This is a genomic window from Brevibacillus sp. RS1.1, assembly GCF_013284365.1.
GTDB lineage: Bacteria > Bacillota > Bacilli > Brevibacillales > Brevibacillaceae > Brevibacillus > Brevibacillus brevis_D.
Map to the genome: position 1 here is coordinate 115,344 of NZ_JABSVA010000010.1, position 56,070 is coordinate 171,413.

The 56,070-nt window shown below is 48.2% G+C and carries 55 protein-coding genes (1 of these 55 cut by a window edge); 36 read left to right on the plus strand and 19 right to left on the minus strand.

Going from position 1 to position 56,070, the window contains the following annotated elements; all coding sequences use genetic code 11:
* A protein-coding gene (locus tag HP570_RS24380) for a cell division protein FtsA (RefSeq protein ID WP_173627453.1) crosses the window boundary here: on the minus strand, window positions 1-871 show its beginning. 1,286 nt of this gene lie to the left of the window's left edge; the window shows 871 of its 2,157 coding nt (coding positions 1-871); the start codon lies at window positions 869-871; its stop codon lies off the left edge, out of view.
* Between the two features lie 314 nt (window positions 872-1,185).
* On the opposite strand from HP570_RS24380, the gene HP570_RS24385 reads away from it, so the two are divergent.
* From HP570_RS24385 to HP570_RS24400, 4 genes are all read left to right on the plus strand, one after another.
* Window positions 1,186-2,283: a bifunctional 3-deoxy-7-phosphoheptulonate synthase/chorismate mutase gene (locus HP570_RS24385; RefSeq protein WP_173627454.1), complete on the plus strand. Its 1,098-nt coding sequence runs from the start codon at window positions 1,186-1,188 to the stop codon at window positions 2,281-2,283.
* 127 nt (window positions 2,284-2,410) lie between these two features.
* Window positions 2,411-2,719: a metal-sensitive transcriptional regulator gene (locus tag HP570_RS24390; protein ID WP_007720961.1), complete on the plus strand. Its 309-nt coding sequence runs from the start codon at window positions 2,411-2,413 to the stop codon at window positions 2,717-2,719.
* Window positions 2,720-2,836: 117 nt separating this feature from the next.
* Window positions 2,837-3,847 (plus strand): catabolite control protein A, encoded by a 1,011-nt coding sequence (gene ccpA, locus HP570_RS24395; RefSeq protein WP_015892411.1) that lies wholly within the window; start codon window positions 2,837-2,839, stop codon window positions 3,845-3,847.
* 44 nt (window positions 3,848-3,891) lie between these two features.
* On the plus strand, window positions 3,892-4,824 hold the full coding sequence (locus tag HP570_RS24400) for a 5'-methylthioadenosine/adenosylhomocysteine nucleosidase (protein WP_173627455.1): 933 nt from the start codon (window positions 3,892-3,894) through the stop codon (window positions 4,822-4,824).
* Between the two features lie 78 nt (window positions 4,825-4,902).
* Here the strand turns inward: HP570_RS24400 and HP570_RS24405 are convergent, their stop codons facing one another.
* From HP570_RS24405 to HP570_RS24420, 4 genes are all read right to left on the minus strand, one after another.
* A complete protein-coding gene (locus HP570_RS24405; RefSeq protein ID WP_087346531.1) occupies window positions 4,903-6,060 on the minus strand; it encodes an acetoin utilization protein AcuC in 1,158 nt (385 codons plus the stop codon).
* The gene (locus HP570_RS24410; RefSeq protein ID WP_015892408.1) at window positions 6,057-6,701 is read right to left on the minus strand and encodes a CBS and ACT domain-containing protein; all 645 of its coding nucleotides are present in this window, start codon (window positions 6,699-6,701) and stop codon (window positions 6,057-6,059) included. The genes HP570_RS24405 and HP570_RS24410 overlap by 4 nt, the downstream gene beginning before the upstream one ends.
* 34 nt (window positions 6,702-6,735) lie before the next feature.
* Window positions 6,736-7,368 carry a hypothetical protein gene (locus tag HP570_RS24415; protein WP_047071930.1) on the minus strand — a complete coding sequence of 211 codons (633 nt, stop codon included), beginning with the start codon at window positions 7,366-7,368 and terminating at the stop codon, window positions 6,736-6,738.
* 71 nt (window positions 7,369-7,439) lie between these two features.
* Window positions 7,440-10,580, minus strand: coding sequence for a penicillin-binding protein 1A (locus tag HP570_RS24420; RefSeq protein ID WP_173627456.1), 3,141 nt, complete (start codon window positions 10,578-10,580; stop codon window positions 7,440-7,442).
* Between the two features lie 245 nt (window positions 10,581-10,825).
* On the opposite strand from HP570_RS24420, the gene HP570_RS30080 reads away from it, so the two are divergent.
* The gene (locus tag HP570_RS30080; protein ID WP_173627457.1) at window positions 10,826-10,969 is read left to right on the plus strand and encodes a GrpB family protein; all 144 of its coding nucleotides are present in this window, start codon (window positions 10,826-10,828) and stop codon (window positions 10,967-10,969) included.
* Between the two features lie 110 nt (window positions 10,970-11,079).
* On the opposite strand, the gene rpsD is transcribed toward HP570_RS30080, so the two are convergent.
* Window positions 11,080-11,679, minus strand: coding sequence for a 30S ribosomal protein S4 (rpsD, locus tag HP570_RS24430; protein WP_015892403.1), 600 nt, complete (start codon window positions 11,677-11,679; stop codon window positions 11,080-11,082).
* A 292-nt stretch (window positions 11,680-11,971) separates the two neighbouring features.
* The gene (locus HP570_RS24435) at window positions 11,972-14,260 is read right to left on the minus strand and encodes an S-layer homology domain-containing protein (RefSeq protein ID WP_173627458.1); all 2,289 of its coding nucleotides are present in this window, start codon (window positions 14,258-14,260) and stop codon (window positions 11,972-11,974) included.
* A gap of 229 nt (window positions 14,261-14,489) precedes the next feature.
* On the opposite strand from HP570_RS24435, the gene HP570_RS24440 reads away from it, so the two are divergent.
* The 7 genes from HP570_RS24440 (at window position 14,490) to HP570_RS24470 (ending at window position 23,019) form a co-directional block, all read left to right on the plus strand.
* The gene (locus HP570_RS24440; RefSeq protein ID WP_016742108.1) at window positions 14,490-15,071 is read left to right on the plus strand and encodes a histidine phosphatase family protein; all 582 of its coding nucleotides are present in this window, start codon (window positions 14,490-14,492) and stop codon (window positions 15,069-15,071) included.
* Window positions 15,072-15,109: 38 nt separating this feature from the next.
* Window positions 15,110-17,350 (plus strand): sensor domain-containing diguanylate cyclase, encoded by a 2,241-nt coding sequence (locus HP570_RS24445; protein ID WP_173627485.1) that lies wholly within the window; start codon window positions 15,110-15,112, stop codon window positions 17,348-17,350.
* Window positions 17,351-17,416: 66 nt separating this feature from the next.
* Window positions 17,417-18,415 carry an MBL fold metallo-hydrolase gene (locus HP570_RS24450; protein WP_015892399.1) on the plus strand — a complete coding sequence of 333 codons (999 nt, stop codon included), beginning with the start codon at window positions 17,417-17,419 and terminating at the stop codon, window positions 18,413-18,415.
* 126 nt (window positions 18,416-18,541) lie between these two features.
* Entirely contained in the window at window positions 18,542-19,450 is a 909-nt protein-coding gene (locus HP570_RS24455; RefSeq protein ID WP_015892398.1) for a DUF6612 family protein, read from the plus strand.
* 256 nt (window positions 19,451-19,706) lie between these two features.
* Window positions 19,707-20,309 (plus strand): forespore capture DNA-binding protein RefZ, encoded by a 603-nt coding sequence (gene refZ / locus HP570_RS24460; RefSeq protein WP_173627459.1) that lies wholly within the window; start codon window positions 19,707-19,709, stop codon window positions 20,307-20,309.
* A 47-nt stretch (window positions 20,310-20,356) separates the two neighbouring features.
* Entirely contained in the window at window positions 20,357-22,813 is a 2,457-nt protein-coding gene (locus tag HP570_RS24465) for a septation ring formation regulator EzrA (RefSeq protein ID WP_173627460.1), read from the plus strand.
* 5 nt (window positions 22,814-22,818) lie between these two features.
* Window positions 22,819-23,019: a hypothetical protein gene (locus HP570_RS24470; protein WP_064202190.1), complete on the plus strand. Its 201-nt coding sequence runs from the start codon at window positions 22,819-22,821 to the stop codon at window positions 23,017-23,019.
* A 238-nt stretch (window positions 23,020-23,257) separates the two neighbouring features.
* Here the strand turns inward: HP570_RS24470 and HP570_RS24475 are convergent, their stop codons facing one another.
* Both HP570_RS24475 and HP570_RS24480 read right to left on the minus strand, forming a co-directional pair.
* Window positions 23,258-24,559 (minus strand): BaiN/RdsA family NAD(P)/FAD-dependent oxidoreductase, encoded by a 1,302-nt coding sequence (locus HP570_RS24475; protein ID WP_015892394.1) that lies wholly within the window; start codon window positions 24,557-24,559, stop codon window positions 23,258-23,260.
* 78 nt (window positions 24,560-24,637) lie between these two features.
* A complete protein-coding gene (locus tag HP570_RS24480) occupies window positions 24,638-25,477 on the minus strand; it encodes a GNAT family N-acetyltransferase (protein WP_173627461.1) in 840 nt (279 codons plus the stop codon).
* A gap of 153 nt (window positions 25,478-25,630) precedes the next feature.
* On the opposite strand from HP570_RS24480, the gene HP570_RS24485 reads away from it, so the two are divergent.
* Both HP570_RS24485 and HP570_RS24490 read left to right on the plus strand, forming a co-directional pair.
* Complete coding sequence (locus HP570_RS24485) at window positions 25,631-26,710, plus strand: M42 family metallopeptidase (RefSeq protein WP_173627462.1); 1,080 nt, start codon at window positions 25,631-25,633, stop codon at window positions 26,708-26,710.
* Window positions 26,711-26,729: 19 nt separating this feature from the next.
* Complete coding sequence (locus HP570_RS24490; protein WP_173627463.1) at window positions 26,730-27,245, plus strand: hypothetical protein; 516 nt, start codon at window positions 26,730-26,732, stop codon at window positions 27,243-27,245.
* Between the two features lie 70 nt (window positions 27,246-27,315).
* On the opposite strand, the gene HP570_RS24495 is transcribed toward HP570_RS24490, so the two are convergent.
* Genes HP570_RS24495 through HP570_RS24505 form a run of 3 tightly spaced genes read right to left on the minus strand, consistent with a single transcriptional unit; the run spans window position 27,316 to window position 28,865 of the window.
* Window positions 27,316-27,453, minus strand: coding sequence for a hypothetical protein (locus tag HP570_RS24495; RefSeq protein ID WP_167402441.1), 138 nt, complete (start codon window positions 27,451-27,453; stop codon window positions 27,316-27,318).
* A gap of 21 nt (window positions 27,454-27,474) precedes the next feature.
* Window positions 27,475-27,621 carry a hypothetical protein gene (locus HP570_RS24500; RefSeq protein ID WP_173605462.1) on the minus strand — a complete coding sequence of 49 codons (147 nt, stop codon included), beginning with the start codon at window positions 27,619-27,621 and terminating at the stop codon, window positions 27,475-27,477.
* The gene (locus HP570_RS24505) at window positions 27,618-28,865 is read right to left on the minus strand and encodes an MFS transporter (RefSeq protein ID WP_173605461.1); all 1,248 of its coding nucleotides are present in this window, start codon (window positions 28,863-28,865) and stop codon (window positions 27,618-27,620) included. The genes HP570_RS24500 and HP570_RS24505 overlap by 4 nt, the downstream gene beginning before the upstream one ends.
* A 326-nt stretch (window positions 28,866-29,191) precedes the next feature.
* Between HP570_RS24505 and HP570_RS24515 the strand changes: the two genes are divergently transcribed.
* The 14 genes from HP570_RS24515 to HP570_RS24580 all read left to right on the plus strand — a co-directional run bounded on the left by HP570_RS24515 (window position 29,192) and on the right by HP570_RS24580 (window position 42,794).
* Complete coding sequence (locus HP570_RS24515) at window positions 29,192-29,416, plus strand: hypothetical protein (protein ID WP_015892387.1); 225 nt, start codon at window positions 29,192-29,194, stop codon at window positions 29,414-29,416.
* 132 nt (window positions 29,417-29,548) lie between these two features.
* Window positions 29,549-29,860, plus strand: a complete 312-nt coding sequence (locus HP570_RS24520; protein ID WP_007720892.1) for a YtrH family sporulation protein — start codon at window positions 29,549-29,551, stop codon at window positions 29,858-29,860.
* Window positions 29,857-30,402 carry a sporulation membrane protein YtrI gene (locus HP570_RS24525; protein WP_007720889.1) on the plus strand — a complete coding sequence of 182 codons (546 nt, stop codon included), beginning with the start codon at window positions 29,857-29,859 and terminating at the stop codon, window positions 30,400-30,402. Before HP570_RS24520 ends, HP570_RS24525 begins: the two co-directional genes overlap by 4 nt.
* 56 nt (window positions 30,403-30,458) lie before the next feature.
* Entirely contained in the window at window positions 30,459-31,235 is a 777-nt protein-coding gene (locus HP570_RS24530; RefSeq protein WP_173605459.1) for a sporulation protein, read from the plus strand.
* A 196-nt stretch (window positions 31,236-31,431) separates the two neighbouring features.
* Complete coding sequence (gene codY, locus HP570_RS24535; protein ID WP_064202195.1) at window positions 31,432-32,208, plus strand: GTP-sensing pleiotropic transcriptional regulator CodY; 777 nt, start codon at window positions 31,432-31,434, stop codon at window positions 32,206-32,208.
* A 203-nt stretch (window positions 32,209-32,411) separates the two neighbouring features.
* Window positions 32,412-33,905 (plus strand): M81 family metallopeptidase, encoded by a 1,494-nt coding sequence (locus HP570_RS24540; RefSeq protein WP_173627464.1) that lies wholly within the window; start codon window positions 32,412-32,414, stop codon window positions 33,903-33,905.
* Entirely contained in the window at window positions 33,906-34,784 is an 879-nt protein-coding gene (locus tag HP570_RS24545; RefSeq protein WP_082910071.1) for a MurR/RpiR family transcriptional regulator, read from the plus strand.
* A gap of 24 nt (window positions 34,785-34,808) precedes the next feature.
* Window positions 34,809-36,407, plus strand: a complete 1,599-nt coding sequence (locus HP570_RS24550; protein WP_173627465.1) for an ABC transporter substrate-binding protein — start codon at window positions 34,809-34,811, stop codon at window positions 36,405-36,407.
* 17 nt (window positions 36,408-36,424) lie between these two features.
* On the plus strand, window positions 36,425-37,345 hold the full coding sequence (locus HP570_RS24555) for an ABC transporter permease (protein ID WP_173627466.1): 921 nt from the start codon (window positions 36,425-36,427) through the stop codon (window positions 37,343-37,345).
* Window positions 37,346-37,360: 15 nt separating this feature from the next.
* Window positions 37,361-38,215: an ABC transporter permease gene (locus tag HP570_RS24560; protein ID WP_016742129.1), complete on the plus strand. Its 855-nt coding sequence runs from the start codon at window positions 37,361-37,363 to the stop codon at window positions 38,213-38,215.
* A gap of 23 nt (window positions 38,216-38,238) precedes the next feature.
* Window positions 38,239-39,228 (plus strand): ABC transporter ATP-binding protein, encoded by a 990-nt coding sequence (locus HP570_RS24565; protein ID WP_015892377.1) that lies wholly within the window; start codon window positions 38,239-38,241, stop codon window positions 39,226-39,228.
* On the plus strand, window positions 39,225-40,232 hold the full coding sequence (locus HP570_RS24570; RefSeq protein ID WP_173627467.1) for an ABC transporter ATP-binding protein: 1,008 nt from the start codon (window positions 39,225-39,227) through the stop codon (window positions 40,230-40,232). Before HP570_RS24565 ends, HP570_RS24570 begins: the two co-directional genes overlap by 4 nt.
* Window positions 40,213-41,325: an o-succinylbenzoate synthase gene (menC, locus tag HP570_RS24575; RefSeq protein ID WP_064202199.1), complete on the plus strand. Its 1,113-nt coding sequence runs from the start codon at window positions 40,213-40,215 to the stop codon at window positions 41,323-41,325. The genes HP570_RS24570 and menC overlap by 20 nt, the downstream gene beginning before the upstream one ends.
* Before the next feature lie 32 nt (window positions 41,326-41,357).
* Complete coding sequence (locus HP570_RS24580) at window positions 41,358-42,794, plus strand: serine hydrolase domain-containing protein (protein ID WP_173627468.1); 1,437 nt, start codon at window positions 41,358-41,360, stop codon at window positions 42,792-42,794.
* Window positions 42,795-42,864: 70 nt separating this feature from the next.
* Here HP570_RS24580 and HP570_RS24585 read toward each other — a convergent pair whose 3' ends face one another.
* On the minus strand, window positions 42,865-44,172 hold the full coding sequence (locus HP570_RS24585) for an MFS transporter (RefSeq protein WP_173627469.1): 1,308 nt from the start codon (window positions 44,170-44,172) through the stop codon (window positions 42,865-42,867).
* Entirely contained in the window at window positions 44,144-44,866 is a 723-nt protein-coding gene (locus tag HP570_RS24590; protein ID WP_016742135.1) for a transcriptional regulator, read from the minus strand. Before HP570_RS24590 ends, HP570_RS24585 begins: the two co-directional genes overlap by 29 nt.
* A 164-nt stretch (window positions 44,867-45,030) precedes the next feature.
* Between HP570_RS24590 and HP570_RS24595 the strand changes: the two genes are divergently transcribed.
* On the plus strand, window positions 45,031-46,248 hold the full coding sequence (locus tag HP570_RS24595; RefSeq protein ID WP_173627470.1) for an MFS transporter: 1,218 nt from the start codon (window positions 45,031-45,033) through the stop codon (window positions 46,246-46,248).
* Window positions 46,249-46,388: 140 nt separating this feature from the next.
* Entirely contained in the window at window positions 46,389-47,645 is a 1,257-nt protein-coding gene (locus HP570_RS24600) for an MFS transporter (RefSeq protein WP_173627471.1), read from the plus strand.
* Here the strand turns inward: HP570_RS24600 and HP570_RS24605 are convergent.
* The gene (locus tag HP570_RS24605; protein WP_173627472.1) at window positions 47,622-48,452 is read right to left on the minus strand and encodes an SDR family NAD(P)-dependent oxidoreductase; all 831 of its coding nucleotides are present in this window, start codon (window positions 48,450-48,452) and stop codon (window positions 47,622-47,624) included. The genes HP570_RS24600 and HP570_RS24605 overlap by 24 nt on opposite strands.
* 52 nt (window positions 48,453-48,504) lie before the next feature.
* Between HP570_RS24605 and HP570_RS24610 the strand changes: the two genes are divergently transcribed.
* Window positions 48,505-48,729 carry a DUF1540 domain-containing protein gene (locus HP570_RS24610; protein ID WP_173627473.1) on the plus strand — a complete coding sequence of 75 codons (225 nt, stop codon included), beginning with the start codon at window positions 48,505-48,507 and terminating at the stop codon, window positions 48,727-48,729.
* 58 nt (window positions 48,730-48,787) lie between these two features.
* Here HP570_RS24610 and HP570_RS24615 read toward each other — a convergent pair whose 3' ends face one another.
* Entirely contained in the window at window positions 48,788-49,378 is a 591-nt protein-coding gene (locus HP570_RS24615) for a 5' nucleotidase, NT5C type (protein WP_173627474.1), read from the minus strand.
* A 97-nt stretch (window positions 49,379-49,475) separates the two neighbouring features.
* On the opposite strand from HP570_RS24615, the gene HP570_RS24620 reads away from it, so the two are divergent.
* Window positions 49,476-50,057 carry a DUF1700 domain-containing protein gene (locus HP570_RS24620; RefSeq protein WP_015892366.1) on the plus strand — a complete coding sequence of 194 codons (582 nt, stop codon included), beginning with the start codon at window positions 49,476-49,478 and terminating at the stop codon, window positions 50,055-50,057.
* A gap of 54 nt (window positions 50,058-50,111) precedes the next feature.
* Here the strand turns inward: HP570_RS24620 and HP570_RS24625 are convergent, their stop codons facing one another.
* The gene (locus HP570_RS24625; protein WP_217364805.1) at window positions 50,112-50,642 is read right to left on the minus strand and encodes a DUF84 family protein; all 531 of its coding nucleotides are present in this window, start codon (window positions 50,640-50,642) and stop codon (window positions 50,112-50,114) included.
* Window positions 50,643-50,784: 142 nt separating this feature from the next.
* Here HP570_RS24625 and dapF point away from each other — a divergent pair, with 142 nt between their 5' ends.
* Complete coding sequence (dapF, locus tag HP570_RS24630) at window positions 50,785-51,645, plus strand: diaminopimelate epimerase (RefSeq protein ID WP_173627476.1); 861 nt, start codon at window positions 50,785-50,787, stop codon at window positions 51,643-51,645.
* Window positions 51,646-51,756: 111 nt separating this feature from the next.
* Here the strand turns inward: dapF and HP570_RS24635 are convergent, their stop codons facing one another.
* Window positions 51,757-51,903 carry a hypothetical protein gene (locus tag HP570_RS24635; protein WP_015892363.1) on the minus strand — a complete coding sequence of 49 codons (147 nt, stop codon included), beginning with the start codon at window positions 51,901-51,903 and terminating at the stop codon, window positions 51,757-51,759.
* A 276-nt stretch (window positions 51,904-52,179) separates the two neighbouring features.
* On the opposite strand from HP570_RS24635, the gene HP570_RS24640 reads away from it, so the two are divergent.
* The 3 genes from HP570_RS24640 to HP570_RS24650 are packed head-to-tail and all read left to right on the plus strand — an operon-like array spanning window position 52,180 to window position 55,393.
* Complete coding sequence (locus tag HP570_RS24640) at window positions 52,180-53,349, plus strand: cysteine desulfurase family protein (protein WP_173627477.1); 1,170 nt, start codon at window positions 52,180-52,182, stop codon at window positions 53,347-53,349.
* 25 nt (window positions 53,350-53,374) lie between these two features.
* Window positions 53,375-54,574 (plus strand): tRNA uracil 4-sulfurtransferase ThiI, encoded by a 1,200-nt coding sequence (thiI, locus tag HP570_RS24645; protein ID WP_015892361.1) that lies wholly within the window; start codon window positions 53,375-53,377, stop codon window positions 54,572-54,574.
* 42 nt (window positions 54,575-54,616) lie between these two features.
* On the plus strand, window positions 54,617-55,393 hold the full coding sequence (locus HP570_RS24650; RefSeq protein WP_015892360.1) for a fumarylacetoacetate hydrolase family protein: 777 nt from the start codon (window positions 54,617-54,619) through the stop codon (window positions 55,391-55,393).
* 67 nt (window positions 55,394-55,460) lie between these two features.
* Here the strand turns inward: HP570_RS24650 and HP570_RS24655 are convergent, their stop codons facing one another.
* Window positions 55,461-55,742 (minus strand): hypothetical protein, encoded by a 282-nt coding sequence (locus tag HP570_RS24655; RefSeq protein ID WP_015892359.1) that lies wholly within the window; start codon window positions 55,740-55,742, stop codon window positions 55,461-55,463.
* Window positions 55,743-56,070: the final 328 nt, after the last annotated feature.

Here is a 56,070-nt window from a genome sequence, read left to right on the forward strand (position 1 = left end):
TCATCGTATGCTCCATGCCGAGAATGTCGGTGAAGGTGACGGACTCCTCAGTGGATAAGAGACGCTTCACTTCTTCTGCCATCGGAAAATCCATGAGAAAGGCGTTCATGAGCGCATCCGTGATTTCATCGCCTGCAATAGGAACCATGCCGTAAGCGGTAATGGCCCCTTCCTCAGTCAGCGCTACGTCAGAAGTACCTGCTCCGATGTCGACCAAAGCGATATTCAGTCGGCGCATCGTCACAGGAATCAGGACATTAATGGCCGCAATCGGCTCAAGCGTCAATGCCTGCATTTCCAGATCGCATCGTTTCAGAGCAGCGATCAGCGAGTCGACAACCACCCGTGGAAGGAAAGTGGCGATCACATCTGCGCTTGCTACGTCACCCCGCTGATCAATCAGACTCCCGATCAACTCTCCATCCAGATGATAATGGACGACGCTGTAACCCACGCAATAATAGCGGGTGACGTCTTGGTCCTTTAGCTCCTGGGCTAATGCGGCTTGGGCCTCCTGTACAGCGGAAAACTCCAAAGCGACAACATCTTCACGCGAGATGAAGGCATGTCTGGCTAAGGGCATATCCACACGCACACGACGGGTTCGCAACGACCGACCGGCAGCAGCGACCGCTACCTGATGCAGCTTGCCGTATTTCCCCTCCAGCTCTTCTTTTATTTGTTGAATCACCTTAGCTACGGCGACAATATCGTGAATTTGCCCATCGAGCATGGAGCGTTCATCGTGCTCTCGAATGGCGCAGTCCAATACGCGGTATTGCTCGCCGGTCGTTTCCACGATCAGGCCGACGACGCTGCGCGTTCCAATATCTAATGAAAAAATAAGCTCAGGGGCTGTGATGTCAGACAAAAGTAGGTCACTCCTTGTAAGAGGTTGTTCATGAAGTCTTTACAATACTTATCGGTAATTTTGGACTGTATCGGAAAGGAACAATCGCTTTTAACTAGAACATATATCCAAAACTATTCGATTTGAAAGGGAAAGAATCCTGTCGAATCAAGGAATCTTCTTCGTTTTGACGAATAATTGGAAAAGATAAAAAAACAGAAAAAATTTACTTTCGCGCTTTTTGGCGCTAAACTGCTGACAAGGGTCTTTGAATCGATTATAATTACCCTAATTTATCGATAAATCCCCATATAAAAAGAGGAGAGTGGAGAGAGATGGCACACGATCAAATCGAAACCATGCGCAAGCAGATAGACGAGATCAACCTGCAAATTCTTGAATTGATCAACAAACGAGCTACCTTGGTTCAAGAGCTCGGCAAAGAAAAAGAAAAACAGGGCAGCAACCGTTTTGACCCAGAACGTGAGCGCCAAATGCTCAATCTGCTCGTGGAAAACAATAAAGGTCCTTTCAATGACAATGCTATTCGTCATTTGTTCAAACAAATATTCCAAGTTTCCTTAGATCTGCAAGACGACGAAAAGAAAAAAGTACTCCTCGTTAGCCGTAAGAAAAAGGCAGAGGATACGGTTATCACGGTAAAAGGCGTAGAGTTCGGAGGAAAAAATCCGATTCTGATCGCAGGTCCTTGCTCCGTGGAAAGCTACGAGCAAGTAAGAGCCGTAGCAGAAAACCACGCAAAACGCGGACTGCGCACATTGCGCGGCGGTGCGTACAAGCCTCGTACCTCGCCATACGACTTCCAAGGTCTGGGTGAAGAAGGCTTGCAAATTCTCAAACGCATCGGGGATGAATTCAACCTCGTAACGATCAGTGAAATCGTGACGCCAGCAGATCTAGAGATGGCGACAAAATACATCGATGTTATCCAAATCGGTGCTCGCAATATGCAAAACTTCGAGCTGCTGAAGGCGGCAGGTCGTGTGAACAAGCCGATCCTCTTGAAGCGTGGCCTCTCTGCTACGATTGAAGAGTTCATCTACGCGGCAGAGTACATCCTGTCCGAAGGGAACTCACAAGTCATGCTGTGCGAGCGTGGAATTCGCACGTATGAAAAAGCGACACGCAATACGCTCGATATTTCTGCTGTACCACTCCTCAAGCAAGAGACGCACTTGCCAGTGTTTGTCGACGTGACGCACTCTACAGGTCGTCGTGATCTGCTCTTGCCTTGCGCAAAAGCAGGCTTCGCAGTCGGTTCTGACGGAATCATGGTAGAGGTTCACCCAGATCCAGATGTGGCACTGTCTGATGCGAAGCAACAGTTGAACATTCCACAGTTCAACGAGTTCGTTGATGAACTGCTTGCTTCTGGCCTGTACAAAGACGAGAATGTGGCAACGAGAGTATAAGAATACCTTTTCGGGTACGTTTTGAAGGTCCTTCCTGCGCGCGGGAGGACCTTTCTCATTTGACGAACCATTGGCGACCAAGTAAGCTAGAATTACGTGCTGATATTGGTGAAGGAGGATAGGCCATATGGAAGACAACCATCAATGCTGCTCGACGGATCGGTCCACAGAAAGGCCGGATAAAATCAAGTCTAATCTCATCTCCCGTCTGAATCGGGTAGAGGGACAAGTTCGTGGAATTCGTGGAATGGTAGAAAAGGATGTCTACTGCGACGACATTCTCAATCAAATTGCAGCGGTGCAGTCTGCACTGAATGCGGTTGGGAAAATGCTCCTCGAAGGACATATGAAAAGCTGTGTGATGGATCGCATTCAGCAAGGCGATCATGAAGTGATTGATGAGCTATTGAAAACGATGAACAAACTCATGAAGTAACGGGTGCACAAGCCGTCAAAAACGATTGCAACGGCATACGGCTTGTCGTATCATAGGTGCATATATTTATGAAAACGCTTATGAAAACCAAAAAATAGGGAAAAGTGAGGGTGCATGATGCCGGTTACTATATACGACGTAGCAAGAGAAGCGGGGGTGTCGATGGCGACAGTTTCCCGCGTAGTCAACGGGAATCCCAACGTAAAGCCTTTGACCCGAAAAAAGGTATTGGCTGCGATTGAGCGCTTGGGATATCGACCAAATGCGGTTGCTCGTGGACTCGCCAGCAAAAAAACGACAACAGTTGGTGTCATCATCCCGGATATCTCCAGTTTGTTTTTCTCCGAATTAGCGCGGGGGATTGAAGATATCGCTACCATGTACAAATACAATATCATTCTGTGTAACTCTGACCAACGGATGGAAAAGGAATTGCAGCTCATTAATACTTTGCTCGAAAAGCAAGTGGACGGGCTTCTGTTCCTGGGGGCAGAAATCAAAGAAGATCATTTGCAGGCATTAACAAGCACGTCTGTACCGACTGTACTCGCTGCGACTCGCGATGCGGACAACGTACTCCCGTCGGTAAGCATTGACCATTTCCAAGCTGCATATGATGCAACGGAGGCATTGGTTGCACGCGGGCACAAGCGCATTGCGATGATCGCGGGTCCTGCAAACGATCCATTGGCAGGGTTGATGCGCTATGAAGGCTATAAAAAGGCGTTGAAGGATGCGGGTATCGAGCTGGATGAAGAGCTGATTGCCACAGGCAACTACTTTTATGAATCGGGCTTGTCCACTACAAAAGGGTTTCTTGCCCTTAAAAATCCGCCGACGGCGATTTTCGCAGCGAATGATGAGATGGCTATTGGCGCAATCCACGCTATTCAAGACTCTGGCTTGAACGTGCCAGGTGACATCGAAGTGATTGGTCACGATAATATTCGTCTGGTTGAAATGGTGCGTCCGCGACTGACTTCTGTCGTACAGCCCATGTATGATATTGGTGCGGTGGCGATGCGCCTGTTGACCAAGTACATGAATAACGAGAACGTCGAAGAACATGTCGTGCTGCTGCCGCATCGAATTGAGTATCGGGAGAGCACAAAACCCGAGCAAGCTTGATCGAAACGGAACGTTGGTAATTGACAGCAAGAGGGGGATGGGAAATGCGTTACGGAATTATTGGCGCGATGGATGAAGAAATCGCGCTTTACTTGGAAGCGATGCAAGAGACGACTACTGCCACCAAAGCAGGCATTACCTATTACACAGGTAAAATGGAAGGCAAGGATGTCGTGCTGTGCAAATCAGGTGTTGGCAAGGTGAATGCTGCCGTGACGACACAAATCCTCATTGATTCATTCCAAGTGGAACGAGTCATTTTCACAGGTGTGGCAGGAGCTGTTCACCCTGAATTAAATATTGGTGACATTGTGGTTTCGACGGATTGCATCCAACATGATATTGATGTGACACCACTTGGCTTTGAGCCAGGACAGATTCCGTTTACAGAGCAATGGACCTGGCAAGCGGATGCTGGGCTGATGCAGCAAGCGATCGATGCGGGCAAGGAGCTGGAAGCGGGAGTTCAAGTAGTGAGCGGTCGTATCCTGTCTGGCGACCAGTTTGTTGCCAGTCGGGAAAAGGTTCAATGGCTGTATGAGCAATTTGCAGCACACTGCACCGAAATGGAAGGGGCATCTGTAGGACAAGTATGTGGGATGAATGGCGTGCCGTTTGTCGTAGTTCGCTCGATGTCGGATAAAGCAGACGGCTCCGCGCATGTAAACTTCGTGGAATTTACCAAGCTGGCTTCCCAACGCTCCTACGCCATTGTCCGTAACATGCTGACAGCTACACAAGCAGCGACAGCTGCGGGAGTGATTGTCTACTCGACGAAAAACTGTGTGGATTGTGACATGGTTAAGAATTGGCTGACAGCAAAAGGTGTTTCCTTTGAAGTGCGCGATGTCATGACGAGTCGTGCCTATCAAGAGGAAGTAGAGCGCTTTGGCTTCATGGGTGTGCCTGTAACCGTCGTAGGCGATAAAGCGGTAAAAGGCTTTGCACCGTCTGAGCTGGAAGAGCTAGTGAAATAAGAGTTTGGAATAGAAAAAGCGTGCTGACCAGTACCCAAAGGTACGAGGACAGCACGCTTTTTTTCGGTAGAGGTTTTCTTACTTCTCTGATCCAGTAGGTGCGTGCAACATCGCACGTTCTAACGTAAGCCGATTTTTTTCCGTGATCTCTGCTCGTCGTGGGATTGTTGGGAATGGTTCGTCAAAAAGCCGTGGTGGCAAGGGTAAATCTGTCTCAGGTTGCCAGCGCTTGAGCCAGGCTTCGGGAAGAGAACCGTCCGTAAGAGGCTGGTCGCTCATCTCACTCCATACCAGCGTCCACGCCCGCGGCACCACCCGCCAAATATCGTAGCCCCCGCCGCCTACTGCAATCCAGCGACCGTCACAATATTCATGAGCGAGACGGTGAGCAAGACGAGGAATCGCTTGATAAATTTTCATCGAGCAAGACAAATGGGTGAGGGGATCGTACGCATGAGCGTCACAACCATTCTGGGTCAGGATGACATCAGGCTTGAAGCCAGCCGCTAGCTTTGACACCAGCTCATCATATACTTCCAGAAAAGAATCGTCTTCGGTAAAGGCATCGAGCGGAACGTTGACAGAATAACCATAACCGCTTCCATCTCCACGCTCAGACAAATTTCCTGTTCCTGGGAAGAGATACTTTCCTGTTTCGTGAATGGATACAGTCAGTACATGAGGGTCATCGTAAAACGCCCATTGTACCCCATCACCATGATGGGCATCAGTGTCAATATACAGCACGCGCGCATTCCAGTTTTTTCGCAAATAAGCGATCGCGACGGAGCAATCATTGTAAATACAAAAGCCAGAGGCGCGTCCACGAAAGGCATGGTGCAGTCCGCCGGCGGGATTGAAGGCGTGTTCGGCCTGTCCACTCATAACCGCGTCCACTGCATTTAACGTACCTCCGACGATCAGCGAGGACGCTTCATGCATGTTCGAAAAACAGGGAACGTCCTCTGTTCCCAAGCCATAACTGGCAGCCTGCGGAAGCTCGTGTTCACTATGGCCCTGATCGCGAACAAATTGGATATAGCGTGGGTCATGCACCAGGGCGAGTTCTTCATCTGTTGCTGGTCGGGGTGCCAGGATATCTGCGTCTTTCAGTATTCCGTAACTGCTCATCAGATCGTGTGTGAGGAGCAGACGACGCTGGTTGAACGGATGATCATCATGAAAATAATATTGCGTGTAGTCTGGAGAGTAGATCAGACGAGCATTTCGGCTCACTGGGGTATCCCTCCTTCCGTAGGGCCGATTACGGAAAAGCCTTTTTCAAGGAGCAATTGCGTCACGATACGCGGATCAATAGTCTGTACCCGAAAAACAAGGTTCTTTTTCGCGGGCTTTTTCCCGGGAAAGACCACGACGCTCGTGACATTTACTTGTGCATCGCGAAAGACTTGACTGACTTCTGCCAGCATGCCGACGCGGTCGTCTACTTCTACTTCGATATGGGAGCTAGGTTTGTTAACGCCGAACAGTTCAATCAGGCTAGAGAAAAGATCCGATTCCGTAATCAATCCTACGAGTCGATTTCCTTCGACGATGGGTAGTGAGCCGATTTTGTGCTCGTATAGTTGGAGGGCTGCGTCTTCGATGAAATCCAGTGGGTGGGCAGTGATGACTTGTTGATTCATGATATCAGCTACAGGCTTGTGCAGGACGGTGTCGTCATCGTCATGTGTCAGCAGACGAGAGGGGAGAGCGTCTCGCAGATCACGGTCTGAGACAATGCCTACGAGTGAGTCGTTTTCAATGACAGGCAAATGCCTGATTCTGTTTGCACGGAGGAGAAGAAGCGCTTCTCCGATTGTAGTGGATGGCTGGATCGTGACCATTTTTTTTCGCATAATCTCTTCAATACGCATAAGAGTGACCTCCTGGAATCAAAAGGCATCCAAACTAGTAAAGAAAACGATTTTGAAACCGCATAGCATCAAAGGCAACGACTGTTTCTGGCGGTACACGCTTGCCGATTTTGGCCATGAGACAGTTGGCGGGATGTGAGCATATTTCCGGGTCGTCAGTCGCCATCCAGCTCAGGCCTGCGCTGCCCATGACCTTTTCCATGACCTTTCTGTATTGCCATACATCGAGTCCTGTTCCTTTCAGGTCCCAATGCCAATAATACTCCGTTGTAATAATGACGTAGTCTTCCATGGCGTCATCCAGGAAGGCAACTTCTAGCAGCTTTTTGCCTACGCCACCCGCTCTCACTTTGTGACTGATTTCGATCGCGCCCAGCTCCAGCAAATCGGGCAGTTGCGCTTGTGACCATCGCTCCAGTGGATCGGGATGCAGAAAGGTCACGTAGCCGAGGACGAGGTCTCCTTCGCGTGCAATGATAATGCGCCCTTCAGGCAAATCAGCGATTTCTATGAGAGCTTCATGCTGCTGTTCAGGGATACGAAAAGCTTTCAGTCCCTCATCAAAGCGTAATGAGGCCAGATAACTTCCTGTAATCGGTCCTTCGACGAGCAGCTCCTTGTTGTTCACCATTAAACTCAATGAATGATAGCGTTTGACGTGCTCCATCAGTTCCCCCCCTTACGATTGTAGAAAAACAGAGATGGCGTCTAACCATCTCTGTCAGTTGTCATTCCAGTTTATTCTGAGGTGTTGGCAGTTACGATGTTAGAATGTGGCGATTCTCCGTAACTGTTGACTGCGGTAATGTAATAGTTGCTGCCATTCGGTACTTCTGCTGCGTGAGTAAAGCTTGTACTAGCGACTGTACCGAGTAGCAAATAGCCGCTTGCTGAGTCTGGGCTAAAGTACACGTTGTACATCTGCTCAGACGAGCTGCTTCCTTTCCACTTTAGCTGCCAACCGTTAGACGTGTTTTTGATAGACAAGGATTTCGGAGCAGCAGGTGGTGAAGCGGAATCTGTGTTTGTATTCGTACCTCCTGATCCATCTGTTGGGTCAGTCGAAGTTCCGCCTGGATCTGTTTGGCCATTCCCGTTATTGTCCATCGGATTCGGGATGCCTGTTTCCGCACCTTGATTTGGATCAGGCAATTGCCATGTCTGTGTTGAACCGACAGATGCAATTGCGGAAGGCTGCGATTCATGGCCAGCGATATCCACAGAAGTGACATAATAGCCTAAATCCCGATGAATGGCAGTCGTATCAGCAAAAGTCAATTCCGATGGATCTTTCACAGTCGCTACTTTGACAAAGCCGTTCTGCATATCAGCGCGGTAGATGCGATAACCGACCAAGTCAGCTTCTTTGGCTGATTGCCAGGAAAGCGTGATTTGCTTGCCTGAGCCTGTAGCTGTTACACCACTTGGCGAAGATGGCGCTCCTCCTGCCTCTGTGCGAGGATCTTCTTTGTCAGGAAGGCGCTGCTCCCAATCTGGTGGTTGGGTGGAGACCCTACTGTTTTTCGCTTGAATTTGCTCCTTGGTAGGAAGTGGATCAGGTGAGCGGTAGAAGACGCCTTCGGTAACAAAATCCTCAGGTGTTCCTTCCTTCGCCAAATATCGTTCGCCATTATACGTAATCACGCGTGCTTTTTGGTGGGTATCGTCCACCTTCTTCGGAACGAACTTGCTGTTGAATATATCAGTGATCAAATGGCCAGCTTCTTTTGATAGCTCACTTGGCAAAAGACCTGATTTCGAGTCAACAGTCGCGCTGACAATTCCCGCGGGCTTTTTAAAGCTGGAGTCAGGAGCTGAAAGGTTCGGATGCTTTGCTATGACGTCCTTCATGACCTTACCCCATACGACCATCGGAACATATTTGTCTGCGTCTGGCATTGGATATGGCTCGTCAAAGCCAACCCATACCCCCATGGACAGCTCTGGCGTGTAACCGACGAAATAGAGGTCGTTGCTGTTGTTCGTTGTTCCGGTTTTACCTGCCACATCGACTTTGCGCGGCACGTATTTGCGGATGTGTGTACCAGTACCGTTATTGACAACGGAACGCATCATATCAGTGATCAAGTATGCTGTTTGCTCGCTGTACACTTGCACTGGTTTAGTCTCATGGCGGTAAATTACTTTTCCGGTGCTATCTTCAATTCGGTCAATCAGATAGGCATCCACGAAAGAACCATGATTTGCGAACGTCCCATAGGCGTTTGTAATTTCCTCAACAGTTGTTCCGTAGGTAAGACCGCCAATTACACCAGTTGCTGCATAGTTGTCAGCATCTACCAATGTAGTGATTCCCATTTTCTTTACGTATTCGAGAGCCGTTGGAATGCCAACTTTCAAATACGTCTTGATCGCCGGAATGTTCCAGGACATCCGCAACGCTTCGCGGGCACTCATCATCCCTTGCCATTTGTTGTTCCAGTTCTTTGGTAAATGGGAACCGTTCTGGCCGTCAGCGAGTAGCACCGGAGCGTCATCGATTGGAGACGCTGGCTGGAGCAATCCCAGTTCAAAAGCAGGAGCATAAGCGGCAAGTGGCTTCATGGCAGAACCTGGCTGACGAGGTACAGTGGCGTGGTTTGTCTGTTCCACCGTAAAGTCCCGTCCCCCGATCATGCCGAGGATGGCTCCTGTTTTGTTGTGAATCAGCATTGCGCCGACTTCTTCCAGCGCATTTTCGATTTTTTCTGTTTTGCCGTTAGAGCGACGAATCGTATAGGTACGATTCTTACCGAAGTTTTTCGGGTCGGTTGCAACAGCCTGCATGATGTCATATACGCTCTTGTCGATCGTGGTATGTATCTTGTACCCTTTTCGCAGTATGTCGCGACGTTTCTCTTCAACCAGCTGTCGGTATTCGTTGCGGCCGATGGTTGATTTGTCACGTCCTTTTTCCAAGAGGTCTGCATCCACAAGTTGACGCGCGGCACGATCTTCAATTTCCATCATCAAGAAAGGTACTTCTCGATAAGCTTGCTGCGTCGGTTTTGCTAGCTGTGCCTTCAAATCACCGGCGATAGCTCCATCGTATTGAGTTTGTGTGATATAGCCATTTTCCAGCATGCGATCCAGCACCATTTTTTGGCGTTCCTTCCCGCGCTGATAGCTTTCTGCACGGAATGGAGAGTAGGCACCTGGGTTTTGAATCATGCCCGCAAGATAGGAGCCCTCAGCAAGCCCGAGCTCTTTTACATCTTTGCCAAAAATCCCTTTCGCGGCAGCCTGAACGCCGTATACGTTTGATCCGTTGGCGTTTTTTCCGAAGTAAATTTCATTCATGTAGGCTTCCAGAATCTGATCTTTGGAAAACATCCGCTCGATTCGAATCGCGGTAAAGATTTCACGTGCCTTACGGGTGTGGCTAACTTCAGCAGAAAGGATTGTATTTTTTACAAGCTGCTGTGTAATTGTACTACCACCTGTTACGACAGGCTGGTTGGTAATTTCCTGAATGGCTCCGCGCATGGTAGATTGAAGCGAAACTCCGGAGTGGTGATAGTAGGTTTTGTCTTCCGTTGCGATGATGGCATTAATTAAATAGGGAGAAACATCTGCTTTCTTCACTAAACGTCGATCGCCTTCTTCTGCCCGCAATTGGCCGATCAGAGAGCCGTCGTTGTAGTAGGCGAATCCAGTCAGATAGTTGGTGAAGATTTTATTCTCCAGTTCCTCCTTGCTGCGCACAGGCTCGTCCTTCACGAGTGCGGCAACATAACCTGTCACGATTCCTCCCGCGACTGCAGCACCCATTAGCCCTAGCACGAAGACGATTTGGAAGATGATCCAGAACGTTCTACTGCGGCTTCTGCGTCGCTTTTTCTTCGTCGGTTCAGAGGAAGATGTGTGGTTATTCGACATAATCTACGACCCCCTAGCATACCCCCTGATTATACCATAGGAGGAACCTAGAGGATAGAAAATGCGTAGGAGATAGCAAAATGTGTCAAAAATCGTTGAATGCTGTCAACGACATGTGATTGATTGCATTTCACAGGCATTGTTAAGCTTACAGAGTGGGATCAGACAATAGATTTCAGAGAAGGAGACAAAGGAACATAGACGAGTCGATTCATCTCGAAGGCTTCACAGAAACCTGGTCGAGGATGTTTATAGAGGAGCAGCATCTACTCTCCGTGCATCTGGCTGACTGGGTGGAAGCGATTGAGCATTTTGGGAGCACGGCTATTGATAGGATGGTAGCAAAAAGGGGCACTAACCCTGTTGGACTATTCCAATCAGAAAAATGAATTCGTCCGAGAGGTGTTGGCGCGGGCGAAAGCGTGGCATAAAGCAAATACATAAAAAAAAGAGCAGGCCGACAAGCGGCACTACTCTTTTTCTTTTTATCCTCAGACGATTAACGGCTGTAGAACTCAACGATCAGAACTTCGTTGATTTCAGCTGGCATTTCTTCACGGTCTGGCAGACGAGTGAAGGTACCTTCAGCAGCAGCATCGTTGAATGTAACGTAGTTCGGCAGGAAAGTGCGACCTTCCAGAGCGTCCTTGATCAGTTGCAGACCACGGGACTTTTCACGAATGGAGATTACATCACCCGGTTGTACGCGGTAGGATGGGATGTTTACTTTTTTGCCGTTTACCAGGAAGTGACCATGGTTTACCAACTGACGAGCAGCTGGGCGAGTTGGAGCAAAGCCCATGCGGTATACCAGGTTGTCCAGACGGGATTCCAGCAATTTCATGAAGTTTTCGCCCACTACGCCAGCCATTTTGCTAGCATTGTCGAAAGTGCGGCGGAATTGTTTTTCGTTAAGGCCAAACATGTGGCGCAGTTTTTGCTTTTCTTGCAACTGGATTCCGTACTCGCTCAGTTTACGACGGTTGTTGTGACCGTGTTGACCTGGAGGGAAGTTGCGTTTGATGTCTTTTCCTGTACCATCGAGGGAAATACCCAGACGGCGAGCCAGTTTGTGGCGAGGTCCTGTGTAACGTGACATGTTTTCATTCTCCTTTAATATGGATTCGCAGGTGTTTACTTCCGGCAGGTTAGTTCCTACTTTATCTACACGAACTTCGGACGGTAGCGTTTCCGCATCGTGCTCCTCACAGATGATCAGCCGCAGTCTGTAAAGGGAGGGAACTAAGAGGGTACATCCTTCCGTTTTTACCTACAATCAATGCTACCCTGTACACATACATTCAATAATACTAGGCGCGATATAGTAAAGTCAAGGGAAAAGAAGCGCGCCATCCGCCGCAAGAAGTGGCATGGATGGCGCTTTTTGGGTGTTATTTTCGCAACAAAGTAACCGGTCCGTCTTGCGTATCCCGTTTTTCGAGGAAACGGGTAAAGGTAATGGCTGCATCGGCACGAGGGACGATGCTTTGCGGCTGGAATTTCTGCTTATCGGTCGGCACAATACCGAGGGTAGTCGCGATCACGATCGAACCGCGGTACTTGGAATTGGCAATGTCTGAGAGCTCAGACTGGAACATGCCAGGGAAGTCCGTCAGTTTTTTGTAACCGAGTGCACGAACAATCATATCAGCGAGCTCTTCGCGCGTAATCGTCTCATTTGGGTTCAGCTTGGAAGCATTTTTATCGAGAAGTCCGCGATCAACAGCACCTTCTACGGCTGAGAAGAAGCGCGAACCATTTGCCACATCGCTGTAGGTGGCCTTTCGTTCCAAAGAGTACTGTGGATAGTGTCTGCCTTGGTTGAGACTGATCATGAGCATCTCAATCATTTCACCACGTGTGATCGGTTTTTGCGGCATAATATTACCGTTTTCAAGTGTTAGTGCATCGTATTCATACATCAGCGAGAGTTCCTTCTCTGCTGGATGCCCCTTCAAATCGGCAGGAGCGGGACGATGCAGCACAAGCGTTTTGCCAGTAGAGCTGGAGCTCCACTCGCCTGTTACAGCGTCTAGGTAATACGGCTGCTCAAATGGCGTAATGGTCGCCCGATAAACGATCTTGGCGGTTCGTTTCGGTGTGTAGGATGGCTGCTCTTTTACGCGTTTGGCATCCTCAGGAGTAAGAGGGACAAGGGCGTATACTGCCTCCGCTTTTGTCTCGGTCCACCACTTCTCGCTCGCTTCGGCAGCAGGCAGGTGCTTGGGAACTTGTGTCGGGTATGTTTCGCTGCCCAATTCAGTACTGTAACTCATTAGCTCGCCCGTTTCTGTGTCAAACGTGAAGAAGGCAGAGCCGCTAGCTGCTGCTATTCCATTGATAAAACGCTCAAATCGGATCTGTGTCCGCTCGGAATCAACGGGTTGGTATTTGACTTCCTCTTCAAAACGCTCTGTCCAGTAAAGCTGGTGGGCCATGGTTGGCGCCAATTCGCGTATCGTTTCCATCGCCTTTGCCTTGAATTTTTCCATGTCTGGTTTTTTAGAAGCGGTTGTTTTTTCTTTATGGTTGCGGAAGTCCTTGTTCAACCGGTAGATGTCCCCAGTTACAGCATCCACAGAAACATACGCAAACCCTTCTTCGCTGTTGCCTTTTTCGCCGAATTCGAGATCCCAGACAGGACGATTGCCACGGTAGTCTTTTTCATTGTAATTGGCAGAACGAAGCTCGTAGTTGGACAGCTTCAACGCTTTCAATGCCCATTGTACAGCCTCCTCTTGGGAGAGCGGTTGTCCGCTGCGGCGTGCAGGAAGGACTTTGCTGCTTACAGGCTCAGGATCCTTCGCTGGTTGATACCGGGTCAACGATTGTGTCAATGCTTTGCCAGTCTCCGCATCAATGTAGAATGGGAAGGGATTTATATACCCGAGAGATGGCTTGTTATTTTGTGTCTCCATCTGCTCCCACGGCAGCAGGTAAACTGGTTTTGGATTCGCTTGTTCTTTAAAAAGTTTCTCGGCTTCTTCTTCTGAGATTTGTGTATCCGTATCCGCGAAGGTCACGTCGTTCCAAGACAGAGAATAGTTGATCACTTTGCCGGAAGCATCTACGGTGATATCCGCGCCGTTGTCGGGAAAGAGAATGCCGTCCACATCACGAACAAAGCGGAAATTATAGTAAACTTCCGAGTTCAGCGGAGTTTTTGGTTCTGGCATATCGCGTGTATACAGTCTTGTTTCCGCTGCTTTTCCTGCATTGTTTTTCTCGAAAAAGTGCTTCGCCTGCTCTTGCGCCTCCGTATAGGAAATTCGCTTTGCATAGGGAAGCGAGGATGCTTCCTGCTCTTGACGTGAGTAGGAAGTCAGCTCGCCTGTATTAGCGTGGATACTGACGCTATAGGATAGAAGGACTCTACCGTTTTCTGGATCCTTCTTCACCCAACTAAACGACCATTCAGGAAATGAACGCCAGCTATCTGCTGAACGAAATGACACATTTTGCACCGTCATCCCAGCGGTAGGTACAATTTTTGCAGCAAGTGCCAAGGCCGCTTCCTTGGAGAGCTTTGCTTTGGCTTGTGCCACAGAGTCTGCTTGTGCCACAGTAGTCGCCATTTTACTGGTACTCACATGAGGTGATTGTGCATGCGCTTGTGCGACAGGCAGCAACAGACTGGCAGATAGAACAAATGAGCTAGATCGAATGATCCACGGTTTCATAGGAACCCCTCCAACGATGTCATATTCTTCTTATCACCTCTGACGAGGGGAATTGAAAGTTCGTTTCAGTTCAAACCCACGAAAAATAGTCCTGGGTATTTGCAGAAAGAAATGAAATATAGGAATTTTGTACCAAATGTTTTTTTATCAATCTAGAATTGTGAACAGGCATCTTATATAATAAGAAATACTATCCAAAGAATACAGAACGGTAAGGAGATAAATCGTTTTGGAAACCATCATGTATCTCATTCGTCATGGAGAGACGGAGTGGAATCAGATTCGTCGTATACAAGGCCACAGTGACATCGCGTTGAACGAGCTCGGGGTACGTCAAGCCGAGCAAGTAGCAGACAGGTTGCGAGGCGAGAAGATTCACGCTTTTTATTCGAGTGATCTTAGTCGCGCGCGTGATACGGCTGCCAAGATTGCTGGTAACTTCCAATCCTCTGTTTCTACGCGGACAACCTTGCGGGAGCGCTGTTATGGGGAGTGGGAGGGGCTCACCTATGAAGAAATACGTGAGCGATTTGAGAATCAGGATGAAGCCTCCTGTGGAATTGAGACATTCGAAGACATGCAGCGTCGAGCTGTTGCTGCCATGACAGAAATAGCAGGGAGCCATCCGGGTGAGGCGATTGTCGTTGTCTCGCATGGCGGTCTCATTAATAGCTTCTTGCATTATGTGACGGTAGGAGAACAAGGAACGGGGATTACACGTATCGATAATACCGGTATTACCATATTTCGGTATGTAGATCGCAGGTGGGAACTTCTATCCGTTAATGATACAGACCATTTGAAAGCTTGAGAAAATGCTGAGAGAGGGAGTTTCTCGTGTCAAGTAAAATGTTGGGGAAGTTAGAGACAGTCTTTTCCTACACGGCCCATTTTATCTTACAATCTTGGCCGGAAAAGCGCCCAGGCATCCTTTTCTTGACAGATTCCGGGGGCCGTGTAATCAACTTCATGGAAATGCAGGTTGGTCCATCTCAGAATTCTCAAGGGCTTACCCTGCAACACGATGTATCGATTGGCAAAGTCTTTGATTTTATTGTAGAGGCACTTTCCTCCAAAGAGATCGTAGTCAAAACGAGCAGTGAAACGAACAACGTGTGTGGAGCCTTTCCTTTGTGTGAAGAAGATGGAAGGGTTCGAGCTGTCATAGGCATGTTAGTGCCCCAAGACCAAATTCATTTCGATTTGTCATCTTACATGCGCGGGTTAGAGCCGTTAATTCGCATGGGATATGATGCTTATATTCAACACGTAACAAGCCAGATTGTCATGGATTTGACGCTGCACGATACGACCAAAGAGCTGCTGCAAAGCTTGACGAGTCAGATCAGTGACATTATCCAAAAAGGCTATTGTTCCGCCGTGAAGCTCGCGGACGACGCCACGTTGATTCCGCAGGAGAGCGTAACAACGCAGGAGGTCGAAGGTGGACAAACCCACATTGCCCAACTGGTTTCGAGATTCGGTACGACGCAAATCATGCCTTCCATTTTGGATGACCACAGGCTTGTCGTCGTTCCTGTCTCCTTGAATCAAACTCCGCTCTACGCATTGTTTTTGCATCTGCCGCCCGAAGAGACGGATTGCGTGTACGACGAACGGGATGTGGCTTTTTTGCAGGAAATAGGCGCGAAGGCAAGCTGTGCGCTTTGGCGTTCGATCATGTCGGACGACCTGCGTCGTGAAGCGAGCAAAAAAGATTTATTGTATCAGTTGATGTCAAAAATTCAGGCATCGATTGATGTAAATGATGTTTTGCATGAAATCGTGACGAGCATTCCCAGCCTTTATCCGTACTTGTCGGCAGAGCTTTTCCTGACGGTTGAACCCAATGCAACCACCCCGGTCAAACAGCTTTCTTTTCAAGAAGTAGAGCCGTCTACCAGTACCAAGGCCTATTTAGAAGGACGTCTCATTGCCGAAGAAGTGGGAGAAGGGGAGCAGCAGGTCACGGTGATCGCAGCGCCACTCTTGGGCAAGCAAGGCATCTACGGAGTTTTGCAAGTGACCTCCGATCAACGAATTACCTTGAATCAGCATGAAAAGGACTATATCTCGATCTTGGCGGATACGGCTGGCACTGCGTTTGAAAATGCACAGCTTTATCAGCAATCTCGCAATTTAATTCGAGAATTGCGTTTGATTAATGAGATGGCACGCCAGTTGAACAGAAGTCTTGATTTAAAGGAAATTCTCGATTTTGTTACGACGATGATGCGGGCTACCTTTGATGCGGAGTTTTGTGCCATTTTGCGAAAAACGCCGGGAGAAGATTGCTTCGATGTGCTCTCTTCCTCCATACCAGCGTTTAATGGCAAGGTTATCGATTCGAAAGAAAAGCCATTTCAGCAAATCTTGCAAAACAAGCAGGCATTGTTGCTGGCTCAGCCAGGGGCAGGACCGCTCCCTTTTTCGCTCTTTTCGTGCTGTTCCTTCATGGGGGTTCCGCTCGTTGTCGAGGGTGAGATTAGTGGAGTCCTGTTAGTCGCAGATTCCCGTTATCATTTTTTTAGTTTTGACGACTACAAACTCCTCGAAATATTTGGCCAGCACGCGAGTTTGGCAATGACCAACGCCGTCCTGCATAATGAAATGGAACGAATGGTCATTACGGATAATTTGACAGGTCTGTACACGAGAAGACATTTGAATGAACGAGTAAGAGGATCCTTACAAAAAGACAACTATGGCTCGTTGATCTTGATTGATATTGATTATTTTAAAACCGTGAATGATACATTTGGCCATCAGGTAGGGGACGAGGTGCTGATTCAGGTCTCCAATCTGATTCGACATAGCATTCGAGACAGTGATATCGCAGCAAGATGGGGCGGAGAGGAACTCGCTGTTTATTTGCCTCGTGTGGACAAAAACACCGCGCATTCTGTAGCAGAGCGCATACGGGAATGCGTCGAGCAGGAGACGTCTCCACAGGTCACGATCTCGTGTGGACTAGCGAAATGGAGCAGGGAGATGGATGTAAACCTGAGTGTAGAAGCGCTGTTCCATCAAGCAGATATTGCTCTGTATGAAGCCAAAAATTCTGGTAGGAATCAAGTTGTTCTCGCCTAGAGCCAAAACAATGGCTCTTTTCTCTTTTCGGAAAAAAAGGCAATTAACTTGAGAGGTAGATAAAAAATGACAACGAACGATGGCAAGCAAAGGATCGCGACGCTGGTAGCGCCTGATATTTATTGTCTGGAGATACCCACACCTTTTGATGTAGGGGCAGTAAACGTCTACTTGCTAAAAGGGGAGCGCTTGACCTTAGTTGATGTGGGTCCATCGACAGATGATGCGTGGGCGGCCTTAACAAACGGCTTAGAATCAATTGGGGTAAGCGTGGAGGATATCGAGCAAGTCATACTGACGCATCATCATGTGGATCATTGCGGGCAGTTAGAAAAAGTACGCGAATTATCGGGAGCGAAGACATTTGCCCATCCGCAGGCAACGCCCTATGTACAGCAGGATGAGCAGTTTATGACTTTTCATGATCAATTTTTCGAAGAGCTGTACATCCAGAGCGGTGTACCAGAAAAAAAGATGGTCATTATCTCGAAATTCCACAAGCTGATGAAGACGTTTTCTGCGCCAAGCCAGATTGACTTTCATCTCAAGCATGAGCAAAAGGTACCATACTTGGAGGACTGGCAGGTACTGTACACGCCGGGACACAGCCAAAGCCATCTGTCGTTGTATCGGGCAAAGGATCAAGTCATGATTGGTGGAGACCATATCATCAAGCGAATTTCATCCAATGCGTTTATTGAGCCACCCCGGAATCGCACGAGTACAAGACCACTGACTTTGATTCAATACCGCACAGCGCTGCAAATGTGTGCGGACATGGAGATCAAACAAGTCTTGAGTGGACACGGTGAACCGGTTTACAACCATCGAGAGCTCATACTCGCTCGATTGCAAAAGAACTGGGAGAGAACAGACACGCTCCGCAGGCTTCTTGCAGATGGCGAAAAGACAGCTTTTGAACTGAACGCTCTCTTATTTCCAGGCTTGTACCAAAAAGAATTGCCATTGACGTTATCCGAGACATTGGGGCATATTGATTTGTTGATGATTCTCCATCAGATTGAAGTGAGAGAGCAGGATCGAGTCTTGTATTACCACCTGTAAAACCTGATTATGCAAGAGAGGCTTGCAAGTAGAATAAGCCTATTCCTCCCCGGAAACGCTAAAAGGGACTATTACCCTGGGCCCCTACATGAGGCTGACCAGGGTAGCCGAGGGAGGGTAGCATCTATGCAGAAGTATTGGCCCATTTGCGTGATGGCTCTAGTGTGCACTGTTGTTGTAGGTGGCTGTAATCAAATGCGTGTGAAGCAGGATGCGAATACAACGTTTGAGCAAGTCCGGGACAAGTTCGATGCGCAGAAATCGTATGCGTTCTACGGGCAAACCAAGCTGCTGACGGCGAACAGTGCCAATGCGAACATGGTTAACTTTTCGGGCAGAAAAGACGGAGAGGCTGTTTACATGAACGTGAAGCTCTCTGTACCAGAGGAAAACAGAGTGGATGACTTATCCTTGCTCAGCCATGGTGACAAGCTGTATACCAAGGATGGACAAAACGAAGGCTGGAACCATGTCTCAGGGGATAGCCCGGCCCTGCATCAAGAAATGAACAACTGGAACCCCGTCGCATCGTTTCAGCAAATCGACGGTATGAAACGAAACGTCCGGATGCTGCCTGATGAGAATCCAAAGGACGATTTTGAAGCGCTTGGAGTTGTATTGGATTCTGCCAAACTAAAAAGCTGGCTTGTTGCTCAAATGCAAGAACAAACAAAGTCGGGAGCAAAAGTCCAATCGATAGCAGGGCGAGAGAAACCCTACATACCGAAGCTAAAGTTAGCGATGTCACTCTCAGAAGGAAATTGGAGAGGGGCGCCTGCCCATCATTCTGGACCCACGATTCAGTCCAAGAAAAAGGTGGACGTAAATGAGCTCGTGAACCAGATGGAAGTGGAGGCAGAGTACACGATTCACTACAACAAAAAAACGATGCTCCCCACGAACATGACGATGTCCATTCGATCTGCTTACGATTTGAACGATCAGCGTGTAAAAGAGCATACGCAAGTAGAAACGTATTTGCAGCAATACGGAACAGTAGCCCCCATCACAGTTCCAGAGGAAAAAAGCAAATAGGGAGTAAGAGTAATCAAGTGAGACGTTCCTCTTGCAAAACAGACAGGAGCGTCTTTTTTTTGTCAGGGAAAATTGAGTAAATGAGGTAACGTCCTCGATGCTTTATACGTACTTCTTATGTGGAAGAAAATCTATGCGGTAGCGGTATTTTTCGATGGAATCAGCATGATGAGAAGGAATCATGGAAAACATTGTCGAACATACAACAAGACTATCTTTTTTCGTCGAATAATCTGTACAATGGGAAAGATGCCTGATGGATCTGACGAAAATGCGTATTTTATCCGCAGCAGCGAAGCTTTTTGATGTTCATGGCTACAAAGGAACCTCCGTAAGACAAATTGCCTCTGTTGCTCAAGTAAATTCCGCGCTGATTTCCTATCACTTTGAAGGGAAGCAAGGAGTCCTGGAGACGCTGATTGCTTCTTACTTTGAGACGTTGTTTCGCCTTTTGGAAGAACTGGAAAACGAGCAGGAAAACATCCCTGCCTATCAACGATTGGAACAAGTTGTGCAGCTATATTTGCAATTTCAATGTGAGCATGCGCCTATCACGCGGTTGATTCACCGTGAGCTGAGCGTAGAATCCATGCTTGCTCGTGAAGTGATGACGCTATATATGAGCCGATGGAAGCACGGGCTTTCACGTGTGATCGAGGGCGGTGTCGTCTCGGGTGAGTTTTTGCCCGTCTCTATTGATCGTACAGTACTGGCTATGACGAGTCAGATGATATATCCATTTTTGCAACCACAAATGGTTCGCCAGGTCTATGATCTGGAGCCATCTTCCGAGGAGTTCGTCCAATGGCTGCAAACCTCGATTATGTGTTATCTGCGAGGTTCTTTGCTGCCTGCTTAGGCGTGGCCTCTCCCAATGAATGATTCTAGTAAGGGGATGTATGACAAGTGAAACGAAAACTATTCATGCTCTGTTTGGCAGGCATGTTGTTATATACGAATCCGGTTTATGCAACACCGTTTCCAGATAAAAAAGACGAAGTTGTTCAGGACGCTGACAACTATTTGAAAAAAGAAGACAGAACCGCCTTTGCAAATTCATTGAACGGCCTACCAGGCAGCTACAAAGTCGTGGTAGTGGAAAGCACCGCACCAGAAGCTGAATCTCCAGATATGTATGCACAAAAGCTGTTTGACAATTACAATTTGGCCGATGATGCACTAATGATCGTACTTGACATGAACACCGAGCAGCTGGGGATTTATGCCGGTCCTTCTTTGCAGGAAAAAGGTGCGACGCTGACATTACTGCATGAAAAAATCGCGTCTTTTTATGACGCATTTCGTACACAAAAGCAGTATTTGACCGGTATACAAACTGTAATCGCGGAAGTAAACAGGGAGCTAAGCCGCATTGAAAACAAGCAAGCAACAGCAATACCGGATGCGACCGACGCTAGTAAGGCGCCAGAGAGCGAAAGCAGTAGCGCACTCGGAGGTATTCCGTGGTGGATTTATCTGGTTGGGGCAGTATTTGCTGGGTTATCGATCGGCTTGATTTACGCGATGATCAGACGCCGTGCTATTTTTGCCCAAGTAGATGATGTAGAGGATTGGAAGGAAGAGCTCGTTGAGAAGATCAATGTCATCGAGGTGGAAAAACCGCTTCGCCGTTCCAGCGGCATGACAGAAGTACGTTACCACCACTTGGCAGACAAAAAAGAAAATCTGTTGCGCATTCGTATCCCTGATGTAGAAATGATGATTCTCGATGCGGAAGAGGCTTGTGATCGTTTCCGTTTTACGTTGGCACTTGGCATGTTGAATGAGGCGAGAGAGGCCATTACAAAAATTGAGGATGAGCTGGATGAGCTAAAAACAGACACATCCAAAGTGGCAGTTACCAAGCAAGAAAATAAGGTTGTTGTTCCTGAGATCGGAAAGCAAGTGGAGCAGATGGAACGACGTTTGTCCGATTTGCGTCTGGAGTACGGATTGTCTTTCCATGAATTGAAAGCATCGCTGGATGAAGTAGACACGATGCGAAAACTCGTGAAAACTGCGCGGGCAGCAGGGGACGACATTGCCGCCTACGAAACCACACAAAAAGCTCAGCAAGTACTGGAGCAGGTAGGACAAGCGATGGAGCTTATTCCAAAGCTTGTGCAACGCGTGAAAAAAGAATTGCCAGAAGAATTCAAGCATCTGGAAGAAGGAATTGAGCAGGCCGTTCGCGATGGCTTTGATTTAAAGCAGGATTCCTTGGACAATGCCCTCTTGCAGGCGAAGCAATTGGTCATGTCAGCGAAGAGCGCTTTGGAAGAGGGCAGCCTGGAAATGGTGTTGACCCATGTCAAAGCGTTCGAAGTGCTCATTGATGCGACGTATCAAGCGATAGAAGATGGCGTTCTTGCACGTGATGAAGCTGCAGCGACGGTGTATGCAGAAGTTGAATTGGAACCGCAAGCAGAAGGAAATCAAGGTATAGATGAACCAGACTTTGTGCAGGAAGAAAAGAGTGCAGAAGTAGGCGCGGTGGAACAGGATGATTCGCTACAGCAAGTAGCTGCGACGTCCACGCCTGTGGAGCCGGAGATTCGTACACCGGAGCCGACTCCAGCTAGCGAGATCGAGCATTCTGCCAGCGAAGAAAATCCAGGAATGACAACTTCTTTCCAGCAGACGAAAGTGGAAGAAGAGCGAGCGGTGAGAGGAAGATCCTCAGAGCTGAGTGAAGCTGAACGTTCCGTGTTGTTGCAAGCAATTCCTCAGCTATTCAATAAAAAAGCAAAAAAGCCGGCTCCAGAAGTCAAAGCTGAGGAACCTGTGTACGAAGAAGAAGAAGAGTACGAGTTGGTCATGCCGAAGAATCAGCCTGAACAGGAAGAGATGATTCCGGAAGAAGAAGAGCAAGCGTATTTGGTCATCGAAACGGAAGACGATGCGCTGGATGAACTGGAGCGCATTTCTAACACATTAGTCCGCGTTCGTCAGCAAATCAAGCGTAGCTACTTGCCAGGCATTCCGGATCAATTGAAATACATGTTTGAAGAAGTTGTGCAAACGTTGGGCCGCGTGCAAACGATCATGGAACAGTACCGCTATGATCTGGAAGAGGTCGCCATGCTGGTCCAGGACGCGAGTGATTTGGTCGGCGAAACAGAGCGAATGGCAGAACGAATTATCGCAACTTGCCAGATGGCAGAGGGTGCCATCCAGTATACAAACCGATATCGCCGCCAAAATCGTCAGGTCAATGAGTTGTTGACGAAGGCAGAGATATCATTTCGACAACTAGCTTTCGCAGAAGCGTATCAGCTTGCCGAGGAGGCCCGGTTGGTAATTGAAGGCGCACCAGCCGAAGATGATAACGGTTGGCTTCTCCGTCGTAAGAAAAAGGGTTGAGCCAGATGATGATCTTTCCTCTCTTCTTATTGGCAGTTGGGATTCTCGTCATGGTACAGCCGCAGACAAAACGTTGGCAATCGCGGATGAACGCTCATTTTCAGGGAGACGAAAGGCGCGTTAAGCAGCGTGCCAACACGTTTTTTCTGTTGGGCCTAGGCTTTTTACTCGCTGGATTTGCGTATTTGTTCCGCCTTGTCGGATAAACCGATCATCAATAATAAAGCACCTGCTATGAAAAGATGGATGTACCGTCTTTGGTAGCAGGTGCTTTTTGTTGGGCAAAAAAAAGAAGCATCGCTCACGCAGGCGATGCCCCATCTAGGAAGATAAAGGGAGTAAGGTCTGTTAAATCAGCACATTACAACTAGGGGGGAGTAATGTGCTGATTTCTCTTTTCATGAAAAGAGAACCTGATTCATAGTTTCCCCATTCCCTGATCATCTAAACGTCATTCTCGTAAAAAAATTCAAATGCTTCCTGCGCACTATGCGTACCCGCAGAATAGCCAGACGAAAAGGCGATGGTGATGTTGTAGCCACCTGTATGGGCGTGGACGTCCATGACCTCTCCAGCGAAATACAACCCATCCATGAGCTTGGATCTCATCGAGCGTGGATCGATCTCTTTTACACTCACACCGCCACCTGTAATGAACGCTTCCTCAAGAGAGAGCGTCCCCGTAATGGTGAGTGGAAAAGCTTTGATCAAGTTCGTGAACTTGCTCCACTCTTGTTTCTTCATATGGCTGTAGGTTGTTTCATCCGAAATTCCTGCCAAGGAAAGCAAGAGTGGAATAATCCGTTCGGGGAGGAAGCCTTTGATTGCATTTTTTACTGCCTTTTTTGGCTGCTCCTCAATCAGCTGCCAGCTTTCCGCCGTGATTTCCTCGGCCGTTTTGTCAGGCATGAGATCGATCGTCAGAGATAGAGGAACCGCTCCGTATTTTCGTTGCGACACAGAGACATAATGTCCCATACGCAGGGAGGCGGGTCCTGATATTCCGAAATGAGTGAAGATCATATCGCCTTCCTGTGTATTGATCTTTTTCCCATTGGGCGCATACAACGTCATCGTGATGTCACGCAGCGACAGACCCTGGATCGATTTATCGCGAATAAAAGAGTCATTGGCTGTAAGCGGTACTTCAGTAGGATACAGCTCTGTGATCGTGTGCCCGGCTGCTTTTGCCCACGCATAGCCATCGCCTGTAGAGCCTGTCTGTGGTACAGAACAACCCCCGACGGCAATAATCACACAAGGCGCGGTTATTTTCTCACCAGACTGGAGCATGATGCCACCGACTCTACCTTCCGAGTAGAGAACTTCCTTTACAGCGGCGTTTAAATGAATGCTGACACCTCTTTGCTTCAACAAATCAATCAACGCTTGGGCGACTGTCACTGCTTTATCTGTGACGGGAAACATACGGCCCCGATCCTCTTCTTTTAACGCGACACCCAACTCCTCAAAAAACTGGATAATCTCACGGTTGCCGAATTGGGTGAGAGCACTGTACATGAAGCGACCATTTCCCGGCATTTGTTTGATTAATTCATCTTGTTCCTTGGCATTGGTTACATTGCAACGACCGCCGCCCGATATGATGAGCTTGCGTCCGAGCTTCGAGCCTTTTTCCACGAGACAAACTCTTGCTCCTTGGCCAGAAGCAGCAATAGCAGACATCAGCCCAGAGGGGCCACCGCCTATGATAATAACGTCATACTTGTATTGTGATCGATTCATTTCATTCTCGTCCTTTGTTGTATAAGGTTGGGCAAACACCATTTTACCACAACCTACCCACCCGGCGCGCCATTCTAGCTAGGATAAAGAGGACGAGGCACCTAAAATATCAGTCAACGGCTGCTTTTCTAAGACGTAACGAACGATGGATTGATCACGGAGGATATTCGTAACGACATAACCTTTGGCAAAATAGGTGGTGAACAATTCGCGCGTCATCTCTCGCCACATGGAAGCGACGGTCATATCAGCTCGTTTAACATCCTGGAAGAAGGCAGGGACAGGTAGTAGCACGATAGTCTCTTCGCATGACAAATCGATTTCGATAGGATGTGGAATGCCATCCTTGATTTCCAGACGCAACAGGTCAGGTACCTGTTCAAGAGAGGGAGTAGGGTTGTTCCCTGCCTGACGCGATTCCACACGATCGCTTCCGATCATCCATTCCACGAGGAAACGGTCTGTCGGCAGTCCTCGATTAAAGTCGTCATCAAGCTGTCCGTAGCAGTTTGGCAAATACGTTCGAACGATACCTCCCAGCTTGGCGATGTTGAGAACACCGTTTACAGTCTCTAGCGGATCGTAGGTCCATGTGATTTTGGAATAGCCCGCAGCCGCCGCTTCTTCTTTTTGCAGCCATTTCATTTGTACGCCCAGCCCTTGCTTGCGATACTCTGGCAAAAAGCCGAGCATGTGCGAACAAAGATGGGGTTCTCCATTGGTGAAGCCCGGGAAGCTGTACAAGAAGCCAATCATTTCCTCGCCATCGAATGCCCCTAAAAACAGACCGCCAAACTTTTGCATGGTGAGTGTCATATGGTGAGGAATAGCACTAGAAGGGTCCCATATTTTTCCTTCCATTCCTTCTAATTGCTCAATTTCACTGAATTCGGACAACTTTCGTAACGTGATTGCCATCTGCTTTTTCCCCCTCAAAACGATTCGTGTTTTTTCTTCATTCGGGACAAGATCTTGCATTCCTGCTTGGAGGTAGTTGCGTCTGAATTCTCTCTCGCGGATAATAGAGAAGGTTAACAGGCATGAAACTAGGGTCGGGGAGGATTTTTGGCGATGGAAAATAAATTTCAAGCTGAACTGTGGAACCGTTTGACGCAGGCACCAGGAGCGCCTGGCTTCGAAGGTCCGGTACACGAGATTATGAGGGAATACATAAGCAGCTATACGAGTGAACTCATGTACGACAATTTGGGAAGTATTTTTGGCGTTATGCGTGGTGACGAGAACGGTCCAAAAATTATGGTAGCGGGTCACATGGACGAAGTCGGCTTCATGGTCACCCGAATTTCTGATAAAGGATTTATTTCATTTCAGACGCTGGGAGGCTGGTGGGGGCAGGTTCTGCTCGCGCAACGTGTACAAATTATAACGGACAACGGCCCAGTTGAAGGCGTAATCAGCTCGATTCCACCGCATGTCTTGAGCGACGATCAGCGTAATCGCCCGATGGATGTGCGCAACATGTACATTGATATCGGCGTGGATTCACGTGAGGAAGCAGAACAGGTAGGGATTCGGGCTGGCCAGCAAATCGTACCGGTTTGCCCGTTGCAGGTCATGTCCAATCCGCGCCGTATCATGGCGAAAGCATGGGATAATCGCTATGGTTGCAGTTTGGCAGTGGAGCTCGCAAAAGAGCTGCATGAAAACCCAAATCATCCGAATGTCGTCTACGTCGGGGCTACTGTACAGGAAGAATTGTCCGGGCAGCGTGGCGCGAAAACTGCCGCTGCGTCCATTGATCCGGATTTGTTCCTGGCATTGGATGCGAGTCCAGCCACAGACATACCAGGGGTAAAAGATGATGGCGGCAAGCTCGGCGGTGGTCTGTTGATGCGCATCTACGATCCGATGTACGTCATGCCGGTAGGATTGCGTGAGCTTCTTATCTCCACGTGCGAAGAAGAGAACATTCCGTACCAGATTTATGTGGCAAAAGGCGGGACGGATGCAGGTGTCGTTCAGTACCATGGCAAGGGAGTGCCGTCTGCCGTTATTGGAATTCCTTCCCGTTACATTCACAGCCATGCTTCGATCATTGACCGCGAGGATTACGAGGCAGCCAAGCGTCTCTTGTTCAGTGTCATTCGCAAGCTGGACCGTGCGACGTGGGAAGCTATTTTGCCTAGATAAGTGAGTAGAAAGCGGAGGAATGCTTTTGAACGCGATTATATTGTATACACGGCGTCAGGGCGAAGCGACGTCGTTTGAATTTAATGTGTTTGACAATCAATTTGCTACGGAGAATCTGGCAGTGCGCAAGGTGTTGATGGCGATGCTTGCAGCCGTTTCCAACAAATTGACTGATCTGGAAGTGGAGTACAACGACAGCATCCTGGTGGAAAAGGTCGGGGCGAAGCGTGCCGGTGAACTGCTCCGTTTTCTCGGGGCAACAAAAGAGAACATGCGGGAAAATCTAAGCAATGGTGTAGTGGTCAGTCGGATCTTTCATGCGCCTTTTACACAGGAGCACTATGAATACTTCTACAACCTGACGGACATCGCACAGCTGTCACACTATCGCTTACAAGAGGGCAAAGAAGATCGTATCGTGTTTTATTTCACACGCTATCTCCAACTGATTGCGCCTGATGAAAAGTCTCGTCAAGTATTTTTGGAGGGATTGGAAGAATTCTCATTGCCGTACAAGCTCGTATCGATTTCGTAAAGGAATTGAAAAAAGTCATTTTGCCCTTGCATGAAGGCGCAAAATGACTTTTTTATTGATTGCCTAAGAGTTAGGTGGAAGGACGATTGGGTCCCTCCAGTTTTTTGTCTCCATAGCCCGGAGCATCGTTTTGAACGTTTTTGGGCTGGCGATTGCGTTCGTCTGGTCGATTTTGCTGTACGGAGGAATCCTTGTTTTGCTTAGTCATGTAACTACCCCTTTCTCAGAGTCATGGTTGCCAAGGCGAATTTGTTTTTTGGCGAATGCGGGAGGATACATGGTCCTCCAGTTGGATGAACAGGGAGGTGAGCGGCACTCGCCGAAGCACTTCCATCTGCTTTTCGAGTTGATGCTGTGCGTTTTCCTCTACGTTCATGTGGCCCCTTCCTTTCTGGGAGTTTTTGAGGGGGAGTCAAGTACAGCATTTTTGTGGCGAGGGATGGCGTATAGGGCAAACAGACCAAGAATCGCCGCCAAAAACAGTGTAATCACTCCGTAGCCAATCCACGGATAAATGCTGCCGACTCCCCCAAGCTTTTCAACCATTGCTCCACCCAATCCAGTTCCCAGAGCCGTCCCAAGACCAGATACGAAATTGGAAAAGCCAAAGTACGCCCCCAGCCATTCTTCTTTTGCGAAATGAGTGACGAGACTGTCCAGCATGGGCATAAACAGCATCTCACCCAAAATGAATAGAATCGCAGCCCCGGACAGTGTGAGGAAGTGGTTTGCCCATCCCATGAGCGTTAGCCCTGCACCCAACAAGATCGTTCCCATTGTGACAGACAAGTACGGATTGATGCGCTGTAGTACAAAACGTGAGATCAGCCCTTGCAGGACCACGACACTGAGCGAGTTGATCGTCCAAATGAGGCCAATCATCGTAGCGGAATGCAGGACATGCTCTCCCCGCAGCGGGAGGATCATGGCGAATTGAGCATAGATCGCCCAGATTAAGAGCGAGATCGCGGAAAAGAGCAGAAAGCTGCGATGGGTCAAGATGTGACGATACTCCTTGAGCGGCGTTTGCTTACAATCAGTTCCCACACAGCGATCATCGGGAAGGATGAAGCGAGAAAAAACAGCAAGTGCTCCGTACACAAAGGCAGCTACGAGAAACGGCTGTTTCCCACCCGCAGTCATCCATGTAATGATCAAGCCTGCGACAATAATCCCGCTGTGAGCGAGTATCCCTCTCCATGAGAAGGCAGCCGTTCTTTGGCCCTCATCCACTTCATCCGCGATCATGGCTTTTATGGTAGGAGCGAGCAGACCAAGACCCAAGCCGTTGACCGAGGAGAATAACAAGAAGAAACCATAGGAATGGCTGAAGTGATAGCCTGCCATGGCACATCCTTGAAGGAATGCCCCCAAGGCTAGAATGGTGCGTTTGCCCCAGCGATCTGACATCAAGCCGCCTGCCAAGCTTCCGATTTGGTATGTGATGCTTCCCGCTGCCAAAATGATGCCGACTTGAGAGAGTGAAAGAACCCGTACCTTTTGCAAAAAGACTGGGAAGACGGGAATGACCAGGTAAGAGGCCATGTGCATGAAAAAGACGACTAGCAGTAACAGCAGGTAAGGCTTGTTGCGTAACAGAGATCCAGTAGAGGCTGTCATGTTCGTCTCCTCTTTGATTCATTCCTCTCTAGTATGAGTGGAAAAGGAGTGTCCCTATGCGTCGTTTTTCACAACAAAGTAGGCCAGCACACAAAATCAATATGAAGGCAGGCAAGTGTCCAATCCAACAAGCGTGGAACCACATATACCTATAGGGAAAGGTACCATGGGCGGTATGGAATGGTGCGAGGAGCGCGGCAGGATGAAGGGGGGATCTGACGTGAGAGGATTTGGTTTCTTCAACGAGGAAGGTTTCGAAGTGATCATCTGGATCATCGTGATCGTTTTTCTCCTCGTTATATTTTTTGACGAAGGGATAGATTAAGATGAGTGGATATCGACCGGTTCGGCAATTGAATCACTATTACAAAACAAACGATGCTTTCAAGAAATGGATTCGTGCCAACGAGCAATGGTTCAAGCAAAATCCAGAGGTTTTTAACCAGATGTTGCGAAATCCGAAAATGGTCAACTTGTTTACGGATCTTATGATCATGAACTCGCCGCGCATTGAAAAGAAACTGAAAAAATGGAGAAGGAACCAACGCTGATCGACCCGGCATGCTGCCCAATCTAGCATGCCGCTTTTTATTTGAAACGCTGGCGAGTTCTGTTATAAAACCGGGATGACGAGCGTAGGGATAAGCATATACTGCTTGTTCGAAGAAAGGATGAAGCACAACATGGCACAAGTCATTTTGACGTTTTTCGTGGCTTATGGCATTGTGGTCGGCGGCGCTCTCTCAGGTGGGGTGGGCGCTTTTCTCACTGAAAAGCCTCCGCTGTTATCGATGGCCCAATTGGCTGACCAGCTCAAAATATGGGGATTGGTTGGGGCATTGGGCGGAACGTTTGATTCGTTTTTGCAGATCGAAAAAATACTGATGGGAAATTTGACACCTGTCTTCAAACAGCTCGTGATGATCGTCGTCGCATTCTTGGGTGCCCATATCGGAACGATTTGTGTGCATTGGCTGGTACAGGTGCGCTCATGAAAGTGATTCTTTGGAAGCGTTACCTCGCGCTTTTGCTCATGGGGTGCGTGTTGGGCGGAACCGTGATTTTATTTACATACGGACGCGAAATGGAGCAGATGATGCTGATCAAAAAAAGCTTGGAGCTGCAAAACAAAAAACTGTACGAGGAAAATCTGGAGCTGAAGCAAAATCAGCGGGTCTATCGCAAAAAGCAAGAGACTGTCATCGAAGACGTACGCGCCTCTGTACTCACTGCAGATCAGAAGCAGCCGCTTCATGCCACCATTGTGGTACAAGTAGTTGATCGCGTGGAAAAGGATCTCGCTTCGTTAAAAGGGAAGAAGGTTGAGCAGGTTGCGGAGGTCCATCAGGTCTTGCATGAAATGCTGCGGCGCCGCGAATATATTTTGTCTGATCGAACGACAGTGGAGGTACGAATCAAAACAGTCGTGATTAGTAGAACGTTGCATGTGTTCGTGACAGCGGACGTTATACCGGATGATGTTTGGCAAAAGATTGCGCGAAACTTTCTATTTCTTCCACCGTATATTTCAATATAGAATATCTGATAGCCAGATCATGTAGGTCTGGGTCGGTATAAAGGAGAGGCGAACACATGTCCATGTTCAAAAAATTATTGGCTAGTGTAGGTATTGGCTCTGCGCAAGTAGATGCACGTCTTGAGCAGGATTCACTCATTCCCGGAGATATGGTCAGAGGTGAGGTCCATATCAAGGGAGGAGATGTCGCCCAGGAAATCGACGAAATCTACATGTATGTCGTCACACACTATGAAAAAGAAAGCAACGACTCTAAGACCAAGGAAGAATGCACACTTGTCAAATACCGTCTGTCTGAGCGGGTACAATTGAAACCGAAAGAGGAAGTCGTTCTGCCATTCGCTTTTCAATTGCCGTATGAGACGCCATTGACAATGGGGCGTCAACCCGTTTACTTGCGGACAGGTCTCGATATTAAAAATGCGATCGACCCAGGTGATTCCGATTTCATCGAGGTTCGCCCACATCCGTTAATGACCAAAGTGTTGGATGCTGTTCAACAGATCGGATTCCAGCTGTACAAGGTAGACTGCGAATACAATCGCCACCTTGGCCGCAATCATCCGTTTGTACAGGAATTTGAATTCCGTCCGACAGGGCCATACCGCAGTCGATTGGAGGAGCTCGAAGTAGTCTTCTACCTTCGCGATGGCGAATTGGAAGTTTTATTGGAATTGGACAAACGTGCGCGCGGCTTTATGGGGGCACTTGAAGAAGCGTTTAACCTTGATGAACGCTATGTCCGTTTCCGCTTAACGAATGCAGACATGAACAGACATACGCATGTCATTGCCGAAGCGATTGAAGCGCTCATTAAGAAGCAGCTTCGCTAGAGAATGATACCAAAAAGGCCTGACGGGGTGAAAATAACCACTCTGTCAGCCTTTTTTCTTTATGAAGGTCTTCTCGCTTTTCTACCTACCTAAATTCCTGTACACAACCTTCTTTTTAATTTTTCGATTTGGATGTATAGGGCTGGATTTTTCTGACAATACTGTGAGCATGAAGAATCCAGAGGAGGATATTATAATGAATTTGTTAGAAAAAACGAGAAAAATTAATGTGATGCTTCAAAAAACAATGGGTGGCAGCGGAGTAGGCTTCCAAGATCTCGCAAGACTATTATCTGAAGTGATTTCTGCAAATGTTTACATCATTACCGCAGATGGCTCAATCCTGGGAAGTGGAATGAATCAGGAGATTTCCCTGCAAGAAGAAGGGCGTTCATCCACGCAGCTACAGGAAGGTGTACATCAGAAGCTGCTAGAAGCTTCACAAACCTTGGCCAACGAGCCGGTTACCAGCCCGTACAGCCTGGTTCCAAAAGAGTTGAATTCGATCTTCCCGCAAATGATGACGACGATTGTTCCTATCAACGCAGGGGGGAGCCGTCTTGGCACACTCGTCCTGCTGCGTGCTTACGGTCAGTTTGAAACAGAGGATCTGATTTTGGGCGAGATCGGTGCTACCGTGATCGGTATGAAAATCGTTCGGCAGCGCACAGAACAAATCGAAAATGAAGTGCGTGACAAAACCTTTGCCAAAATTGCACTCTCTTCGCTGTCCTACAGTGAACAGATCGCGATTGAAAAAATTATGGAGCAATTGGATGCACGCGAAGGCTTGCTAGTAGCTAGCCAGCTGGCAGATCAAGCAGGTCTGACACGTTCTGTCATCGTGAACGCTCTTCGCAAGCTGGCAAGCGCAGGTGTGCTGGAATCCCGCTCGTTAGGGATGAAGGGTACCTATATCAAAGTACTGAATGACAAATTCCCATCTGAATTGGCGAAATGGAAAACCTCATAATTTGCACGAGCTACGAAAGAAGCTCTCCCTGTACGGGAGGGCTTTTGTTTATGAATCAACGAGTATAGCAGAATCGATAAAACGTTCATAATTTAGCGATTGAACAAATGATTTTCTTTCCTTTATAATGTCCAGAAAGGTTTAAACTTCAAAAAATTCAAAAATTAAAGTTCATACTTCAAAATCGAATGGAGGGTCTAAGAATGAAGGTGATTATTGGTGGGATTGCGCATGAAACGAACACGTTTTCCAATGTGCCCACGACGCTTGAGATGTTCCAAAGCTATGAGTGGGATTATCATGAAACGATTGTGAATCGCAATCGGGGCGTTCGCAACTTTCCAGGAGGGATGGTGGATCGCGCCGAAGAGCTGGGCATCGAGCTTTTGCCGACCTTTCTCACCTTTACGTATCCAGCGGGGACGATTTTGCGAGAAGCGTATGACCGGATCAAAAAGGAGCTTCTTGACACGATTGCTGCAACAGAAGGTGCAGATGCCATTTGTCTGGGGCTTCACGGAGCGGGGGTTGTAGAAGGAATGGATGACCTGGAGGGCGACATTCTGGCGTCAGTGCGTCAGTTGGTCGGTTATGACATTCCCTTAATTGTTACGCTCGACCTCCATGCAAACATGACACAAAAAATGGTGGATGAGGCCGATGCGCTCCTGGGTGTTCACCTTTACCCGCATGTGGATTGCTATGAACGCGGTATTGAAGCAATCGACCTGGCGCATAAGATGGTTACGGAAGGGATCAAGCCAACCATGCATTTGACCCGACTGCCACTATTGATCCCGACATCTGCTACTCATCATTCCCCGGCACGTGAAATAAACGAAGCCTGCTGGGCGTGGGAAAAGGAAGAAGGCGTCATCGACTGTGCATTCTTCCACGGTTTTCCGTACACGGACATTCCTGAGCTGGGCGTCTCCGTTTTGAGCGTGACGAATAATGATCAGGAGCTCGCCAAAAAAGTGAGCGAGGATGTCGCTTGTCTGATTTGGGAAAAGCGGGATGAATTCGAGCTGAACATGCCGACTCCTGCCGAGGGAATTGCGATGGCACTGGAAACGGAAGGCATGCCCATCGTAATCAATGAGACTTCAGATAATCCAGGCGGAGGCACACCCGGAGACGGGACGCATTTGCTGCGGGCGATGCTGGAAGCCAAGCTGACAAATGCATGCTTTGGATTTATTTACGATCCCGAAGTGGTCCAGATTGCGCACCAGGCTGGAGTAGGTGCTACCGTACAGCTATCACTGGGTGGAAAGACAGACTACCTGCATGGAGAACCACTTGAAGTAACAGCCTACATCAAAGCTTTGACAGATGGAGAATTCATTGCGACAACGCCGATGGGGCAAGGGGGACATGAGAATTTTGGCAAGTCCGTTCGCTTGCAAATCGACGGGGTTGACGTCCTGGTTTGCTCCGTGAAATCGCAAGTGTTGGATGAGCAAATTTTTCTGTTGCACGGAATGGACGTGACCAAATACAAGATCGTGGCCTTGAAATCAAGCACACATTTCCGAGCATCCTTCGAACCGATCAGCGCACGCGTCATTACCGTCGATTCGCCGGGATTGACGACGCTCAACTTCCGATTCTTCAAATACGAGCGCGCCATTCGCCCAATTTACCCGTTAGACCCAGCCACAGAGTGGAACCTACATCAATTGACAAGGAAGTAGATGATCATGGAATCCGTACAGGAGCGCATCCGCAAGCATTATCCGGAATTGACCAACCAACAAAAACTCGCAGCCAAATACATTCTCGCCGAGCCGAAGACCGTTGCACTGCAACCAGCAAAAGTTGTCGGGGCATTGAGCGGCACAAGCGAGACGACAATCATCCGACTATCCTACGCTCTTGCCTACTCCGGGTACAGTGAACTGCAAAGTGAGATTCGCAGCTCCTTATTGGAAAAAGTCCCAAAAGCTGATGCCATCCACAGTTTTCGCACAGCGGCAGTGGAGATGAAGGGAAAACAAGACCTGATTTCTTATAACATGGAGCAGGATGTTGCGTATATTCGGCAAACGTTAGGGGAATTGCAAAAGAACCATCTTTTGCAAGCGGTTTCAAGTATTATGGCAGCCAAACATATTCTCGTTGTAGGGTTTCGCAGCTCCTATGCTCCAGCCCACTGGCTCGCCTTTACACTGAATGTTGTCAGAGGAAACGCGCATCTGTACAATGGGCCAGTTGATGACGTCAACTATTTGTTGACCCAGATCAATCAGGATTGGCTCGTGATCGCACTCTCCTTTCCCCGCTATACGAGTGAAACGATCCTGTTTGCAAAAGCGGCCAAAGAGAGAGGCGCCAAAATAATCGGGATTACAGACGATGAGCTATCTCCGATTGGGCCAGTAGCTCATCAAATTTTAAAAGTCAGCGCACCTGCTCCTACTGCCTTAAAAGGAATGACGGCGATCTTTTCCATGCTGAATATTTTGATCAGTGGTGTGGTTCAGGCTGATGGAGAACAGGTACAACAAAGACTGAAAGAATACGAAGAGACAAGTCGACAAATATACCCGTTTGCGGAAGGGACAGAAGTGTAGCGGCAATTGATAAGGGGGATGGACATGAAGATTCACAGGTGGAAGCAAGGGGCCTTGAGTGTATTTGTAGCAACGGCGTTGATTGCAGGCTGTTCCTCACAGCCGACCAATCAAGCGGGGAATGACACGTCGGCCAAAGGGAACACATTAGTCATCGCTTCCTTGACGGACCCAGACTCGCTTGATATGCACAAAACGAGCTGGCTGAGCATGGAAAACAGTCTAATATACGAGCCTCTGTTAACCCGTGATGCAACAGGCAAACTTCAACCGCGTTTGGCAGAGAAGTACGAAATCTCGCAGGACGGCAAGGTTTGGACATTTATCCTCCGCAAAGATGTCCGCTATCACTCTGGCGATCCAATGACGGCAGAATCCGTAAAAGATTCCTTTGACCGTTTGCTCACCATATCGCCTGTGAAGGGGCTTGCAGGTCCGATTGAAAAAGTGGAAGCAACAGACGAACATACGCTCAAGGTGCATTTTAGCCAACCGTTTGCCCCGTTTGTTAACGTCATTGTCGGTGGATTAGTCTCGCCTCTTGACGCCAAAAAGGCAAAAGAATTAGGGGATGGCTTCGCAGATAACCCATCTGCAACGGGGCCGATCATTTTTGACAAACGCGAGCGTGGGGCTTCGCTGACCTACAAGAAAAATCCCGATTATAACTGGGGACCGGAGTACGCTGCCAACAAAGGTCCTCTGCAATTCGACAGCATGATGTTCCGGTTTATGAAAGACGACGATACGCGCCTAATGGAATTCAAAAAGGGTACGGTCCATGTGTTGTATGATGCGCCGCCGAACTCGGTTGCGGAGCTTGAGACACTGCCCGGAGTCAAGATTGAGAAAGTGATGGACATTGGAAACAAATACATCGCATTGAACAATAAGCACCCGTTGTTTTCAGATGTCCGTCTGCGCAAAGCAGTAGCCCTCTCCGTAGATCGCGATCCACTTGTTCAGGTAGCGTTGAACGGCTTCGGCAAGCCGGTCTATGGTCCTTTGGCACCCACGATTTATGGCTACAGTGAAGCGATTGAAAGCAAGGCGAAGCAGTTATATACGAGAGATTTAGGCAAAGCCAAGCAGTTGCTAGCGGAAGCAGGCTGGACGGACAGTAATGGGGATGGCATCGTAGATAAGGACGGAAAACCGTTGTCGGTAGAAATGCTCGTCTCTCAAGAGCCAGCATTTCAGCGAGCGGTCCAGATATTGCAGAGCCAGCTGAAAGAAGCAGGGATTGATATGAAAATTAGCGTGCAAGAAATGACAACCATCAAAGAGCGCATTTCGAAAAAGTCGTATGATATGGCTTTGATGTACTACGGCTGGTTTGATGCGGATATCTTGTACCTCATCTTTGAAAAGAGCAATTCAACAAGCCGTACTCATTACAACAACCCTGAATTGGATGTTTTACTGAACAAAGGACGTTTGGAAATGAATGAGCAGGCGCGTCTCAAGATTTACGAAGATGCACAGGAGATTTTGGTGAATGACATGCCGTGGGTTCCGTTATGGGTGAGCGAGACGGTGATAGCGACACGTGGTGTCAAAGGCTTTACGGTCAATCCGTACACGCAAAACATTACGTTGCATGATGTCACGCTTGAAAAATAGACAACGGAGGTGAAGGCATGCGCCGATATGTAATAAAAAGATTACTTTCCCTGGTGGGTACACTGCTTGGCGTATCCGTCCTGATCTTCTTGATGGTACACCTCATTCCGGGCGATCCCGCAACACAAATACTCGGACAGTTTGCAACACCAGAGGCCATCAGTCAAATGAGAGCGAAGCTTGGTCTTGATCAACCACTATGGCAGCAATACATGCGGTTTGTCGGAAACCTGTTCACTGGCGATTTGGGAACATCGTTATTCACTGGTGAAAAAGTATGGGATCAGATCATGAACCGTTTCCCGATCACCATGCAGCTTGCCATCCTTAGTGTAATCATTGCCGCAATATTCGGCATTTTGTTAGGCACGATTGCTGCCGTCAAGCAAAACACCATCATCGATCGGCTTGTGGTGCTTACCTCCTTACTCGGTATTTCGGCACCCGGCTTCTGGATTGCCTTGTTTCTCATCTGGATTTTTGCTTACAAGCTGGCCTTGTTTCCGATTTCCGGCTACGAGGGGATTCACTCCCTGTTGCTGCCAGCGATCACCTTGGGTATGGCGGAAGCGGGGATGATCGCCCGTATGACCCGCTCCAGCATGCTGGAAGTCATCAAGCAGGATTACATGCGGACAGCCGAGGCCAAGGGGGCTGCACTTTTCCGAGTCATTTTGAGCCACGGTCTGCCGAATGCCATTATTCCTGTTGTCACGATGTTAGGCTTGCAGTTCGGTGCGCTCATGGCTGGAGCAGTGGTGGTGGAAACGGTGTTTTCTCTGCAAGGGATCGGCAGCCTGGCGATTGAGGCGATCAGTAAACGGGATATGCCGACCATACAAGGCATGGTGTTTTTCATGGCGTTGATTTTTGCCTTAACCAATTTGATCGTGGATCTCGTTTACAGCCGGATTGATCCGCGTATCCATTTCGACTAAGGAAGGAGCCGATGAATGGTGAACAGTAATCGTCCGGAGTCGTATTGGGGAGGGATGGGCAAACGGCTGAAACGCAATAAGACAGCAATGGCGGGTGTAGTCATCCTGATCGTCTTTACACTGGGATCGCTTCTTGCTCCAGTCGTTGCCCCTCATCCTGTCGAACAAATGAACTTTAACAGCCGATTAAGCGCTCCGAGTCTGACCCATCTTCTCGGAACGGATGATTTCGGCAGAGATATTTTTTCCCGTCTGTTGCACGGGGGGAGAATTTCCTTGCTGATGGGTTTGATAACGGTTGTACTTTCTACCTTGATAGGTGTAACCCTCGGTATTATCGCTGGCTATTATCGTCGTGTGGATCTGTTTATCATGCAGGGCATGGATATTCTCATGTCACTTCCTGCCCTGCTTCTGGCGATTGCTGTCATTGCGGTCTTGGGTCCTGGATTAACGAATGCCATGATCGCGGTAGTCATTGCTGTTATTCCGTCCTATGTGCGGGTCGTTCGCTCTGCGGTCTTATCCATAAGGGAAAAAGAGTACATTGAGGCTGTTCGCGCTCTGGGGATCAGGGACTGGCAGATTTTGCTGAAACATGTTTTACCCAATATTCTCTCCCCAATCATTGTGCTTTCCACCATTCAATTCGGTGTGAGTATTTTGGCTGCAGCGGCCTTGAGCTTTCTCGGGCTGGGTGCGCAACCGCCGATGCCTGAGTGGGGAGCCATGGTTTTTGTCGGCAAAGCATTCTTGAGTCAAGCCTGGTGGATGTCCATTTTTCCTGGATTGGCCATCATGCTGGTTGTCCTTGGCTTCAATCTGTTAGGTGACGGATTACGGGATGCATTCGACCCGAAAACGAGGTAATGGATGAAGGGGGGCACGAGCTGATGAAAGAGGTACTTTTGGAAGTAAAGGATTTACGCTTGCAGTTTAAGACGGATAAGGGTGAGCTGCCAGCGCTACAAGGCATTTCTTTTCAACTGAAAAAAGGGGAGACGGTAGCGTTGGTAGGCGAGTCTGGCTGCGGAAAAAGCGTGACGTCCTTGGCGATTATGGGACTCTTGTCCCGGGCGAACGCACAGATGGAGGGAAGCATTCGATTTCGTGATATCTTATTGAATCAGTTGAGTACTGGTGAACTTCGCAACATTCGCGGAAAAGATATCGCGATGATTTTTCAGGAGCCGATGACGTCGCTCAATCCGGTCCATACGATTGGCCGACAGCTAGAAGAAGTGTATCAACTCCATACCGATTTATCGAAAAAAGAACGCCAAGCAAAAGCGATTGAGATGCTCAAAAAAGTGGGCGTGCCGAGGGCAGAAGACATCATGCGGGACTATCCCCATCAGCTATCAGGTGGGATGAAGCAGCGTGTCATGATTGCGATGGCGATGGCTTGCAACCCGGATTTATTGATCGCAGACGAGCCGACGACCGCACTGGACGTGACCATTCAAGCGCAAATTTTGGAACTGATGAACGATTTGAAGGAGAACGATCATACCTCTCTGCTACTCATTACGCATGACCTGGGTGTCGTGGCTGAAATGGCTGATCGTGTACTTGTGATGTACTACGGGGAGATCGTAGAGGAAGCTGACGTTGCCAGTCTGTTTTCGCATCCAAAGCATCCGTATACGATTGGACTTTTACGATGCATACCCGATCTGGATGAGGAGGAGAAGCTTCGCCTCGATCCGATTGAAGGCAGTGTCCCGCTACTGGGTGAGGTGACACAAGGGTGTGCATTCCGCTTCCGCTGCTCACAGGCCGAGGAGCGATGTTACAAAGAAAAACCGCCGCTGATGGCAACGGGCACAGGCACACAGGCTGTTCGATGCTGGCTGTACGAGAACAAGGAGATGGCGGTATGAGGGATATCTTGTTATCAGTAAACGATTTAAAGACGTATTTTCCAATTAGCAAAGGACTATTTCGCAATCGCGACGAAGTGATTAAGGCAGTCGATGGGGTTTCTTTCCAGTTGGAAAAAGGAGAAACGCTTGGGCTGGTAGGAGAGAGCGGTTGTGGCAAGTCAACGACTGGTCGCAGCATCATGCGACTCATTGAGCCTACGAGTGGAACGATTGAATTTGAAGGACAAAACATTACGGAGATGTCGGCTACACGTTTTCGTCCACTCCGCAAGCGAATGCAAATCGTGTTTCAGGATCCGTATGCATCATTAAATCCACGGATGACCGTGCAAGGGGCTTTGGAGGAAGCGTTAGGCGTCAGAGATCCGCAGATGTCGGCGAAAGAAAGGCGCGATCAAGTAAAAGAACTGCTTCAGATGGTCGGGCTGAATGCTCAATACGCCACACGCTTTCCCCATGAGTTTAGCGGAGGGCAGCGGCAGCGGATCGGGATCGCTCGCGCATTGGCGGTGGAACCTTCATTAATCGTGGCAGATGAGCCGGTTTCAGCACTTGACGTGTCTATTCAGGCGCAGATCGTTAATCTTTTGCAGGATTTGCAGCAGCGTCTAGGCTTGAGCTATTTGTTTATTTCGCACGATCTAGGTGTCGTTCGCCACATCAGCGACAGAATTGCGGTGATGTATCTTGGACGAATTGTCGAAATCGCCAGTAAAAAGGATTTGTTTTTGCGCCCGTTACACCCGTATACAGAAGCACTCATGTCAGCGGTTCCCAAAGCCAATCCGTTTCGGAAAAAGGAGCGAATCGTTCTTTCCGGGGATGTTCCCTCTCCGGCGAATGTTCCCGTTGGGTGTGCGTTCCATACCAGGTGCTCATATGCTACGGAAATTTGCCGCACAGTGCGTCCTGTCGCTACATTAGCTTCGCCGCAACATTATGTCGCATGTCATTTATATGGAATAGAAGGGATGAAGTACATTGAAAATCGAACGAATTGAATTACAGCAACTACACATGCCACTTCGTTTCCGTTTTGAAACGAGCTTTGGATATACGACCATCAAGGAGCTCATCTTGGTCAGTGTATATGGAGAGGGAGAGGTAGGGCACGCGGAAAGTGTGGCGATGTCGGCCCCTTATTATAGTGAAGAAACGACAGGGACAGCATGGCACATGATGGAAAAGTTTATGATACCGAAGCTGTTTTCGAGTGAGATCGAGACCCCTGAGGATGTGGATCGGTTGTTTGCCCCGATTCGCCGCAACAACATGGCGAAGGCGGCTTTAGAAGGCGCAATCTGGGATCTATACAGCAAGCAGAAAGGAATCTCTCTCGCCAAAGCATTAGGAGGCGAGAAAGCTGTTATCGATGTAGGGATCAGCATCGGTATTGAACCGACTGTTGATCAAGTTTTGGCAAAAGTAGAGCGCCATCTCAGTGAGGGCTACAAGAAGATCAAGGTAAAGATCAAGCCAGGCTTTGACGTCGAGGTGATTCGAGCGATCCGCGAACGCTTTGGCGAGGGTGTCCCGTTGATGGCAGATGCGAACTCCGCTTACACAATGGAGCATTTGGATGTGATGAAGGAGCTGGATCAATATGGGCTGATGATGATCGAACAGCCACTCGCCCATGACGACATTATTGATCATGCCAAGCTGCAAAGGGAGCTGTCCACACCAATCTGCCTCGATGAAAGTATTCACAATGTGGATGATGCCAGAAAAGCGATAGAGCTGGGCAGCTGCGGCATTATTAATATCAAGGTGGGGAGGGTCGGTGGATTAACAGAGTCCAAGCGCATTCACGACTTGTGTCAGGCACACGACATTCCGGTGTGGTGCGGAGGCATGATTGAGTCGGGTGTTGGCCGCGCACACAACATTGCGATTACTTCTTTGCCGAATTTTACGATTCCAGGTGATACAGCCGCCTCGAGCCGTTACTGGGAGGAAGACATCGTAGAGAATGGTGTAGAGCTGATGGCTCCCGGTCAATTGGCAGTTCCAGATAGCCCGGGCATCGGTTATACCCTGAACCAAAAGGCGATCGGCAACTATGTGATTCGCACGGAAAATTTCCGGCCTTAAACCAAAGCTTAACGAAAAAGGGGAGAAGGAACATGGCGGATTGGGTACAGTCGTTTGAGGAATACGCGCAAAAGCTGCTTGCAGAGGCAAAAGTAACAGGAACAGCAGTTGGATTGGCAGAGCAAGGAGTGCTAAGGTATTTCCATGGCTTCGGTTTGGCAGACGACACAGAAGATGCAAAAGCATTAACCCCTGATACGGTGTTTGGCATCGGTTCTGTGACCAAGTCCTTTACATGTGTCGCCATCATGCAGCTTCAAGACGCAGGAAAGCTATCTGTTCATGATCCGGTCATCAAGTATCTCCCTGAGCTCCGTACGCCTAATGAAGCTTATACCCGGGAGATCACGATCCAGCATCTGATGACACATACCGCAGGTTTTCCTCCTTTGGATACATTAGCGGGTGCAATGAAAAGAAGCATTGTGGAGGGAGGGGATGACCTGTCCTCTAGCTCCAGTCTTGCTTTTGATCTCGAGAAAGTGGAAGAGATCAATACAAAAGATGAATTCATGGCCTATATTGGCAAGCTGAATTACGAGTTTTTAGGTGCGCCTGGAACGGAATTTAGCTACTCCAACGACAGTTACGCCATGCTCGGACTGATTATTGAACGAGTGAGCGGGATATCTTACGAGCAGTTTGTGCAGGATCATATTTTGGAGCCTGCGGGGATGAAGAACAGTGCCTTTCTCGTCGAAGATTTGCCTGAGGAAGCTGAGGTCGCTACGCTATTCACGCGGAAAAGCCCAAAGGATGGCGGTGAGGTATACCGTTCCCCTTCATGGTGGGATTCACCATCGATGCGTGCGGCTGGTTTTCTGAAATCGACCATTCACGATCTATTGCGCTATACGGAAATATTTAGAACGGGTGGATTGGTGGGCGAGAATCGCTTGCTCTCATCGGAGAGTGTGCAGGACTTGACGGCGCCTCATGTCTCGATTTCGCCGTTTCAAGCATACGGCTATGGATTGTTTGTAGCCAATTGCCATGATGGAACACTCATTGAGCACGGTGGGGCGATCAAGGGGGTTGCGGCACAAATTTTTGTTTTACCGGAGCGGGGCTTGACAGGAGCCGTACTGATGAACACAGATGGCGGGCCAATGGCCGATTTGATGCATGGCATTTTAAACGCAACCAATGGACGCTCTCCGGATACAGTACCATTCGAATATTCGGATTATGAAATTTCTGTAGATGCACTCGCTGCATTTACGGGGGAGTATCGCTCTTCCGAAGGGGCTACTGTATCGGTAGAAATCGAAGAGAACCAGCTGGTAGCCAAGAGTAATGGAGCGAATATTCCACTTCGTTCAGTTGGAGAAGACAGCTTCGTCATGAAGCGGGGAGAAACGGATATGTTTATCCACTTCGTCCGCAATGAGGCAGGGGTAGTTACCCGGATGGGCTTTGGTGCTCGTCAGCTGATAAAGGTCCTAGCCGAAAAAGAACAAACCGTATAAATAGCAGAACGCGTACCTGCAAGAGCTCATGCTTGCGTGGTGCGCGTTCTTTCTATTTATAGGAAAGGCGTTACGAAGAAAGGGTGGCAGGAAGCTGCTGCTCCTCTACCATAGGTCGCTTCCAGTTCGGATGTTGCTCCATGTTCCGGAACGAGCGGAAAAAGAACAGGCTAAGGCTGATACTTACAAAGATGATACCGCCAAAGAATAAAAGAAGCCCCGGTGTTGTGATGTGTTTGGCGAGAAGAAAGGAGCACAGTGCATAGCTGACTGGACCGAAGCCAACGGACATCAAGGAAAGCAATGACATGACACGACCGAGCATGCTGGCAGGGACGATACTTTGAATGTAGGTGATAAACGGAATGTTCGTCATACTGAGTGCCATTCCGATGAGAAAATGAGAGACAAGTCCAAAGGAAAGCTCCTCAATGAAATAATACGAGCTGATTCCAACTCCCATACATCCGAGAATGACAGGGAGTAACATAAATTTTCCACGGAATCCTTTACACAATGCAGTCAAAATACCGCCGACAATCATGCCCACTCCAAGTGAGGTACTGAGTGAACTAAAAGCACTACCGTCCCATCCGAGGTCATTTACATGAATGGGAATGATCATGTTAACTGGGCCGGAGAACATCATGTTGGTGAACAGTGATGTTGTTAAAATAAGAGCGAGGATCGGGATTGAATACGTAAAACGAATACCTCCCACGATATCCTTGAAATAGGAGCTTGCCCTTGACTCTGATGTCGTGTCTTTGGAGTATGCGTGTGAATGGAGAGAGAGTATAAAGAGTGTTCCTACGAAGAAGGTGCATGCCAAGATCAAAAACATGATCGGATAACGAACGGTTCCAATTAATAAGGCAGTAACTACCGGTCCGGCAACCATGCTAATCTGATGGCATAGTTCCATTAAGCTGTTAGCTGGCGAAAGTTGCTCTCGAGAGACAAGTGAGGGCAGAATCGAGCTGCGTGCTGGCCAAAAAAATGCATCGACTGTTCCAAATAAAGCCGCCATGACGTACAGGCTCACTGGGAACCAGTCGCTATTTCCTTGAAGCATAAGCAAACTGAAGCAGGCTAAAATAATTCCCCTCACCAAAAGGGAGGAAAACATAATCCATTTTCGATTCAAACGATCAGCAGCCACCCCGCCCGCCAGCATAAAGAGGAGACGGGGGATGGAAAAACAAATCAAAGTCGTGCCGAGGATTGCTCCTGAGCCGATGGCATTCACGATATACCAGTTGAGCAGGATGAAGAAAGCTCCGTCAGCCATTGCCGAAAATAAAGTGCCGCACCATAATCGCACAAACGATCCATTTTTCCAAAGGGAATTATTTGTCGCCAGAGTGCTCATCTCCATTTTCCTCCTTCTTTTTCTTCACGACAATCTTATTGAATTCAGACGGTTGGTGCTCATAGTTATCTGGCAAGGAATCGTCTTCTGCGACGTAGTAACGTTCATTCGTCATGAACCCGACCGTGACCATGAAAAAGTTTTCAACTGTATCCTCCGCTTCTCCAGCAGCTATCCGCTCTAAGTAACGATCTTCCATTTCGGATAGCTCCTCAAGTAAGGCCTTATATTTAGTGAGCCAAGCAAATATTTCTTTTCGAGGTGCTCTTAATTCGGAGCTAACTGCAATTGCAGGAGGACGATCCTCTTGATCCGAAAAGAGCATGAATGACTCGTCTGGTGCGTTATACAGGCGATTTATACCGGAGCGCAGGTGATTTATCATCGTTTCCTGCAAAAGGATACTGTCTTCGCGCAGGGAGGGTAGCAAATCATCACTAACCTTGAAGTCGTAAGCAACTGCCCGATAAAACTTTTGCACGATCCCGTTCTTTTCTTCCGTACGCACGACCTCAACGAAGCCATGGCTTTCCAATTCCTTCAGGTGATAATGCACTTTAGAGGGAGAAAGGGAGAGAAGGGTAGCAAGCTGCTTGCCTGTGTATTCCTCCTTGACCAGCATCGTGATGATCTGTAGGCGCAAGGAATCGCTGACAGCTTTTAATTGATCCAAAGTTTCCACAACTACGTATCGTTTCAAGTCGATCAACCTCGTTTCGCTGAACATGAATGTTTTGTTATTTTTAGACGTTCAGTTTTATTTGAACGTATTGTAACAACAAAACGATCCATTTCGCAAGATGGATTTGCGCATATTTTTCGACAAATGCTACAATATTGAAAACGGTGAGAGGGTGCATTCCAGTGGCGATCTTACAACATCCCGTCTTTCGCCGTTTGTATACGGCCCACGTTGTACACATCATCGGAAATGAATTTACATTTATTGCGGTCGTTGGACTTTTACATGATTTAAGTGGATCGGGTCTTTCCTTTGCGGCAGGTACTGTGTTTCGTATGCTCCCTTATGTATTTGCCAGCTTTTTCGCGGGGACGCTGGTGGAGAACTGGGATAAACGGCGGGTCATGATTGTCGTCAATCTGCTTCGGGGCATTCTCGTCAGCTTGTTTTTCTTCATCACATCTGCGACCTACTTATGGGTGGCTTTTTTGTTATTGATCCTGGTCAATATTTGCAGTGCTTTTTTCCAACCAGCCATGCAAGTAGCGATCGTACAATCCGTGGAGGAAAAGGACAGGTTAGCTGCCAATTCTCTTTTGCAAGGGACGACCTCGTTTCTCATTATTGTTTGTCAGGGTATAGCAGCAGTTCTGGTTTACTTGTTCTCCTACCGTTACAACTTTTTGCTCGATGCCGCCTGTTATTTGTTGTCGCTGTTCATCTTGTTGCCGCTCCCGCATATCGCCAATTCTGTTGATTCGAAAGCGGCTGTACCTTTTATGGAAAGGCTAAAAGAGGGCTTCCGTTATATTGGCAAGCATCGGGAAATTGGCAGTGTAATCGGCTATCAGATGGCGGAACGGGTATGTGGCGCCTATTACATTATGTTGATGTACTATGTTCTTACGGAGCGGGGAGAGGGCTTGTATGTATTCGGACTCCTCGATATTCCGTTGGGACTCGGAGGTGTGATCGCTGGGATTGCCGTGAATAAGCTGTCTGACAGCCTGAGCGAGAAAGCAACCTGGCGGGTCCAAGGTTGGGCACTCGTAGCGATGGGATGCTCGATTATCGCCGTGTTTCATGCAAAACCATTACTTGGACTGGCAATCGCCATCCTCTTTGCATCAACGGCTCAGTTTAGTTCATCGATATTGTCTGTGACGAAGCTGCAACGTGTGTCTGATCCTGCTTATCTGGCTCGCGTTTTTTCCATACGGGAAATGGCGACTATGGGAAGCTTTTCTGCGAGCTGCTTGATTCTCGGATTCAGTGCGGAGCAGTTCGGTAGTGCCGCTGTCTCCGTGTGGCTTGGCTTGTTTGGGGGTGCAGCAGGAATTCTGTGGCTTTGGAGTCGTCGTAAGCTACAAAAAGATAGCAGTCGTACAGTAATGATGTAGGAGAGATTCCTCTGCTTATTTGGAGCAGAGGTTCTTTATGATACAAAACGAAACTTTTAGATTTAATAAATATAATTGTTGAAAAAGTATGAATCTGACTATACAATGAATGGAAATATAGAGAAAAAGGAAGATGCAGCATGAAGGAATTATGGCAACAGCGTTCATTTCGCTGGTATTGGCTGGGGATGTTCTTGTCTAGTCTGGGGGATCAGTTTGGCTGGATGGGCTTGACGTGGTTTGTCATGAAGAAAACAGGCTCACCTGCGGCGATGGGTGGGGTCGTTCTTGCATATATGCTCCCTGCTGTTTTTGCTGGTTTAGTAGCGGGAGTTTTGCTGGATCGATTTGATCGACGCAAGCTCATCATGATGGACAATATCGCACGAGGACTTATTTTTATAGCGTTGGTCGCATTATTGCAGGTCGATCAAGTTCCACTATTTGTGATATACGTGCTGATTGTGATTGCAGGAATCCTTTCTCCGTTGAGCATGGCTGGGGCGCAGACATTGTTGCCGAGAATCGTATCGGACAAAAATCAATTGGTCAAAGCGAATGGCGTGATGGAAACGCAATGGCAAATTGTGTATATGTTTGGACCGGCACTCGCGGGAGTTATAATCGGGTTGATTGGGGAAGCTTATGTTCTATTGATTGATGCGGCTAGCTTTTTTGTATGTGCCTTCTGCTTCTCAAGGCTGCCTCGTGAGCTTACGAAAAGTGCGAATCCTACAACAATTGTAAAAGGTCAAATGGGAGTGTTCTTTCGTTCTCTCTGGAGTGACATGCGAACAGGGTATCGCTACCTATTTGGACGCAAGCAATTGATCATTCTTGTTTTCTTTACGTTTTTGTTTAACATGTCGTATGGCCCCATTGAAATTGCATTACCCCTGTATGCGAATCAGGATTTGGCAGGGGGATCTGTTGCGTTAGGGATGCTTTGGTCTGCTTTGGCAATCGGGGCATTACTAGGCTCTCTTTTTTTCTCGACGGTTACGTGGAAACTTCCGTTGGGATCGACGCTAGCAGGGATTATCTTGGCGTGGGGATTGACGACATTGCCAATCGCTTTATTCTCGCGGTTGGAGATCGCAATGGCTTCGCTGGTTGTGGCGGGTTTTTGCTTTGCTCCCTATAACATCATGTACAGAAGCTACCTGCAAAAACAGGTGCCCGATGCTCTCTTGGGGCGGGTGTTAACCAGCGTTCGAACGATTACGGGGACGGGAATGCCGGCGGGAGCGGCTGTCTCTGGCGTCCTCATACCCTTCCTAGGCGTTCAAGGGATCATTGGAGCCGGAGCAGCCGTATGTATCATTTTCGGTCTTCTTGCATTCGGGGCATTGAAAAACTTGGAGGATTCCTCATCACTTCCGATTGAGGAGAGGTGAGACGAGGTGTTTTAGCCACTGAGGTAATAAAAAGTAAATACGGGAGAGCGCATGTAGACGAAATGGCATGGCAACCTCCGGACGTTTTGCTTCCGCCGCTCGATAAATGGCTCTTGCCGTTTGTTCTGGTGTCAATAAATACCGACTTACTTTGCTGCGATAGCTACCTGTTTTGTCTGCCTTATCTAAAAAGGGTGTGTCAATCGGGCCTGGCATCGCACACGTCACAGCAATTCCAGTACCTTGCAGCTCATGACGCAATCCTTCACTAAAACGGATGACGGCTGCTTTGCTGGCAGCGTATACCGCAGCTTTGGCTGTAGCGACCTGTCCGGCAAGTGAGGCAACCGTGATAATATGCCCTTGCTTTTGCTGAAGCATCATCGGCAAAAAGGCACGGGTCGTGTAGAGAACACCGGAAATATTCGTTCGCAGTGTTTCTTCGAGCTCCTCCACGCGCATTTCGATGAGTGATTCAAAGACGGCCATCCCTGCATTGTTGTAGAGAAAATCGCATCGTTCGAAGCGGATGTGCACCCATGCAGCGAACTGCCGAATGTCTTCGTTGCTGCTGACGTCTAACGGGTAATGATGGAGTCGATCCAGATAATCTTTTTGTAACGAAACGAGTTCCTGGGTAATCGTTTTCCGGCTAGTGGCAATGACACAATCTCCTTTTTCCAAATGAAGTCGTGTCAAAGCTAGACCAAGGCCACCAGAAGCTCCGGTGATGACGACAATACGGGTAATCGACATGTCATCCACTTCTTTCTTGTGTAGAGTATTGGTTTCCACTGTGAATGGCAAAGTATAAGCCCCTGAGTTGTTGTGAAGGCTAGCCTCTAGGGGGTGAATGCACATGCCAGCAGTAAAATGTTCTGTAGCAAACTGTGAGTACTGGGCGAAGGGCAATCTTTGCAGCGCCGATGAGATCATGGTAGAGATTGACGCTCACGCCACCGTAAACCTGAAAGAAGAATTCGCAGGCGAGTACGGTCAAAACACGCAGCATCAGGATAAGGCTAAGACATCGTCTGAGACCTGTTGTCTGACGTTCAAGCCGAAGACATCCGAAAAGAAATAACGCTTCGGCGCAAAAAGGACGTATCCCTTTAAGGTGATACGTCTTTTTGCTATTCAACCTATACGCTTGTCTTAGCTGGAAAAAGCTCGTTGACTTTTTGGGCAACCTCTTCCCAAGAAGTGACTCGATGGACGAGCGGAGGTAAGGCAGCTTGGTTATACGGAGTGTCAAACAAGAACACGGGAATTTGCAGCGCCTCTGACAATTGCAAAGCGTTCTCCAGACGATCCTCCAAAAATAGGTCCACGCCCCACTTGTGGGCAGCTGACAGCTTGTCGTGGCTCCCAATCAAATCCACTTCATGATGAGGGATATTGTAGCGAGCAAACCATTGTAACGTCACATCGCGGTGACGATCCTCACGAGCACTTATATATACCAGCTTGTGGGAGGTAGACCAATCGCGCAAAACCTGATCGGCTATTCCGTGAACAGGCGCACCATCATATAGGCGCTCCCCATTTTGATCCAGCCACATTTCAAACTCTGCGTCCGTGATTTGATACACGTTGGCTAAATTGTATTCCACACAATCTTCATATCGTAAATCTCTTCCAAAGCTCTCATTCATCAACGGAACAATACTGCTGGGTGATGTGACTGTACCGTCAATATCAATGCCAATGGTTAGGATTTTGTCTGGTTTCATTCTCTCGCCTCCCGTTTAAATTGTACAACGTAGGCAGACAATAAGGCTACTTCCTTCACTTAATTAATCCTTTACCAAAAAAGGGGCTGAGCATGCTATGTTGGATCGACACGAACGTAATGATGCGAAGCGGAAGGAAGACACCGGTTTTTCCGAGACGGTTGATCAGCACGACAGGGAGTTTGCAGCGAATACCTGGACACAGGCCGTCTTTGACGAAGAGGAAGATCGGTCGAGGCGCAGGGTTCACTATGACCCCCACTCCTTGACAGAGCGCTATACAGGCGAGCTGGATGAGGAGCGAAAAGACTTTTCGGAGCGTTTGGATGGCGTTGTTTTGACAAAGGAGGACCGTTCACCGGTTGCCAAAGTCAGAGATGACGACATCGAGGCGGCGGCGGAAATCGCCGAGCCGTTTCCGACGAGTCGTGCTGCCAGTGAGATCGACACAGACGAGGAAAACCGGGGAAATCGGGCCAGCGGTATCGGGATGACTGGCTTGGGCTTATCGATCCTGTCCTTGTTTTTCATGCCGTACTTGGTGGCTCCAATTGGTATGGTGCTTGGCTATCTGGCGTATCGACGCAACTCGAAGACGCTTGGAGTCTGGGCGATGATCGTAGGTGCTGTTGCCATTTTGGGCGCATTAGTCATCTACCCGTATTATACGGCTCGCTAAAAGCATCAAACCAAAACCCTCTCCGGTTCGTTTAGCTGGAGAGGGTTTTTTATGTTATTTGTACAACGAGGAAACAAAAGGCGTAATGGCTGCGATCACGGCGTCACAAAACACATCGGAACGACGTACGCGATTATCTGTTAAGAGGGAATAGGCGCCGCCGCGATGATTACTGCCGACGGTTTTCCCCCATTCATCTATGATGGTACTGAGCTCAATTTGTTCCTGCTGGATTCGGTGAACAGCTTGATTCGGGATAGGAAAAGCCAAACCCTTTCCAATAAATAGCTCATTTCCATTCCAGGCTGCACAGATGGAAATCAAATACCACTGTTTTGTAAACCACTCATCGTACATAAGTCCGCCTTCCAAGCCTAGCCCGATGTCTGCTTCCGGGGCTTGACTACGTGCAGCTTTTGCCCGATTGATCGCGCCTGTAATCGTTTCTTCTTCACTCATCGGTTGAGCCGCTACGCCAGAGGGGACGGATATGCAGAAAGGTTCCGTTCCCGTTGCTTTTTGTACAGCGAGGCGTTTTGCTTCATTTTTCGTTCCGAGTGCATAGCGGAAAATATGATAATCCAATGCTTGTTCCACCTCTTCCCATCATCGATGCTAGTGGTAGTATACCACCTTTTGATTCGACCGCGATTCTCTGGGGTGTGATAAGATAATAGGCATAGAAAAGAGTCAGACCTAGCATACGAAAGAGAAAGAGGAGTGGACGATGAAATTTACAAAGCTGCATGGCTTGGGGAATGATTACGTTTACGTCAACTGTTTTGAGGAAGACTTATCACGTGCAGATTTACCCGAATTGGCACGAAGAGTGAGTGATCGGAATTTTGGCATTGGGGGCGATGGACTGATCCTCATTATGCCATCTGAGCGAGCAGATTTTCGCATGCGGGTCTTTAACAATGATGGCAGCGAAGCAAAAAATTGCGGAAACGGCTTGCGCTGTGTGAGTAAGTACGTATACGATCACGGTTTGACGGAGCAAACAACGTTTACCGTGGAGACATTGGGAGGGACCGTCACTCCTGTCGTATCGCTAGGAGCAGATGGTAAGGTCGATCAAGTAACAATCGATATGGGAGAGCCTCGTTTTGAGCGAGCAGCAATTCCGATGACAGGCATTCCAGAAGAGCAAGTACGAGAAGAGGGAATCGAAGTCGGTGGAACGGCGTTTACGATGACGGCTGTTTCGATGGGGAATCCTCATGCCATCCTTTTTGTGGATGAAGTGAAGGAAGAAGATGTTCGTCACTACGGGCCAATGATCGAGTATCACGAGTGGTTTCCTGAGCGAACCAACGTCGAATTTATCCAAATATTGAATCACGAGGAAATTCTTTTCCGTGTATGGGAGAGGGGATCAGGTGTAACGCTTGCCTGTGGGACGGGAGCTTGCGCTGCTGCAGTAGCTGCCCACTTGAGTGGAAAGACAGGAAGAAAAGTCACGGTCCACCTGGCAGGAGGCGATCTCTTTATTGAATGGAAGGAAGCGGATAATCGCGTCTATATGACGGGTCCGGCTACTGAAGTTTTTTCTGGCGAGTATGTAGGAGAGATTCCGTTTAAATAGAAGCAAGCCAAACCGTTCCGTCGAACTGACAGGAGCGGTTTTTTTACAAAAAATAGCGTGGTCACGGCGAATCCTTCATGCCGTCACCACGCTATCGAATTCGAATAAGCGTCACGCGTTGTACACCTCATTTAGGTATGCGACATCCGTGCGGTCGTACTGAGGGATATTTTTGTTCATCTTCGCCAGTTCCGCTTGCAGTCTTTTCAATTCGGCTTCCATCTTCTTGATTTCTTCTTGCATAGCTTGTGCTGTCATGGTGGTTCTCTCCTTGTTGTTGTTTTTTATCTAAATTTATTGACTATTCTAACGAAAGGCCAAACCAATGTAAATAGCCTATATCTGGATGTAAGCGCTTTATCCGTGAATAGTCTGTGAACGGTTGTTCAGATTGTCTGATTTGGCCTTTTGAGAGCAATGCACTCGGGGAAAAATAAGGTCGAGAAGTGTAATACTTTGTATGTTCTTTACGAAAAGTCATGTTATGATGAAGCGTAGTATTCGGGCATCTTGCCCTTAGGAAGGTGTGTACTGGTGATTTATTTGGACAACAGTGCGACTACCCGGCCTCATCCTCAAGTGATTGAAACCGTTAGACGCGCGATGGAAAGCTACTATGGAAACCCGTCTTCCTTGCATCAAAAAGGAGTAGAGGCGGAAAATGTACTGAAGCAGGCGCGAAAGGTTGCCGCTCAGTACTTGGGCTGTAAAGAAAGTGAAGTTATTTTTACTTCAGGTGGTACGGAGAGCAATAATACGGCGATCAAGGGTGTAGCCTTTCAATATCAAAACAGAGGGAAACATATTATTACGACGCAGGTAGAGCATCCGGCTGTTTACGATGTTTGCAAACAGTTGGAAGGTCTGGGATTTGCTGTGACATATCTGCCGGTAGATCGTGAAGGCCGCGTATCGGTAGAAGCTGTTCAGAAAGCAATGCGTCCGGATACGATTCTCGTTTCGGTTATGCATGTGAACAACGAGCTGGGAACTATTCAACCGATCCTAGAAATCGGACAATGGTTGAAGCAATTCCCGAAAGTCCTGTTTCACGTTGATGCTGTCCAAGGAATTGGGAAAGTTCCTTTGCGCATCAAGGATTCAGGGATCGATCTGCTGAGCGTCTCTGCGCACAAGTTTTACGGGCCCAGAGGAGTTGGCATTTTGTATAAACGGGAAGGCTTGATCATTCACCCGTTGATGATGGGTGGCGGTCAAGAAGGCGGCGTTCGCTCAGGAACGGAAAACCTCCCAGCCATCGCTGGTATGGCAAAAGCAATCCGGATTCTAGAAGAACTGGGCAGCGTCGAGATGATCAGGCTGCAAAAATTGAATCAACAGCTTCGTGAGGGGATTGCAACGATGGAAGGTTGCGTCGTGAATACCCCGGAATCGAATACGGCTCCTCATATTATGAACTTGTCAGTACCAGGAGTAAAAGCAGAAGTCCTGTTGCATGCTTTGGAGGAAAAAGGTTTTCTGATATCCACCAAGTCGGCCTGTTCATCCAAAGTCAATGAGCCGAGCAGAGTTCTGACTGCGATTGGCATCGAGCGGGATTGCGCGTTGTCATCTCTGCGGATCAGTCTGGGCCGGGAAAATACAGCGGACGACATTCAGCAGTTTTTGAAGGCGTTAGAGGAATGCGTTAGTGTGCTTCGGACGTATATCAAACAACAACCTGCCCCCGCTTATAGAAAATAGTGTGGACAACTAAAAGGAGATAATCATGAACTACGATGTTATTTTAATTCGTTATGGTGAGTTGGCGCTTAAAGGGAAAAATCGCGATCAATTCGAAGAGGCCCTTGTAAAAAGCGTGAGAAACGTACTGCGTTCGTTTTTTAAAGTAAAAGTTCGACGCAATTACGGCCGGATGTACGTGGAGCTGCACGGCGAGGATGCTTACGCGGTTATGGAGCGTTTGAAGCGCGTTTTTGGGATTTCTTCCTTTAGTCCGACGATCCAGGTAGATCCTGATATTGAAACGATCAAGGAAAAAGCGCTGGAGTTGGTTCGTCAATTGAATCCACAGCCACGTACGTTCCGTGTGGTTTCCCGTCGTGCGGATAAACGCTATCCGATTCAATCGATGGAAGTCAATCGAATGGTGGCAACGCACATCCTGCGTGCTCTGCCAGCTATCAGCGTAGACTTGCACGAGCCAGATACCATCGTGAATGTAGAAATTCGCACAGAGGGTACTTACATTAGCTGTGAAACCATCAAGGGACTAGGTGGCTTGCCAGTTGGGGTGAGTGGAAAAGTACTGCTGCTTCTTTCTGGTGGTATCGACAGTCCTGTAGCGGGTTGGATGATGCTGAAGCGTGGTGTGACGCTTGAAGCGATCCACTTCCACAGCTATCCGTTTACGAGCGAGCGCGCTTTGCAAAAAGTACGTGACTTGGCTCATAAGCTGACGAAATGGGGAGGAACTGTCCGTCTCCACGTTGTACCGTTTACCGAGATTCAGACCGCCATTCGTGAAAAATGTCCAGAAGACTATTTGATCACCATCATGCGTCGCTTCATGATGCGCATTTCGGAGCGTGTTGCGGAAAATACGAATGCCAAGGCACTCGCAACAGGAGAAAGCCTCGGTCAAGTTGCATCGCAAACCTTGGAAAGCATGGACACGATCAACAAGGTGATTTCAATTCCGATCCTGCGACCACTCGTCGCCATGGACAAGGTAGATATCGTGGACATTTCTCGTCAAATCGATACGTACGAGCTTTCTATTTTGCCGTATGAAGACTGCTGCACGGTGTTTACACCGAAAAATCCTGTAACGCGACCGAAGCCTCGCCTCGCTGCAAAATTTGAGGAAGTGCTGGATGTAGAAGCGTTAGTGGAGGATGCTGTAGCGCGAACTGAAATCGAAGAGATTACAACGAAGCCAAAAGAAACGACAACTGACCTGTTCTAACTATAGGTATAGAGACACTCGCGACACGGGGGAGAAGGAATCATGATAATCCGTTATGAGCGCAATGGTAAGGTGAAGCATGGTTGGATGGTGGAAGAGGATCACAAAGTACGCGTGATTGAAGGGGACATTTACAAAATCCATACGGCAAAACCGATCATGACGGGCCTTGAACTACCTCTGGATGAGGTCACGTTAAAGGCGCCAAGTGATCCAAGCAAGGTTGTATGTATCGGATTGAATTACCGGGACCATGCGGCTGAGATGGGGATTGACCTGCCAAAAGAACCGTTGATGTTTTTGAAGCCGTCAACAACTGTCATTGGACCTGGTGAGCCTATCGTCTATCCAAAGCTGACGCAGAACCTTCATTATGAAGGCGAACTCGCCGTGGTGATTAAGAAAGAGGCCAAGAAGATCCAGGCTGCGGATGCAGACGATTATATTTTGGGATTTACTTGTGCGATTGATGTGACCGCGCGCGATCTGCAGATGAGCGATGGCCAATGGACTCGGGCAAAAGGCTTTGATACATTTTGTCCGCTTGGACCTGCTATTGCAGCCAAACTGGATTACCATCATTTGCGTATCGTGACACGAGTAAACGGGGAAGTGCGTCAGGATGCTTGCACAGATCAATTGATTTTTTCGATTCCGCAGCTGATCGAGGCTGTATCTGCGGTCATGACGCTTCGCCCCGGCGATGTTATTTTAACCGGGACGCCATCTGGTGTAGGTGAGCTTGTTCCAGGTGATGAAATTTCGGTAACCATTGAAGGAATCGGAACCTTAACGACTCATGTAGTGGCTGAGGAGTAGTCATACATTCTTTGATAAGATCGACCAAGCCCCCTGCTTGTTTGAAGTGGGGGCTTGGTTTTTTTATTTATTCTTCTTCGTTCGGATCATCATGAATGGGGTGCGCGGATGGGTCTTGTCTAGGAAGGTCTTGATGCATTAGCCTTGTTTCATAAGTGAATCGAGTGGTGGTGGAATGCTGTCCGGGCTCCCAGCCTGTTGCTTTCCCTAAGCGAGCTTCGTTCGTGGCAGCTCCAAATGGCCCCTCAGGGAATTCTTCCTGAAGGATTTCATTGCGTTGTGACTCTACAGTAGATAATTCACTGTAATGATCGTTTTCGTATTCTTCATAGGTTGGTTTTGGATCCATAGTAACACCGCCGTTTAATTGTTGGATACTTCACGGGTACGCAGCTAAAGCGCCAAGCGTTTATAGTGTGAAATAAAAAGAGAATCGCTATTCGTTTTTCCTGTTGACACCGTGACTTGTTTCATTTATATTTAAATTCTGCTCGAAACAATCAATGCAAATGAAAAATCATCAATAAAAAAGTAAGAGAAACACTTGACTTATACCTGGTGATTTTGTTATATTAGATCTTGTCGCTGCTGAACGAAGTGAAATGGTTTAAAAAACCTCTTGCAAAAACAGTTGCGATACGATAAGATAGAAAAGTCGTCTTCGGACGAATTGCACA

Excerpts from the sequence above, each read along its gene's own strand:
- HP570_RS24385 (WP_173627454.1), top strand. The coding sequence starts at position 1,186 with ATGGCACACGATCAAATCGAAACCATGCGCAAGCAGATAGACGAGATC.
- HP570_RS24390 (WP_007720961.1), top strand. The coding sequence starts at position 2,411 with ATGGAAGACAACCATCAATGCTGCTCGACGGATCGGTCCACAGAAAGG.
- ccpA (WP_015892411.1), top strand. The coding sequence starts at position 2,837 with ATGCCGGTTACTATATACGACGTAGCAAGAGAAGCGGGGGTGTCGATG.
- HP570_RS24400 (WP_173627455.1), top strand. The coding sequence starts at position 3,892 with ATGCGTTACGGAATTATTGGCGCGATGGATGAAGAAATCGCGCTTTAC.
- HP570_RS24410 (WP_015892408.1), bottom strand. The coding sequence starts at position 6,701 with ATGCGTATTGAAGAGATTATGCGAAAAAAAATGGTCACGATCCAGCCA.
- HP570_RS24415 (WP_047071930.1), bottom strand. The coding sequence starts at position 7,368 with ATGGAGCACGTCAAACGCTATCATTCATTGAGTTTAATGGTGAACAAC.
- HP570_RS24420 (WP_173627456.1), bottom strand. The coding sequence starts at position 10,580 with ATGTCGAATAACCACACATCTTCCTCTGAACCGACGAAGAAAAAGCGA.
- HP570_RS30080 (WP_173627457.1), top strand. The coding sequence starts at position 10,826 with ATGTTTATAGAGGAGCAGCATCTACTCTCCGTGCATCTGGCTGACTGG.
- rpsD (WP_015892403.1), bottom strand. The coding sequence starts at position 11,679 with ATGTCACGTTACACAGGACCTCGCCACAAACTGGCTCGCCGTCTGGGT.
- HP570_RS24435 (WP_173627458.1), bottom strand. The coding sequence starts at position 14,260 with ATGAAACCGTGGATCATTCGATCTAGCTCATTTGTTCTATCTGCCAGT.
- HP570_RS24445 (WP_173627485.1), top strand. The coding sequence starts at position 15,110 with ATGTTGGGGAAGTTAGAGACAGTCTTTTCCTACACGGCCCATTTTATC.
- HP570_RS24450 (WP_015892399.1), top strand. The coding sequence starts at position 17,417 with ATGACAACGAACGATGGCAAGCAAAGGATCGCGACGCTGGTAGCGCCT.
- HP570_RS24455 (WP_015892398.1), top strand. The coding sequence starts at position 18,542 with ATGCAGAAGTATTGGCCCATTTGCGTGATGGCTCTAGTGTGCACTGTT.
- refZ (WP_173627459.1), top strand. The coding sequence starts at position 19,707 with ATGGATCTGACGAAAATGCGTATTTTATCCGCAGCAGCGAAGCTTTTT.
- HP570_RS24470 (WP_064202190.1), top strand. The coding sequence starts at position 22,819 with ATGATGATCTTTCCTCTCTTCTTATTGGCAGTTGGGATTCTCGTCATG.
- HP570_RS24475 (WP_015892394.1), bottom strand. The coding sequence starts at position 24,559 with ATGAATCGATCACAATACAAGTATGACGTTATTATCATAGGCGGTGGC.
- HP570_RS24480 (WP_173627461.1), bottom strand. The coding sequence starts at position 25,477 with ATGGCAATCACGTTACGAAAGTTGTCCGAATTCAGTGAAATTGAGCAA.
- HP570_RS24485 (WP_173627462.1), top strand. The coding sequence starts at position 25,631 with ATGGAAAATAAATTTCAAGCTGAACTGTGGAACCGTTTGACGCAGGCA.
- HP570_RS24490 (WP_173627463.1), top strand. The coding sequence starts at position 26,730 with ATGCTTTTGAACGCGATTATATTGTATACACGGCGTCAGGGCGAAGCG.
- HP570_RS24495 (WP_167402441.1), bottom strand. The coding sequence starts at position 27,453 with ATGACTAAGCAAAACAAGGATTCCTCCGTACAGCAAAATCGACCAGAC.
- HP570_RS24500 (WP_173605462.1), bottom strand. The coding sequence starts at position 27,621 with ATGAACGTAGAGGAAAACGCACAGCATCAACTCGAAAAGCAGATGGAA.
- HP570_RS24505 (WP_173605461.1), bottom strand. The coding sequence starts at position 28,865 with ATGACAGCCTCTACTGGATCTCTGTTACGCAACAAGCCTTACCTGCTG.
- HP570_RS24515 (WP_015892387.1), top strand. The coding sequence starts at position 29,192 with ATGAGTGGATATCGACCGGTTCGGCAATTGAATCACTATTACAAAACA.
- HP570_RS24520 (WP_007720892.1), top strand. The coding sequence starts at position 29,549 with ATGGCACAAGTCATTTTGACGTTTTTCGTGGCTTATGGCATTGTGGTC.
- HP570_RS24525 (WP_007720889.1), top strand. The coding sequence starts at position 29,857 with ATGAAAGTGATTCTTTGGAAGCGTTACCTCGCGCTTTTGCTCATGGGG.
- HP570_RS24530 (WP_173605459.1), top strand. The coding sequence starts at position 30,459 with ATGTCCATGTTCAAAAAATTATTGGCTAGTGTAGGTATTGGCTCTGCG.
- codY (WP_064202195.1), top strand. The coding sequence starts at position 31,432 with ATGAATTTGTTAGAAAAAACGAGAAAAATTAATGTGATGCTTCAAAAA.
- HP570_RS24540 (WP_173627464.1), top strand. The coding sequence starts at position 32,412 with ATGAAGGTGATTATTGGTGGGATTGCGCATGAAACGAACACGTTTTCC.
- HP570_RS24545 (WP_082910071.1), top strand. The coding sequence starts at position 33,906 with ATGATCATGGAATCCGTACAGGAGCGCATCCGCAAGCATTATCCGGAA.
- HP570_RS24550 (WP_173627465.1), top strand. The coding sequence starts at position 34,809 with ATGAAGATTCACAGGTGGAAGCAAGGGGCCTTGAGTGTATTTGTAGCA.
- HP570_RS24555 (WP_173627466.1), top strand. The coding sequence starts at position 36,425 with ATGCGCCGATATGTAATAAAAAGATTACTTTCCCTGGTGGGTACACTG.
- HP570_RS24560 (WP_016742129.1), top strand. The coding sequence starts at position 37,361 with ATGGTGAACAGTAATCGTCCGGAGTCGTATTGGGGAGGGATGGGCAAA.
- HP570_RS24565 (WP_015892377.1), top strand. The coding sequence starts at position 38,239 with ATGAAAGAGGTACTTTTGGAAGTAAAGGATTTACGCTTGCAGTTTAAG.
- HP570_RS24570 (WP_173627467.1), top strand. The coding sequence starts at position 39,225 with ATGAGGGATATCTTGTTATCAGTAAACGATTTAAAGACGTATTTTCCA.
- HP570_RS24580 (WP_173627468.1), top strand. The coding sequence starts at position 41,358 with ATGGCGGATTGGGTACAGTCGTTTGAGGAATACGCGCAAAAGCTGCTT.
- HP570_RS24585 (WP_173627469.1), bottom strand. The coding sequence starts at position 44,172 with ATGGAGATGAGCACTCTGGCGACAAATAATTCCCTTTGGAAAAATGGA.
- HP570_RS24600 (WP_173627471.1), top strand. The coding sequence starts at position 46,389 with ATGAAGGAATTATGGCAACAGCGTTCATTTCGCTGGTATTGGCTGGGG.
- HP570_RS24610 (WP_173627473.1), top strand. The coding sequence starts at position 48,505 with ATGCCAGCAGTAAAATGTTCTGTAGCAAACTGTGAGTACTGGGCGAAG.
- HP570_RS24615 (WP_173627474.1), bottom strand. The coding sequence starts at position 49,378 with ATGAAACCAGACAAAATCCTAACCATTGGCATTGATATTGACGGTACA.
- HP570_RS24620 (WP_015892366.1), top strand. The coding sequence starts at position 49,476 with ATGTTGGATCGACACGAACGTAATGATGCGAAGCGGAAGGAAGACACC.
- dapF (WP_173627476.1), top strand. The coding sequence starts at position 50,785 with ATGAAATTTACAAAGCTGCATGGCTTGGGGAATGATTACGTTTACGTC.
- HP570_RS24635 (WP_015892363.1), bottom strand. The coding sequence starts at position 51,903 with ATGACAGCACAAGCTATGCAAGAAGAAATCAAGAAGATGGAAGCCGAA.
- thiI (WP_015892361.1), top strand. The coding sequence starts at position 53,375 with ATGAACTACGATGTTATTTTAATTCGTTATGGTGAGTTGGCGCTTAAA.
- HP570_RS24650 (WP_015892360.1), top strand. The coding sequence starts at position 54,617 with ATGATAATCCGTTATGAGCGCAATGGTAAGGTGAAGCATGGTTGGATG.
- HP570_RS24655 (WP_015892359.1), bottom strand. The coding sequence starts at position 55,742 with ATGGATCCAAAACCAACCTATGAAGAATACGAAAACGATCATTACAGT.